The sequence below is a fragment of the Glutamicibacter sp. genome (assembly GCF_050701915.1).
Lineage (GTDB): Bacteria > Actinomycetota > Actinomycetes > Actinomycetales > Micrococcaceae > Glutamicibacter.
The window spans coordinates 1-42,302 of sequence record NZ_JBOGEG010000030.1 but is presented as its reverse complement, the minus strand read 5'-3'; the positions used below and the strand labels follow the sequence as shown (position 1 = coordinate 42,302).

Annotated in this window: 42 protein-coding genes and 1 riboswitch; of the genes, 16 read left to right on the top strand and 26 right to left on the bottom strand. The window is 61.1% G+C overall.

Features of this window, described 5'->3' with window-relative positions:
- Window positions 1-54: 54 nt before the first annotated feature.
- Window positions 55-873, bottom strand: a complete 819-nt coding sequence (locus ACRDT3_RS15125; protein ID WP_431493760.1) for a hypothetical protein — start codon at window positions 871-873, stop codon at window positions 55-57.
- A 494-nt stretch (window positions 874-1,367) separates the two neighbouring features.
- Between ACRDT3_RS15125 and ACRDT3_RS15120 the strand changes: the two genes are divergently transcribed.
- The gene (locus ACRDT3_RS15120) at window positions 1,368-2,159 is read left to right on the top strand and encodes a MerR family transcriptional regulator (protein ID WP_431493759.1); all 792 of its coding nucleotides are present in this window, start codon (window positions 1,368-1,370) and stop codon (window positions 2,157-2,159) included.
- 47 nt (window positions 2,160-2,206) lie between these two features.
- On the opposite strand, the gene ACRDT3_RS15115 is transcribed toward ACRDT3_RS15120, so the two are convergent.
- Window positions 2,207-2,413: a helix-turn-helix domain-containing protein gene (locus ACRDT3_RS15115; protein WP_431493758.1), complete on the bottom strand. Its 207-nt coding sequence runs from the start codon at window positions 2,411-2,413 to the stop codon at window positions 2,207-2,209.
- Window positions 2,414-2,640: 227 nt separating this feature from the next.
- Between ACRDT3_RS15115 and ACRDT3_RS15110 the strand changes: the two genes are divergently transcribed.
- A complete protein-coding gene (locus tag ACRDT3_RS15110; protein WP_431493757.1) occupies window positions 2,641-3,123 on the top strand; it encodes an Lrp/AsnC family transcriptional regulator in 483 nt (160 codons plus the stop codon).
- A gap of 74 nt (window positions 3,124-3,197) precedes the next feature.
- Here ACRDT3_RS15110 and ACRDT3_RS15105 read toward each other — a convergent pair whose 3' ends face one another.
- Together ACRDT3_RS15105 and ACRDT3_RS15100 are read right to left on the bottom strand one after the other, a co-directional pair.
- Window positions 3,198-4,343, bottom strand: a complete 1,146-nt coding sequence (locus ACRDT3_RS15105; RefSeq protein WP_431493756.1) for an MFS transporter — start codon at window positions 4,341-4,343, stop codon at window positions 3,198-3,200.
- Window positions 4,344-4,405: 62 nt separating this feature from the next.
- A complete protein-coding gene (locus ACRDT3_RS15100) occupies window positions 4,406-4,810 on the bottom strand; it encodes a low molecular weight phosphatase family protein (RefSeq protein ID WP_431493755.1) in 405 nt (134 codons plus the stop codon).
- 164 nt (window positions 4,811-4,974) lie between these two features.
- On the opposite strand from ACRDT3_RS15100, the gene ACRDT3_RS15095 reads away from it, so the two are divergent.
- Entirely contained in the window at window positions 4,975-5,220 is a 246-nt protein-coding gene (locus ACRDT3_RS15095) for a hypothetical protein (protein ID WP_431493754.1), read from the top strand.
- Window positions 5,221-5,357: 137 nt separating this feature from the next.
- Here ACRDT3_RS15095 and ACRDT3_RS15090 read toward each other — a convergent pair whose 3' ends face one another.
- From ACRDT3_RS15090 to ACRDT3_RS15080, 3 genes are all read right to left on the bottom strand, one after another.
- On the bottom strand, window positions 5,358-6,881 hold the full coding sequence (locus ACRDT3_RS15090; protein ID WP_431493753.1) for an APC family permease: 1,524 nt from the start codon (window positions 6,879-6,881) through the stop codon (window positions 5,358-5,360).
- Window positions 6,882-7,032: 151 nt separating this feature from the next.
- A complete protein-coding gene (locus ACRDT3_RS15085) occupies window positions 7,033-7,905 on the bottom strand; it encodes a universal stress protein (RefSeq protein ID WP_431493752.1) in 873 nt (290 codons plus the stop codon).
- Between the two features lie 3 nt (window positions 7,906-7,908).
- Window positions 7,909-9,336, bottom strand: a complete 1,428-nt coding sequence (locus tag ACRDT3_RS15080; protein WP_431493751.1) for a flavin monoamine oxidase family protein — start codon at window positions 9,334-9,336, stop codon at window positions 7,909-7,911.
- 106 nt (window positions 9,337-9,442) lie between these two features.
- On the opposite strand from ACRDT3_RS15080, the gene ACRDT3_RS15075 reads away from it, so the two are divergent.
- Together ACRDT3_RS15075 and ACRDT3_RS15070 are read left to right on the top strand one after the other, a co-directional pair.
- On the top strand, window positions 9,443-10,090 hold the full coding sequence (locus ACRDT3_RS15075; RefSeq protein WP_431493750.1) for a TetR/AcrR family transcriptional regulator: 648 nt from the start codon (window positions 9,443-9,445) through the stop codon (window positions 10,088-10,090).
- A gap of 2 nt (window positions 10,091-10,092) precedes the next feature.
- The gene (locus tag ACRDT3_RS15070; protein WP_431493749.1) at window positions 10,093-10,314 is read left to right on the top strand and encodes a hypothetical protein; all 222 of its coding nucleotides are present in this window, start codon (window positions 10,093-10,095) and stop codon (window positions 10,312-10,314) included.
- Here the strand turns inward: ACRDT3_RS15070 and ACRDT3_RS15065 are convergent.
- The 8 genes from ACRDT3_RS15065 to ACRDT3_RS15030 form a co-directional block, all read right to left on the bottom strand.
- A complete protein-coding gene (locus ACRDT3_RS15065) occupies window positions 10,311-10,499 on the bottom strand; it encodes a hypothetical protein (protein WP_431493748.1) in 189 nt (62 codons plus the stop codon). The two genes, ACRDT3_RS15070 and ACRDT3_RS15065, sit on opposite strands and share 4 nt — an antisense overlap.
- A gap of 162 nt (window positions 10,500-10,661) precedes the next feature.
- A complete protein-coding gene (locus ACRDT3_RS15060) occupies window positions 10,662-11,033 on the bottom strand; it encodes a hypothetical protein (protein WP_431493747.1) in 372 nt (123 codons plus the stop codon).
- Between the two features lie 359 nt (window positions 11,034-11,392).
- Window positions 11,393-11,638 carry a hypothetical protein gene (locus ACRDT3_RS15055; protein ID WP_431493746.1) on the bottom strand — a complete coding sequence of 82 codons (246 nt, stop codon included), beginning with the start codon at window positions 11,636-11,638 and terminating at the stop codon, window positions 11,393-11,395.
- A gap of 200 nt (window positions 11,639-11,838) precedes the next feature.
- Window positions 11,839-12,327, bottom strand: coding sequence for an Lrp/AsnC family transcriptional regulator (locus ACRDT3_RS15050; protein ID WP_431493745.1), 489 nt, complete (start codon window positions 12,325-12,327; stop codon window positions 11,839-11,841).
- A gap of 152 nt (window positions 12,328-12,479) precedes the next feature.
- The gene (locus tag ACRDT3_RS15045) at window positions 12,480-13,736 is read right to left on the bottom strand and encodes an MFS transporter (protein ID WP_431493744.1); all 1,257 of its coding nucleotides are present in this window, start codon (window positions 13,734-13,736) and stop codon (window positions 12,480-12,482) included.
- 7 nt (window positions 13,737-13,743) lie between these two features.
- Window positions 13,744-14,877: an NAD(P)/FAD-dependent oxidoreductase gene (locus tag ACRDT3_RS15040; RefSeq protein ID WP_431493743.1), complete on the bottom strand. Its 1,134-nt coding sequence runs from the start codon at window positions 14,875-14,877 to the stop codon at window positions 13,744-13,746.
- The gene (locus ACRDT3_RS15035) at window positions 14,878-15,195 is read right to left on the bottom strand and encodes a bifunctional 3-phenylpropionate/cinnamic acid dioxygenase ferredoxin subunit (RefSeq protein WP_431493742.1); all 318 of its coding nucleotides are present in this window, start codon (window positions 15,193-15,195) and stop codon (window positions 14,878-14,880) included.
- A gap of 96 nt (window positions 15,196-15,291) precedes the next feature.
- Complete coding sequence (locus ACRDT3_RS15030) at window positions 15,292-16,221, bottom strand: N-acetylglucosamine kinase (RefSeq protein WP_431493741.1); 930 nt, start codon at window positions 16,219-16,221, stop codon at window positions 15,292-15,294.
- 607 nt (window positions 16,222-16,828) lie between these two features.
- Between ACRDT3_RS15030 and ACRDT3_RS15025 the strand changes: the two genes are divergently transcribed.
- Complete coding sequence (locus ACRDT3_RS15025) at window positions 16,829-18,790, top strand: S8 family peptidase (protein WP_431493740.1); 1,962 nt, start codon at window positions 16,829-16,831, stop codon at window positions 18,788-18,790.
- Between the two features lie 95 nt (window positions 18,791-18,885).
- On the opposite strand, the gene ACRDT3_RS15020 is transcribed toward ACRDT3_RS15025, so the two are convergent.
- Together ACRDT3_RS15020 and ACRDT3_RS15015 are read right to left on the bottom strand one after the other, a co-directional pair.
- Window positions 18,886-20,673, bottom strand: coding sequence for an L-lactate permease (locus ACRDT3_RS15020; RefSeq protein WP_431493739.1), 1,788 nt, complete (start codon window positions 20,671-20,673; stop codon window positions 18,886-18,888).
- A gap of 370 nt (window positions 20,674-21,043) precedes the next feature.
- Window positions 21,044-21,841 (bottom strand): dioxygenase family protein, encoded by a 798-nt coding sequence (locus ACRDT3_RS15015; protein WP_431493738.1) that lies wholly within the window; start codon window positions 21,839-21,841, stop codon window positions 21,044-21,046.
- Window positions 21,842-22,308: 467 nt separating this feature from the next.
- Here ACRDT3_RS15015 and ACRDT3_RS15010 point away from each other — a divergent pair, with 467 nt between their 5' ends.
- On the top strand, window positions 22,309-22,752 hold the full coding sequence (locus ACRDT3_RS15010; protein WP_431493737.1) for a MarR family winged helix-turn-helix transcriptional regulator: 444 nt from the start codon (window positions 22,309-22,311) through the stop codon (window positions 22,750-22,752).
- Between the two features lie 63 nt (window positions 22,753-22,815).
- Here the strand turns inward: ACRDT3_RS15010 and ACRDT3_RS15005 are convergent, their stop codons facing one another.
- The gene (locus tag ACRDT3_RS15005; RefSeq protein ID WP_431493736.1) at window positions 22,816-26,031 is read right to left on the bottom strand and encodes a DEAD/DEAH box helicase; all 3,216 of its coding nucleotides are present in this window, start codon (window positions 26,029-26,031) and stop codon (window positions 22,816-22,818) included.
- 140 nt (window positions 26,032-26,171) lie between these two features.
- Window positions 26,172-26,293: riboswitch (SAM riboswitch) on the top strand.
- A gap of 31 nt (window positions 26,294-26,324) precedes the next feature.
- Between ACRDT3_RS15005 and ACRDT3_RS15000 the strand changes: the two genes are divergently transcribed.
- On the top strand, window positions 26,325-26,876 hold the full coding sequence (locus ACRDT3_RS15000) for an OsmC family protein (protein WP_431493735.1): 552 nt from the start codon (window positions 26,325-26,327) through the stop codon (window positions 26,874-26,876).
- 36 nt (window positions 26,877-26,912) lie between these two features.
- Here the strand turns inward: ACRDT3_RS15000 and ACRDT3_RS14995 are convergent, their stop codons facing one another.
- Genes ACRDT3_RS14995 through ACRDT3_RS14975 form a run of 5 tightly spaced genes read right to left on the bottom strand, consistent with a single transcriptional unit; the run spans window position 26,913 to window position 29,972 of the window.
- Window positions 26,913-27,473: a hypothetical protein gene (locus ACRDT3_RS14995; RefSeq protein ID WP_431493734.1), complete on the bottom strand. Its 561-nt coding sequence runs from the start codon at window positions 27,471-27,473 to the stop codon at window positions 26,913-26,915.
- Window positions 27,473-28,138 (bottom strand): hypothetical protein, encoded by a 666-nt coding sequence (locus ACRDT3_RS14990; RefSeq protein WP_431493733.1) that lies wholly within the window; start codon window positions 28,136-28,138, stop codon window positions 27,473-27,475. The genes ACRDT3_RS14995 and ACRDT3_RS14990 overlap by 1 nt, the downstream gene beginning before the upstream one ends.
- A complete protein-coding gene (locus tag ACRDT3_RS14985) occupies window positions 28,135-28,692 on the bottom strand; it encodes a signal peptidase I (RefSeq protein WP_431493732.1) in 558 nt (185 codons plus the stop codon). The genes ACRDT3_RS14990 and ACRDT3_RS14985 overlap by 4 nt, the downstream gene beginning before the upstream one ends.
- Before the next feature lie 18 nt (window positions 28,693-28,710).
- Window positions 28,711-29,364 (bottom strand): hypothetical protein, encoded by a 654-nt coding sequence (locus tag ACRDT3_RS14980; protein WP_431493731.1) that lies wholly within the window; start codon window positions 29,362-29,364, stop codon window positions 28,711-28,713.
- Window positions 29,364-29,972, bottom strand: a complete 609-nt coding sequence (locus ACRDT3_RS14975; RefSeq protein ID WP_431493730.1) for a SipW-dependent-type signal peptide-containing protein — start codon at window positions 29,970-29,972, stop codon at window positions 29,364-29,366. Before ACRDT3_RS14975 ends, ACRDT3_RS14980 begins: the two co-directional genes overlap by 1 nt.
- Window positions 29,973-30,138: 166 nt before the next feature.
- Between ACRDT3_RS14975 and ACRDT3_RS14970 the strand changes: the two genes are divergently transcribed.
- Complete coding sequence (locus ACRDT3_RS14970; protein ID WP_431493729.1) at window positions 30,139-30,828, top strand: response regulator transcription factor; 690 nt, start codon at window positions 30,139-30,141, stop codon at window positions 30,826-30,828.
- Window positions 30,825-31,991, top strand: a complete 1,167-nt coding sequence (locus ACRDT3_RS14965) for a sensor histidine kinase (RefSeq protein ID WP_431493728.1) — start codon at window positions 30,825-30,827, stop codon at window positions 31,989-31,991. The genes ACRDT3_RS14970 and ACRDT3_RS14965 overlap by 4 nt, the downstream gene beginning before the upstream one ends.
- Here the strand turns inward: ACRDT3_RS14965 and ACRDT3_RS14960 are convergent.
- Both ACRDT3_RS14960 and ACRDT3_RS14955 read right to left on the bottom strand, forming a co-directional pair.
- Complete coding sequence (locus ACRDT3_RS14960; protein WP_431493727.1) at window positions 31,988-32,695, bottom strand: FadR/GntR family transcriptional regulator; 708 nt, start codon at window positions 32,693-32,695, stop codon at window positions 31,988-31,990. The two genes, ACRDT3_RS14965 and ACRDT3_RS14960, sit on opposite strands and share 4 nt — an antisense overlap.
- 24 nt (window positions 32,696-32,719) lie before the next feature.
- Entirely contained in the window at window positions 32,720-34,396 is a 1,677-nt protein-coding gene (locus tag ACRDT3_RS14955) for an L-lactate permease (protein WP_431493726.1), read from the bottom strand.
- 146 nt (window positions 34,397-34,542) lie between these two features.
- Between ACRDT3_RS14955 and ACRDT3_RS14950 the strand changes: the two genes are divergently transcribed.
- Genes ACRDT3_RS14950 through ACRDT3_RS14940 form a run of 3 tightly spaced genes read left to right on the top strand, consistent with a single transcriptional unit; the run spans window position 34,543 to window position 37,405 of the window.
- Window positions 34,543-35,307: a (Fe-S)-binding protein gene (locus ACRDT3_RS14950; RefSeq protein ID WP_431493725.1), complete on the top strand. Its 765-nt coding sequence runs from the start codon at window positions 34,543-34,545 to the stop codon at window positions 35,305-35,307.
- Window positions 35,308-35,324: 17 nt separating this feature from the next.
- Window positions 35,325-36,776 (top strand): LutB/LldF family L-lactate oxidation iron-sulfur protein, encoded by a 1,452-nt coding sequence (locus ACRDT3_RS14945; protein ID WP_431493761.1) that lies wholly within the window; start codon window positions 35,325-35,327, stop codon window positions 36,774-36,776.
- Window positions 36,773-37,405: a LutC/YkgG family protein gene (locus tag ACRDT3_RS14940; protein ID WP_431493724.1), complete on the top strand. Its 633-nt coding sequence runs from the start codon at window positions 36,773-36,775 to the stop codon at window positions 37,403-37,405. Before ACRDT3_RS14945 ends, ACRDT3_RS14940 begins: the two co-directional genes overlap by 4 nt.
- 108 nt (window positions 37,406-37,513) lie before the next feature.
- On the opposite strand, the gene ACRDT3_RS14935 is transcribed toward ACRDT3_RS14940, so the two are convergent.
- Entirely contained in the window at window positions 37,514-38,308 is a 795-nt protein-coding gene (locus ACRDT3_RS14935) for an IclR family transcriptional regulator (protein ID WP_431493723.1), read from the bottom strand.
- 168 nt (window positions 38,309-38,476) lie between these two features.
- Here ACRDT3_RS14935 and ACRDT3_RS14930 point away from each other — a divergent pair, with 168 nt between their 5' ends.
- The 3 genes from ACRDT3_RS14930 to ACRDT3_RS14920 all read left to right on the top strand — a co-directional run bounded on the left by ACRDT3_RS14930 (window position 38,477) and on the right by ACRDT3_RS14920 (window position 42,243).
- Window positions 38,477-40,390, top strand: coding sequence for an FAD-dependent monooxygenase (locus ACRDT3_RS14930; protein ID WP_431493722.1), 1,914 nt, complete (start codon window positions 38,477-38,479; stop codon window positions 40,388-40,390).
- A gap of 108 nt (window positions 40,391-40,498) precedes the next feature.
- Window positions 40,499-41,671 carry an MFS transporter gene (locus ACRDT3_RS14925; RefSeq protein ID WP_431493721.1) on the top strand — a complete coding sequence of 391 codons (1,173 nt, stop codon included), beginning with the start codon at window positions 40,499-40,501 and terminating at the stop codon, window positions 41,669-41,671.
- 128 nt (window positions 41,672-41,799) lie between these two features.
- The gene (locus ACRDT3_RS14920; RefSeq protein WP_431493720.1) at window positions 41,800-42,243 is read left to right on the top strand and encodes a hypothetical protein; all 444 of its coding nucleotides are present in this window, start codon (window positions 41,800-41,802) and stop codon (window positions 42,241-42,243) included.
- The last annotated feature ends 59 nt before the right edge of the window (window positions 42,244-42,302 follow it).

Here is a 42,302-nt window from a genome sequence, read left to right as displayed (position 1 = left end):
GCCTTGGCGATCCTCAGATCGCCAAGGCCGCACGGTCTTTGGCAGGGCCCTTGCCTAGCGCCGCCGCACCTTGCGCGCAATCAGCAATACGACGCTGGTTAGCATCGCCGTCGCCAGGCTGACCAGCAGCGGAGTCTGCCACGGAACCTCCAGAACGCTTCCGGTGAATTCTTCCCAGAAGGAGCCTATGGACTTCCAGCCAGTGGTCTTCGACTCGATAACCCGGGCCGCGCTTTCCACAACTGCCGGCATCATCCATTGGATAGCCAATGCGAAGACCCACATCAGCAGGTTCATGATTCTCAAGAACCCGACGGATCCCAAGATGAGACCGAGGATCAACGGCCCGGAATACCAAAGGTAAACGTAGTAGGACTGGGCGCCGGCAACGAGCGATGCGATGATCTGCAACCAGTAGCTCACGCCAACCGTGAGCGTTGCATAGAAGAGTACCGCTATTGGCAACCGCAATTTAGTGGCCAGGAAATACCAGGCTTGGCTGACCAGCAGTAGGCCCCCGAAAACCCACAGATGGCGAATCGAGGCTGCGGAGAGTTCCCCGTTCAAGAGCCCAGGTTCGAATGCGTAGAGTCCTTGGAATCCTAGACTCAAGAGTCCCAGGACCATGCCCACGGCAGTCACGACAGTGAAGCCGTTGCGGCTATATCCAATGCGTCGGGCAAACCAGCTGCCCCAAAGGGTGATCACGGAGAAAACCACTAATAGCCCTTGGGCGTCGTCACTGGCATGCGGGAGAATTGAGCGGTCTTCCTGACCGATCCATAACCACGGCAACACCACGATCGCAGTGATCAGCAATCCGGCGACCAATTGCATCCACCAGTTTTGCCAGACGCGCCTCATTGAACCCACTCTTACTCCTCAGTGTCCCTACGCGCTCATTGTTCCAGAGCCAGAGCAAAGCATCGCGAATGCGGGCAGGCGTTTCCTCCAACTCGCTCGAAGCTTGTGATTCCAACGTCAGTGATTTTGGCAGAAATGCCAGATGGCTCGCGGGCATTCCACCCAACTGGAATGCCCACGAGCCATCTGGACTACGTCTTTTACCTTGCCTTGGCGTGGGTGGCCAATGCTCCTTGATCCCGTAAATGCAGATGGTTTACGTCATCAGGCGGTCCTCGTTGAATTCGGCGGTAACCTGTTCAACTTCATCTACCTACAGTGAACTACACATAGATCACACTGCGCAACAGGCATGCAAACAACTAGTCAATATGATCAATCAACTTAGAAACAACTCGTTATTACTCGCCATTTTGCCATGAGACCTGAATCACAGCACTATCTCCGAAGGTGCAATCAAGGCTATTGACTTTGACGTTGCGTCAACCGATAGCGTGGTAGCCATGAAGGATTCAACGGGCCACCGGCCGGCAGTTCGCCACTCGATCGCGCAAGTCTCAAAATCCGCTGGCGTCAGCAGCCGTACCTTGCGGCACTACGACCAGATCGGCTTGCTAACACCTGACCATGTGGCCGCCAACGGCTACCGCTTCTACACCGACAGGCAGTTGGTCCGGCTCCAGCAGATTCTCTTGCTCAAGCAGCTGGGGCTCAAGCTGGAAACCATCGCCGAAATCCTGGACGAGCAACGCAATGAATTGGCCGCGCTGAGCACCCACAAGGAGCAACTCCATCAACAGCGTGCGGCGCTGGACCGGCAGATCGCAGCCTTGGAACACAGCATTTCAGCACTAATGACAGGAGAAATCATGGAACCGGAAAAGAGCTTTGACGGCTTCAACGAGCAGTACAAGCAAGAGGTTGCCGAACGCTGGGGCGCCGACGCTTATGAAACATCGAATCGCTGGTGGCGTTCCAAGACCGGAGACCAGCAAAGCTCATTCATGGAAGAGGTGAAGATGCTCAATCAGGCTTGGATCGAGGCGGGCAAGGATTCTGTCCCAGCGGACAGCTTCGAAGCCCAGGAAATTGCCGCTCGCCATGTGCGCTGGCTTCAAAGCGTCAGGGGCACCCCGCTGGATTCCGGCGACCCGGCACAGCACAAGGCATATATCTGCAATCTCGGCGAGATGTATGTAGCTGATCCGCGGTTTGCAAAGAACTACGGCGGATACGCGGAACTGGTTCGCGACGCATTGCGGATCTATGCAGAACGGACTATCCAGCTCGACTAGCTCTTGGCTGTTCCCGATGGGCTCGGGAACAGCCAAGGCCACCGCATTCAGCTTTTGGATTCGCTCGCGATATCGTCGCGGGCCTGCGCATAGCGTTCTTCGATATAGTTCTCCAGTGCAACGCGTTCCACGCGCCACATGCCCCGCCCGCCAATTTGGATGGCCGGCAGCTCGCCGCTTTTCACCAAAGCGCGGACCTGGGGCAGCTTCACATTCAGTTCCTCTGCCACGTCTTCCAACCGCAAAAACCTCATATCAACAGATTACTGTGATTCGCGCCCATTTGATCTCAGCCTGGTTATTTTGTGGATAAAAGATGGCATTTCGCCCGAGCGTTCTCCCTGTTGACCTCAGTAGCCGAGCCGCACGCAATAATATCGGCCAATCCGCGCAACACATTTGGGATTCACTGGTCATATTGACTAAAATCTAGGTTGGTACTTATGCACGCGCAACACAACCTGTCTCAGGAGACCACCAAATGAATTCGGATACGTATCAGCTCGATGAAACCGACCGGCGTATCCTTCTGGCACTCGATGCGGATCCGCGTGTGCCGATCATGATGCTGGCGCAGCAGCTGGGCCTAGCCCGCGGCACCGTACAGACGCGTCTGGAACGCCTGGCCCATTCAGGTGCGCTGCGCCCGAACACCGCGCGGATCCTACCTGCGTCCATGGGCCGTGGCGTCAGCGCTTTCGTTAGCGCTGAATTGAACCAGGCCAGCTTGAACGACGCCATCGCCGCGCTGCGCCAGATTCCCGAGGTTCTGGAATGCGTCGCGCCCGCGGGAGACACGGACCTGTTGATTCGCGTGGCCGCGACTGACCCAGATGACCTGTACCGCGTCAGTGAAGAGATCCGTTTGTGCCCGGGCATAACCCGCACTTCTACCTCGATGATCCTGCGCGATGTCATCCCTTTCCGCACTACCGAGCTGCTCAAGAAGCTGAGCCAGGACTAGTTCCAAGTACGTTGAAGTCCAATGTGTGAACGCCGTTGCTGGCACCGGAAGGTGCCCGGCAGCGGCGTTTGGCATTATGGCCTGTTTGGAACTTCTTCGAGAATGACAGCGGGCAGATACTTGGCCGAGCGGTGCACCTGCATCATGGACAGCACGCAGAGCACGGCAAGTATCCCAATGAATAGAGCGGGATGAGCGACCGTGCGCCACAGCGCAAAGAACGTTGGGAAGGTGAACCCGACGAAACAGCACATGTAGAACCTGCCGGTTAATTTGCCGACGTCGGCGCTGCCGGCAAGATCCAATACTTGGCTTAGCCCGGCAACCAGCAAAATGCCATTGGCCGAACCGGCAATGGCGAATGCGATAGTTCCCAAGAATTCTGAACCGCTCAGTGACACGGCGATCATCAAGAGGAGTCCGGCCAGCGAGGTTGCCAGCCCAACCATGAGCAGCCTTATCTTGCCCAAGTCATTGAATCTCTTGACGAATGGCTGGATCAATGTCCCCATGCCCATGGTGACCGCTACTGCCAAGGTGGTGTAGAACAGGCTGGATTCACCGGCTCCATTGCTCAGCGCCGGGACCACGGCAAAGCCTGTCGCCGCCATGCCAAAGACCCATGGGGCTGCGGGCAGAACGATGCGGTAGAACCGCTGGAGGTTTGCCGGGGTCGTCACTTCGGCCCGCGAGCTATGCCCTGCCAGGTCAAGGGCTGGGTCTTCCCGGGCGGCGAACATCAACAGCAACCAGGAAAGTGCCGCGGCAGCATGAACGATATATGCCAGTTCCGGGCTGCCACTGGTCCCGACAATTGCCCCTGAAATGACCGGTCCGAGCGCGAATCCCAAGGAAGTGCACAGCGCAGCACGAGTTGCGCCGGCAGCTCCCGGGCTAAGCAGCTTCACCCAGCTGGTAATGGCAACCATGGCCAGGCCCATGCCAAAGCCGGTCAGGATGCGGCCCGCATAGAGACCGGACTCGTGAATCGATCCGAAGATGAGCCCAAACGATCCCAGAATAGAGCAGGCCAGGGCAAGCAGCGAAAATGGCTTGCGGCCGAACTTGTCCGCCAGGGGGCCACCGAAAGCCAACGCGGGGATCATGCCCGCCAGGTAGCTGCCCATGACCAGCATGGCCTCGAATTCACTGAGCTCGCGGAATTGCTGGTACCAATTGATCAGCGAAACGTACTGGTTGGCGCACCATCCGGTGAGCACAAGGCATACGCCTGGAAGCCACCACGGTGTTGTCTTTCGGGTGGTTATGCGAACAGTGATTTCTACCGCTCCAACTCGTGGAACAGTTCACGGACGCGATCAGCAATCTCATCGCGGATCATGTTCATTCGCTCGGCACCGGTGATGCCGTCTTCGCTTGGTTCGTAAGTTACCCAGCGTTCGGTCTTGATGGACGGATCGAATTGCGGATTCGCGTCCGAGCCGAGAATGACCACGCGGTCAACTTTCTCGACTACGCGCGGGTCAATGGCCTTGGGTGTGCCCTGCGACATGTCAGCGCCGGCCTGCGAGAGGGACTCAACCGCTTCGTGGTTGATGCCCGAACCTGGGTTGGTTCCAGCCGAGTAGCTGGTAACTTTCCCCTCAGAAATGTAGTCCATCAATGCGGCCGCCATTTGCGATTTGCCAGCATTGCGAGAGCAGATGAAAAGTACCGAGTTAGCCATGAACCTATTGAACCATTTACCCGCCGGTTGGGGGCCTTTCGGCGTAAAAGTTGCGCAACGGGATCGCCGTGCGCTCCGCGCACAATAAGTGCTCCATTCGCTCTAGCTAAAAAATGTTGATTTGACTACGGTTGGAAATACTCAGTCCAAGACAGTAGGAGAAAATGATGCTTGCCCAGCATAAGAAGATGATCATTTCCGGCATCGTGCTCGTGCTGGCAGGCGTTGTCTTCAGTAGCGTCTTGCCAACGCTGATGATGTGGAGTATCAATTCCGGCTTCGGAAATAGTCCCTTGGCCAGCCTGCCGCTGACTTTCCTCAATGCTCTGTTCCAAAATGCGCTCACCCCCTTCGGCGCCGTGTTGGCCGCCATCGGCGTGGCTAAGCACATGGCACGGGCAGACGGCTAGCGCCGGCTTTGGCCGGCCATGGACGGGGGTTCTGTGCCTCGACTACGGAATAAAAGGATCCTGCTGACGATGCAGTGAACCCAGCGAACCACCCGCGAGCTGTTCGCGGGTGGTTCGCAGGGACTGCGGTGGCCGGCCTACTTCAGCAGCTTGTAGGTCTTGATGGTCTCGCCCTTGAAGAACGCCGGGTGGCGCACCCGCATCCACAGCATGATCCCAACGCCCAGCAGCAGCACCCCGACCCCGAGGATGAACACCATCCCCACTCCTCCGATATTCGAGCCCGAGCCGTAATCCGGGTTCATGGATTCAATGGCGGTGGCAAAGAACATCACCAGCAATACGACGCCACCTACCAATGGCGCCAAGAACTTGCAGAAGAAGTTCCTGGCATTGGCGAACAGTTCCCCGCGGAAGTACCAGACGCAGGCCAAGGCGGTCAGCCCATAGTAGAAGCAGATCATCAGGCCCAGCGCGGTGATCGTATCCCACAAGGCGTTCTCCGAGAGCAGCCGGGTGACCACGTAGAAGCCGGCAGCGGCTGCGGCGGAGGCAAAGGTGGCGACCGACGGGGACATGAAGCGCGCGGAGATCTTCGCGAAGCTGGAGGGCAGCGCCTTGTAGTAGCCCATGGCCAGCAAGGTGCGCGCCGGCGAAACCATGGTGGATTGCAGCGAGGCCGCCGAGGAAGACAAGATGGCCAGGGACATCAGCATGGCCAGCGGACCCATGACCGGCCCGGAGAGCACCGCGAAAATTGATTCCTGGTTCTCCGGGTTGCCGGCGCCCAGGCCCGTGGTGCCCACGCCGGCCCAGTAGATCACCCCGAGGGACACGGCCAGGTACAGCGCGATGATCACCAGCACCGTCCAGGTGGCGCCGCGTCCGGGAACCTTCTTCGGGTCGGTGGTTTCCTCGTTCATGGTCAGGGTGACATCCCAGCCCCAGAAAACGAAGATCGACAGCGAGATGCCCGCGGCGAAGGCCGAGAAGGTATCGATGCCGGCCGGGTTGAACATCTGCCAGGTGATGGGCGTCGGATCATTAGGCTGGCTGGAGGTCAGGGCCATGACGGCGAAGAGCAGCAGCACAGCTACCTGGAACCCGACCAGCACGTACTGGAAGACCTTGGTGGCGTTCATGCCCCGGTAGGAGATCCATGCGGCCGCCGCAATGAACACCAGCGTGGTGGGGATGTTGATCCACAGGTTGCCAGTCAGCTCCGCGATCCATGGCTGGCCGGTGAGCTGGGCAACGAGGATGTAGAAGAAGTCCACAGCCACGGCCGCCAGGTTGGACAGCACAATCACCGTCGCGGCGATCAGGCCCCAGCCTCCCATCCAGCCGATCATCGGGCCGAAGGCACGCGTCGCCCAGGTGAAGGAGGTGCCCGAATCGGGCATGGCGCTGTTCAGCTCGCGGTAGCCCAAGGCCACCAGCAGCATCGGCAGGAATCCGGCCAGCAAGATCGCTGGCAGGCTGGTGCCAACTTCGGCCACGGTGGCGCCCAGCCCTGCGGTGAGGGTGTAGGCCGGGGCGATGCAGGAGATGCCGATAACGACAAGTCCCAGGACGCCAACGGTGCCCTTGGACAGTCCTTTTTCGTGCAGTCCGCTCTCGGAGCGTGCAGGCGGCGATGCCTGCCTCAGGTCTTGCGACATGGTGGTTACCTTAAAGAATTAGCGAGGTGTGCGTGCGTCGGCCAGAAGTACCGAGCCACCTTCCGTCAGGGGTCGGGTGGGCACCGTCCGCGTGCTTTCAGACGGAAGGTGCCTGGGGAACAGGGGTCGTGCAGGAATTTCGCGTTGCTTTCTAGCTGGCAGCTTCAAGGGTCGGGATGACGCCCATCGGGACATTGAGCTGGCCCAGAATCCGCTGGGCCTTGGGACCGATGAACAATCGGCGCGGGGCGGCCAGCCTGGCGGAGCCGAGCAGCGCCAGGTCCCCGTCCTGCCAGGACAGCTGGGCCGTGGCTTCGTCCAGGCCATGCCCGGAGACCACCTCGACTACCGCGTCCAGTCCCAGGGATCCGGTCAGCTCCTGCAGGTAGCTGCGGGTCTGGGCCAGATGGGCATCCAGCTCCAGCTGCGGGTCGGCCAGATCCATATGGGAGACCAGCGTGGCCACGCGCAGCGGCAGCCCGCAGGCGGCAGCGATCCGCGCCGAGAGGCCGATGACTTCCCGTGCGCCCGGGCGGTCCCCCACGAATGCGGTCAGCCTGCTGATCTTCCCGCCGGCCGCGCGCAGCGTGGCCAGGGAGGCCGGCGAGGACATGAACACGGCCATCGGCGAGGAATGCAGCAGCGCATTGGCGATCGCCCCGGGACTGAAGAATCCGGCGCGGTGGCGCTTGCGTCCGCCCAGCACTATCCCGTGGGCCCCGAACTCCTCGCCCAGGTCAATGAGCCCTTCGGCCACCGAGGGCACGGAGCGGGCTACCACCGAGGTGGCGATGGCCTCCGGCACCATGGCCAGGGCTTGCGCCGCCCAGCGGTCCACCTGGGCCGAAAGGATGGAGGAGAACCCAGGGTCCCCGCCGGGGTAGACCGCACTGAACGGGGTGGCGGCAGGCAGCACGATGGCGATCCGCAAGGAGGCGTCGCGGGTGCCGGCCACCAGGGCGCTGGCCAGTTCGATGGCTTCGGCACCGCGCTGGTCCGCGGTGTAACCTACGAGCAGCTTCATGGCTTAGGCACTGGCCTTTTCCTTGGACGGCGTCAGCGTGGCCACACCGTCGTAGTCCTGGTCGTAGCCGGTGCCATCCAGTGCGGCGATGATGCGCGCGGCCGAGCGGCGGCCCATGCGCACCGCGCCGTCCACGTGCTGGAAGCCTTCGCCGGCCAGATCCGAGGAGGAGAAGTAGATCGGTCCGACATTCTCGTTCTGCGCCGGGCCGAAGCGGTGCAGCCCGCCCAGGTCGTAGCTGGTGGCGTAGGCGCCGCGGGTCCATTCCTCGGCGGCGAAGTCCGAGAGGTAGAAGACCTTGGGATCCAAGGCCTTCTCGCCCAGGTAGCCGGCGATGGCCTTGAGGATCACCGCACGGCGCTGCTCTTCGTCCAGCTCCCACATGGCGTCGGCCTTCAAATCCGAGATGAAGCCGACCAGGGTGCCGGTTTCCTCCCCGGTGTAGGTGTTGTCGTAGAGCTCCTGGACCAGGCTGCTCGGGCCGAAGCAGGTGCCCGACAGGCCCTCTTCGCGCCAGAACGGGGTGTCGTAGACGGCGTGGACCTTGATGACCAGGCCCATGGACTGGTGCTGGTGGGTGATCTGCTGCTTGCGCGGCAGCGCCGGGACGTAGGAGATGCGCGAGTACAGGTTCGGCGGTACCGCCAGCACGGCCTTCTTGGCCGAGACGGTCACGGTGCTCCCGTGGGCCACCACTCCGCCGTCGAACCATTCGAGCTTGAGCACGGGGTTGCCCAGGAAGACGATGTCCTGGCCCAGCTTCTCGGCCAGGGTCTTGGACACGCCCTGCATGGTGCCCACGATGCGCCGGTCCAGGATGAAGTCCTCGTCCACCAGGTTGTCGAAGGAGCCGGCCGAGGACGCCATGAGCACCGCCTGCAGTGCGGAGAAGGTGTGCGCCGGCTTGGTCAGCATGCCCCCGGCGATGAACAGGCCCACGTTGTTGCAGGCCAGCTCGTCGGCGGAGTGCTGGCGCAGGAAGTGGTGGAAGGAGATCTTGTCCAGTTCCTGGGCCTGCGGGTGTTCCCAAGGCTTGTCCGGGTCCATTCCGGCGGCCAGCTGGTTCATGAGCTCTACCAGCTTGTCCATTTCGGCCACGGTGCTGGCGGCCACCGGGAAGTCCTCGCCCTCATAGGCGATCCGCTCGCCTTCCTCGGTGAGGTAGACGCTCTTGCCTGCCTTGTAGCGTTCAAAAGTCTCGATGCCCAGTTCATTGATCAGCGAGTAGAGGCCGGTCTGGTCGGGGCTGATCCACTGGCCGCCGATCTCGATGGTTGCGCCGTCCATGACATCGGTCCAGGTGCGCCCGCCCACGCGGTCGCGGGCTTCGAGCACCGCTACGGACTTGCCGGCCTTGCTCAGCTCATAGGCTGCTGTCAGTCCCGATGGCCCTGCACCGATGACGACGACGTCGCGTTCTAGATGTTCCATGATCGACTCCCTTGCACACTTAAATGAATAAGGTTCATTTACCTGTCATATAGCATAGGGTACGAATATCCAGTTGTGAAGCACCCCACGTCAGGAAGAGGTCCGCATGAGTGAAACGGAAGCGAGACGGGCCGGCCGCCCACGCAAGGCGGTGCTTAACCGGGAGCGCATTACCGAGCATGCGCTGGAACTTGTTTCCGGGGACGGCTACGAGTCCCTGACCATGCAGCGGCTGGCAAAATCCCTGGGTGTCTCGCCATCGGCCCTTTACAACCACGTCGATTCCAAGCATGACCTCCTGCAGTGGATCCAGGAATTGGTCATGGCCGATATCGACACCTCGGTATTCGACGAAGCGGATATCAAGCAAGCATTGCTTCAATGGGCTATGAGCTACCGAAACGTCTTCGCGCGGCACATTCCATTGATTCCGGTCATCGCCGTCCTGCCCGTCTCGGATTCCCCGCGTACCTTGGGAATGTACGAGCGCGTTGCCGAAGCGCTGGCAGACTTCGGCATGGCAGAGAACGAGATTGTTCCGACGATTGTCGCACTGGAGTCATTCATCTTTGGTTCGGCCATGGATACTGCCGCTCCGCATGACATTTTCGACACCAGCAACCATCAGGATCTCACTCCGCATTTCACCCAGGCCGTGGCGGCGCAACGCCGATCAGAGCTTGATACCAGCGATGATTCGTTCCAGCGCGGGTTGTCGGCTCTCGTTACCGGCTTGCTGGCGACCGGAAACTGATCATGGGCTACCCGCAACAGCGACCGCCGAAGAAGGGGCTTAGCGCCAAGCAATGGGCAGCTGTCGCATTGGTGATCCTCGCAGCGGTCTTCATGCTGCAGAACCTGGCCTTCGTGCGCGTTGAATTCTTCCTGGTCCATTCCACAGCTCCGCTGTGGCTCGTCCTGCTCATTACCCTGGCCGCAGGCTATGCCATCGGATGGTCCTCCAGAAGGCGAGACTAGTCTTCGAGGATTGCCCACTCCCCTACTTGTTCGTTATCCGAGTCGTAGACATCTTCCTGGGCGCCGGCAACGATCGGATACATCGTGATGTTCGTCGACCAGTCGCGCAGAATCTTCTGCAGCTCCTCCAATGGCTTGAGCTGCATGTTCTCGGTATCGAAGTTCACTTCCAAAACAAAACGCATGGCCTGCTCCCATCCTTCTCGTTGCCGCCATCCTATGCCCGCAAGGCAAGAAATACGAGACTTGCCGCAACTCGGGCGTAGAAGTAAGCACCTGGTTCGGATACAGAAAAACGGGATCCCGAGTTGCCTCGGAATCCCGTCTTCTGGAAATGCTTGGGAGAGCTACTGACTTGCACCCATGTAGCTCAGCGACTGGAGAGCTTCATTGCCGCCAACCTTGTACAAAGCCAAGACCAGGCCGCCGAATACGATGCCCATGAGGGCAGAGAAGCCAAGCGAGATCTTGACTAGTGAGCGAACCTCGCCGCGGCTGATCTCGGCTTCATCGTTGAGGTAGCGAGCTGCGCCCTGGGTGAAGCTAGCTGCCGGGGTCAATGCGGGAACTGGTGCGGTGAGCAGGTTCGAGGCCGTATCGGTTGCTCCGCCGCGCAGGTGGGCAACAGTCATGCGGTTCTTGCGATCCTGGCGAAGCTTGACGATGTTGGCGCCGTGGCGTGCCAAGAGAATGTCTTCACCGAGTGGGATCGAGGCCATTGCTGTTGCTCCTAAAGAATTATCATTGCTGCATTTCCAGTCATATCCATCATTTCCGACCATTTATCTATTGAGAAGTAGTTTGTTCAGAACCCCACATGCCCCTGTGATGCAATCCGCATGTTTCAGCGGGTAAATCGGCTTTTCCGGTGACCGGGGACATAGTTTTCCGGAATTGCCCAAGGTTATTTACCCGCCTGCATTCCGCGAGTACCAGCCGGTTTTTCCCCACGCCATTTCCTGGATCATTAGCATTGAATACAGGCGGAAGCCACCGCATGCCCAGCGCCCACGACGCGACTGAGCCCCAGTCCAAAAATGGACTGGGGCTCAGCAACGTCAGCGCATAGGAGCAAAGCCTACGCGGTCTTCAGGTCCTGCCCATCCTGCTTGCGCTGGCGCTTTGCCGCGCGAATCTGCAGTGCCAGGTCGTGGTTCGACAGGTCCTCCGGCGAGGCAACGCCGCGCTTGCGGGCCTTGGCAATCAGGGCCTGGCGGATTTCTGCCTGGTGAGTGCGCTTGTACCGGATTACCAGCACAGCGGTTGCTATGGCCAAAACAATCAACGTCACCAGTGCGGTGACAACAGTTGCGTCAAAATGCATTATCTTCTCGACCTCCCCATTCTTTCAGTCGCAGCTGCGGTGGGGTCCATTGCCGTGCTGGGGAACCGATCCCCAGCGGCCAACGGGCCGCAGCCATGCTAAGAGAAGAACATCAAGTTTAGCATGTTTCTTCGAGCAACGCCGTACTGCGGGTTGCTCCTGCGAACATCGAGAAGATGGAGAACCGGCAAGAATTGGGCCTAGTACTCTCCGCTGCCGTGGCCGTGTTCGAATACCAGGGAGGTTTGGGTGGTCGCAACGGCCGGATTGGCTGACAGGTTATCGAGCACGAACTGGCGCACATCCGAAGAATTGCGCACCGCTACATGCAGGACAAAGTCGTCAGCGCCGCCCAGGAAGAATAGCTGCCGCACCCCCGGTTTGCTTCGCATGTCAGTAGCGAAGTTCGACATCAGGTGACGGGCACCGGGACGGATTTTCACGAAGATCAACGCTTCCAGCTCCCGGCCAAGCACCTGCGGATCCACTTCGATGGTGAAACGCGCGATCACTCCCGAATCACGCAAGGCATTCAAACGCGCCAGGCAGGTAGACGGTGCTATGCCAAGCTCTTCTGCCAGGGAGTTGTTGGTCCGCCGGGAGTTCTTCGTCAGCAACGCCAGCAGCTTCCGGTCTATGCCATCAAGCTGCGTCGCACGGCTCTCCCGTCCGGATTCGTTCATCGACATACAGCCGCACCTGCTCCTCATTATTGCGGTTCGCTGGATTCATCATACGACCCGGTTGGCGTCCTCTTGGCGTTTTTCCCCCACCGGTTCCTGGCCCCGCACCGTTTCCGTTCCGCTGGTAGCCCGATGCCGGAGAATGATTCGTCCAGGACCTACGGAACGCTCTTGATCTGGCGTACCAGCACGGCACCGAAGAGGCTGATCACCACCGAGCACAGGAACAGGGTCGGGTAGCCGCCGAACCAGGTCACCGCCAGCCAGGCGATCAGCGGGGCGACCACCTGCGGCAGCGAGTTGGCAATGTTGATCATGCCCAAATCCTTGCCGCGCGAATCAGCGTTCGGCAATACCTGGGTCAGCAGCGCAAAGTCCACCGCCAGGTAGGCGCCGAAGCCGATGCCCAGGAGCACAGCGGCGACAACAGCGACAGCGAAGGACGACGCCATCGCCAGGACACCGGCCGCGGCCGCCACGATGACCGAGGAGATGATGACATACTTCTTGCGCTTGCCGTCCTTGTCCGACAACTTGCCCGAGATCACCGAAGAGAAAATCACGCAGAATGCGTAGATCGCGGTCAGCACCAGCACGCCCTGGGCCGGGGCTGGATGCCTGATGGCGTCCTGCAGGAAGAACAGCAGGTAGACCAGGCAGAGCTGGCAACCGAGATACAGCAAGAAGCGGGTCAGCCAAGCCCATCCGAAGTCGGCGTGCTTGACCGGGTTGATCCAGAAGCTGCGCACGAATTCCAGCGGCTTGACAGGCTCCAGCGCTCCCTTGGGCAGCGAAACATCCTGGCGCATCAGCACGAACGGAATGGAGCAAATGGCCACGGCAGTAGCGACGATGGCGTAGCCGAAGACCAGATTGCTTGCCGCGACCATGCCGATCACGGCACCGATCAGCGAACCGCAGGTTTGGCCCAAGGCCACCAGCCCGCCAACCATGCCACGCTGTTCTACCGGCACCTTATCCGGGATGGCCGCGAAGATCGCAGCCAGCGCGGCGTTGCCCGCGGCTTGCATCAGCGCCCAGCCAATGACCAGCATGCTCACGGTTTGCGACGTCGACATCAGCAACAGGGCCAGCGCAGCGCAGATGGTTCCGAAGAACACCCATGGGATGCGACGCCCGAATTTCGATGTGCTGCGGTCGCTGAGCGCGCCAAACAGCGGGTTGGCTACCAGCGAGACAGCCGCGCCGACGCCGGTGACCAGCGAGAGAATCGCGTTCTTCTGGCTGGCATCCAGCTGTTCGGCGTGCAATCCAAGCAGTACCTGGATCGGCGCGAAGAAGCCGACATTGATACCGATATGGACAATGACAACCGCGGCGATCCAGGCAGGGCCAACACGTTGGGTCGGCGTCTGCAGGGCCGCGGGAACCTTCAGTGGTTCGGCTGCACTCATAAATTTCTTACCGGCCTAACTCGCGCGGACCCGCCATCGGGTCCTTCAATTGTTCAATGCTTGGGGTGGCTGATTTTGCAATGAGCCGCCTCACGGCCTTGGCCATCAGGCCGCCATCGATCATGGAGGCGGACACCAATGAGCCGTTGGCGTCGAGCCCGAAGACCGTCTGGATCTTGCCTCGCCGGTTCAGGCGCGTCACGGTGCTGGCGGCTTGGCTGAAATCGCCCACCGTTTCCACGTGCATTTCGTGGCGGTCGCTCCAGAACCATGGCACCGAACGTTGCGGTGCGGCCGTGCCCAAGATCGTTGCCGCCGCTTGGGCGGCATCTTCCATGGCAGCTTCCCAATGCACCGCACGCTGCTGGTTTTCTTCCCGGGCGGCATCGCCGATAGCCAGCACCTGGGGGCAGCTGAGGGAACGCTGCTGCGCATCCACCACGATCCCGTCATCTACTTCCAGGCCCAGATGCCCGGCGAGCGCGGTTTCAGGTTCGACGCCAATGGCTGCCACGATCAGCTCCGCGTCATGGCGCTGGCCATTGGCCATTGCATGGTTTGGACCGAGCTCGGTGACCGCACCGGTCAACGTGGCAATGCCGTGGTTGGCATGATCCGCGTGCAGCTGTTCGGCAAGTTCTTGGCCCAGCACATGGGCCAGCGGTGCGTTGGAGCTGGAAACCAGGGTGACCTGTGCGCCGAGCATCTTGGCGGTGGACGCGAACTCGGCCCCGACCAGTCCCGCTCCGATGACCAGTACGCGCTGGCCAAACATCCCCGATTCCAGGACTTCTGATATGCCGGCGGCGTCGGCCGCGTTGTGCAGGCTGCGTGCATGGTGCCCACCGGGAATGCCCAATGCCTTGGGCGTGGTGCCAGTAGCCAGCACAACCCAGTCTTCAGCGGATTGCGGCAGCTGCAGGCTTTGAACGTCTTCCTGGATCAGGCCGACGTCATTTTGCTGGTACCAGGACACCGGTGCGAACGGCTCGACCTGCAGGGACTTGCTCAGTGGCGGACGATCATAGGGCAGGCCTTGGGCATCGCTGATCTTGATGGATCCGGCGTAGTTTTGTTGCACCAGGTACCGGGCCAGCGCATATCCCGCGACCCCGCCTCCGATGATGTGCACGGAAGGCATTTAGACTTCAAGCTCCAAGAAGCCGTCCACGACGTTCACCTTGTAGGTCCGGGCGTCCACGGTGGCTGGCATGCACTGCACCTTTCCGGTCTTCAGGTCGAAGGTCGAGGAGTGGATGGGGCATTCGATGGTGCAGTCTTCGAGCCAGCCGTCGGAAAGCGAAGCGACCTCGTGCGTGCATTCATCCTGCAGCGCGTAGAAATTGCCGTCTTCGGCGTGGAAGATCGCGATGTCTTCGCTTGCTCCGCTGTCTTTGGCTTCAACCAGCAGCGATTCGCCTTCGGGGACAAGATCTACGGGACCGACTCGGAAACTCACGATGACTCCTTAATAATCACGACGTTCTCCACTAATCTTGTCACCTATTGATTGCCAGCGCCTATTTGATGGCCAGTTACCACCGCTGCCCACGACTTATGGCTGGGCGCGAAAGCGTGATACCAGCTCTTGCAAGGCGTGGCCCTCTGGCAATTGCGCCAAGGCATGGGCCCCGTCCAGCCCATTTCCCGACGAGTCCTGGACTCGCGCAGCAGGGATCAGCAGGTGCAGCTGTTGCACGAAGCTGTTTCTGACGCATTCGCCGGCGAGCACTCCCCCGATGGCTGCGACCGGAATCGGCCCGGCAACCTGCTCCAACCCGGCACGGCGCAATCCCGTTGCCGCGGAGTTGGCCAATTCCGTTCCGGCGTGCACGCAGATCCGGGCAGCAATTTCATCGGTTGCGGCCAGCTGGGCAACCTCCTGCGCAAAGGAAGCTACCGTTGCTACCCTGTCCGGCATCGCTTGCAGGTCAATATATGCTTCGGCCAGGTCGGGCCAGCGCTTCGCGAGCTGCCCGGTCAGCGCGGTAGCTGGCCCGCGGCCGTCAAAGCCCCGCATGGCAGCATTCATTGCCTGCTGGCCAATCCAATAGCCGCTGCCGGCATCTCCCATGATGTGGCCCCATCCATCAACTCGGGCCACCGATCGGGGGCCTACCGCCAGGGTGACGACACCGGTACCGGCTGCAACTACGGCGCCGTGGCGTTCTCCCAGTGCCCCGAGATAGCTGGTCACCGAGTCGTGGGCCAGCGCAATATGGGAAATAGCGCTGGACCCGACGAGATCAAAGAGCTGCCGTGCATCATGTTCAGCCTTCACCAGGCCAGTGGTGCCCACACTTATGGTCGTGAAATCCCGGGAGCGCTCGGCAATCGCGTGGCCAATGGCGCGCGCTAGCTGCGGCAGTACCGGTTCGTGGGTTTGCACACCGGGAAAGCGGAGTTCTTTCTTCTCGCCGCGGTGCTCGAAGCGGACTTTAATGCCGGTTTGCCCACCGTCTACTGCCAGGACATCTTGAACCATTTATGCTTTCCCCTTTGCAATCAGCTTTAGCCTACGTCGTCTGCAACCACCGCTGTGCCGCGACAAACCAATATGCGCGCCTGAGGTGGCTTTCTCGCAAGGCGTCTGGATTCCGCGCCACACCGGCTGGACATTCCCCTAGCCCATGATTGCCGGCCGGCACCAGCTGGAGGGCACCCGTCCAATGCAGCGCCTACCCTGAAGGCGGGTTATTCAATGAATTAGGCTTGTATCCACGCCAGCTTAAGCATCATCGGAAGATCCTCAAAACCGAGGAAATCCATCCGGAACCGCCTTTGAGTTTCCTGGGTAAATTATTCCGCATCGGATATCGCATAATGCGTTTGCCGTAGTCAGATCAGATCTGAAAATTTTTCTCCACTCCGCTTGCCAAATAACATCCGTTCATTTCGCAGATCCGCGCTTTCCTCCGGATTGAGCCCTAGAAAGATGTGAAACACCTTTTTAGTACATGTGCGAATATAAAAGATTTATTTGAGAAGTACTTCCTTTGGGCGTTACCGAGCAGTTACGCTCCTACCGGCACACACCACATCGATTGATCACCGACTTGTGTGCGCCCAAAAACCCTACAAGGAGAACATCAATGGCACGTTTTTCTACCCCTCTTCGGAGAACCCTGGCCGTCTCTGCGGCCGTAGTGATCGGCATGAGCGGCTTCGGCGCTGGCGCCTTGCCAGCTAGCGCCGCCCCCGTCTCGGCTCCCGCTGAAAAGTCCCTCCCCAAAGCAAATGGCGAAGACAAGGTCAAGATCGGTTCTGTTCAATCAGGCGAGGCCTACGACCAGTTCATCGTCACCTACAAGGCTTCAGCCACGGAATCGGGCAAGCCCTCCCGCGCCAAGGCCTGGGGCAAAGCAGCCAAGGCAGCAGGCGTTTCCGTCAAGGAAATGCGCGCCATGGCTACCGGCAGCTTCGTGGTGAAGGCCGACAAGAAACTCAAGGGCAACGGCGCCAAGGAGTTCATGGCCGACATCGCACAGTCTGGTCTCGTGGAATCGGTGGAACCCGATGCCATGATGAAGATTTCCATGACGCCTAACGACACCCGGTACGGCGAGCAGTGGCACTACAGCGGCACCAACGGCATGCGCTTGCCTTCAGCTTGGGACATCGCCACCGGCGAGGGCAGCATCGTCGCTGTCCTGGATACCGGCATCACCTCGCACTCGGACCTGAACGCCAACATCGTTTCCGGCTATGACTTCGTCTCCAGCTCTGCCTCGGCCCGCGACGGCAACGGCCGCGACGCCAACCCCCAGGATGAGGGCGACTGGTACGCCGCCGGTGAATGCGGCGGCAGCTACTCGGGCAACTCCTCTTGGCACGGCACCCACGTGGCCGGCACCGTAGCCGCAGTCACCAACAACTCCAGCGGCGTGGCCGGAGTTGCCCCGGATGCCAAGATCCAGCCGGTCCGCGTCCTGGCCAAATGCGGCGGCAGCCTCTCCGACATCGCCGATGCCATCATTTGGGCTTCGGGCGGTTCGGTCCCGGGAATTGCCAATAACCCAACCCCGGCAGACACCATCAACATGTCCCTGGACGGTGGCGGCGCTTGCGGAACTACCTACCAGGCGGCCATCAACGCTGCGGTTTCACGCGGCACGTCGGTGGTTGTTGCCGCCGGCAACGAAAGCCAGAACGCGTCGAATTCCCGCCCGGCCAACTGCGAGAACGTCATCACCGTAGCGGCAAGCAACCCATCGGGTGCCCCGTCGTACTACACGAACTACGGCTCGGCCATTGACGTCACCGCACCGGGCGGCGACACCCGCTACGCCGGCCAAGGCGTGCTGTCCACCATCAACACCGGCACCACTACCCCGTCCAGCCAGGGATACACCTTCTACCAGGGCACTTCCATGGCTACCCCGCACGTAGCGGGCATGGTCGCGCTGATGAAGTCGGCAGACCCTTCGATGTCCCCCGCCTCCGTCGAAACCGCATTGAAGCAGGGCACCCGCGCGATGCCAGGCGGCTGCAGCATCGGTTGCGGCGCCGGACTGGTGGATGCCGCCAAGATCATGAATGCCCTGGATGGCAGCAACCCCACGCCAACCCCGGAGCCAACTCCGGATCCAGAGCCAAGCGGCAACCTGCTGAAGAATGCAGGTTTCGAGAACGGGTCGGATTACTGGACCGCTAACCGCGCCGACACCTTCGAGTCCGGCTCGGCAGCCCGCTCCGGCAGCGGACTGGCTGGCCTGAATGGTTGGGGCAACTCCAACACCTACACCTTGGACCAGAAGGTCGCCATCCCGGCAGATGCCACCAATGCGCAGCTGGAGTTCTACCTGCATGTGCTGACCAATGAAGGTACCGCCTACAGCCAGTACGACAAGCTGACCGTACAGGTTTTGGACGGCGATGGAACCTACAACGTGGGCACCTGGTCGAACCTGGATGCCGGCTCGTCCTACGAACTGCAGGCCGTTGACCTGAACAACTTCCGTGGTGAAACCGTCACCCTGCGCTTCAGGGGTGTCGAAGACAGCTCGCAGGCAACGCTGTTCCGCATCGATGATGCATCCGTAACCATCAACTAGCCCTGAAGCTCCATCTGGTTACCGGTTAAGAGCAGTGGGGCGTCGGAATCATCCGGCGCCCCACTGCTCTTCGCTTTTTAGCCCATCTGCGGTGCCTAGCGAAGATCGGCTGCTCGACCCGCAATCGAATCACGCTTGAGCATCCATGCCCCGATGCCGGCCAAAGCCAGCAGGAGCAGCACCAGCATGATCGTTCCCGGATTCAGGCCGATGCCGTAGACGAACAGGTACGCGATGACGCCACCGGCCAGGCAGTAGTAGCTGGTGACCAAAATGGTCTTGCGCAGCAGGTCGCCTTCGCGGCCCAGCAAGCCCACAGTTGCCGATGCGGCCACGATGTTGTGAATCGAGATGGGGTTGCCGCCGGCCCCGCCAACCGCCTGAGCTGCCACAATCGATTCTGGAGCAACACCGATTTGCGCACCGGTGGAGAACTGGAACTGCGAGAAGGTCAGGTTGGAGATGGTGTTGGATCCGGCGACGAAGGCACCCAAGGCGCCAATCCACGGCGCAATCAACGGCCACAGGCCACCGGAAACTGCCGCGGCGCCCTCGGCCAGCGTCACCGGGATACTGGCCAGGCCAGAGTTATTCAGTTCAGGGCCTGACTGGATCAGGATACGCACCAGGGGCACTGCGAAGAGCAGCGCTACCGCGGTGCCCCACAGCTGCGCTGCCGAAACCTTGAAGGCTCGGGCGATCTGCGCGCCGTTCATCTTGTGCATGGCGAAGGCCAAGCAGGAGGCCAAGATCAGCATGAAGCCAGGCAGGTAGAACGGCTGGATCGAGGTGCTGATTCCCGTGCCGAGGATGTCGGCGACGGGAATCTGGAGTCCTGTCAGGAAGGTCTTCACTTCCGGAATCACACGGGTCAGCACCAGCAGCACGCCCATCAGGATGTATGGCGCCCAGGCGCTCTTCATGCTGACGGTAATGGTGTTGTCTACGGCGTTTTCCGGATCGAGCTTGCCGTTCCAACGCTCATTCCAGCTGGCACGTGGTCCGAAGTCGAAGATCTCCTTCGGCATCAGGAAGCCGCGGCTGGAGGTGAACATCACCAGGGCCAGGCCAACCAGCGCGCCGAACAGCGACGGGAACTCCGGGCCGAGGAAGCGTGCGGTCAGAACCGAAGGCACGGTGAAGGCCAGTGAAGCGTAGATGGCGAATGGCCAGATTTTCAAGCCGTCGCTGAAGCGGCGTTGAGGGCCAAAGAATCCAGTGAGCATGCAGACCATGATCAACGGGATCAGCAGGCCTATGATGCCGTGCATGAATGCAACTTGGAAACCGATGCTGCTGATGAATTCAGGCATGGTCAATCCGAGGACATTGATGCGCTCGGCCACAGCAGGATCGCCGCCAAGCCCCTGGTTCACACCGATCAGAATCGGGGTGCCCACAGCACCGAAGCTGACCGGGGTGCTCTGGATGATCAAGCCAACCATGACCGCAGCCATGGCGGGGAAACCCAAAGCGAGCAGCAGCGGTGCAATCACCGCAGCTGGAGTGCCGAATCCAGACGCGCCTTCGATGAAGCTGCCAAAGAGCCAGCCGATGATAATGGCCTGCACCCGTCGGTCAGCTGAAATGTTATTGAAGCCCGCCCGGATGGTGTTCATCGCGCCACCGACCGTCAGGGTCGCGAGCAAGAGCAATGCGCCAAAGACGATATACAGCATGGTTGATGCGATAACCAGGCCTTCAATGGACGCTGCGAGCACCCCGTTGAAGTCCATTTTCCAAACCCATAGCGCCACTACTACCGCAACGACGTATCCAACGGGCATGGCGTATTTTGCGGGCCAACGGAGCCCGGCGAGAAGAATACCCACCACAAGAATCGGCGCCAGTGCCAACAGTGCGAGCACACCTAAGTTGTCCATATCCATGGTCCTTTCTGACCATACTCGCGCAGGAAATCCACCCACGCGTGGACTCGATCGTTGCAGCAAGATGACCTATATATGGTCAGACCACTATGGTCTGACCATAAGAGCATAACGTGAAACACGTCACCATGGTGAGCTTTGTCACGAAGATCGCGGATGCAGAACATATTCACGGGCTATTTATCCAGACAGCGACTTGGGTTGACCTTGTTCTTCTGATCCAGGTCCCCGGCTAGCCGGCGCCAGAAAATTTCTAAGATTTCCGCCAGCACCCATGCCTTTCACCTCCATGAAGCTGTTTAAATGCAGGAAGTGCGGCACCTTGCGGTACCGCACTTCCTGCCGGCCAAGCTTCATGCAGCGTTTAGCTCAGGGTCCAGGAACGCTTGGAAAGGCCATACCAAAAACCATCAATGGCAGTCTTGGCATCAATTCCACCCGAAGCATAGGCAGCACCCAGCGCAACGTACAGCGGAGCCCAGTGCTCGGACCGCGGGTGCGCTTCGCGCGCAGCGGGAGCCTTGTGCAGGAAGTCGAGGATAGAGTCCACGTCTCCGCGAACCATTGCTTCCTCGGCCCAGTGGTCGAACTCGCTGGAGGCCGATGGCGGTGCCGCATCCGCCCCGCCGGCCGGGTTGAACCAGCGCAGGTTATGGGTGGTGAATCCGGAACCAACGATCAAGGTTCCCCGCTCACGCAGCGGCGCCAGGCTCTTGCCCAGATCGAAGAGTCCAGAAGGATCCAGTGTTGGCATGGACATCTGCACCACCGGCACATCAGCATCCGGGAACATTTCCTTCAGCGGCACGTAGGCGCCATGGTCAAGTCCACGCGACTCATCGCGCTGCACATGATGCCCATAGGCCGAGGTTAGCTGTTCGACCTCATTGGCCAACTCGGGCGCCATTGGCGCGTCATAGCGAACGTCATAGTACTTCTGGTCAAAGCCCCAGAAATCGTATACCAATTCATTCTTCTGGCGGGTGGCACTCAGTGTCACTGGCGCATTTTCCCAGTGCGCGGAGATCATCAGAATATCTTTCGGCTTCTCGAAAGTGCCGGACCAGCCAGCCAGTTCCCGGGTCCAGCGCTGATCGTCGGCCAGCGGAGGCGCACCATGGCTAAGGAACAAGACGGGAGGGGTGCTGGATAGCTGATTCATGATTCAAAACTACCAATCATTAGTTGAAGCGTCAAGCTTTAATTGCATGGCGCTGTCCCACAATGGAAGCAGGACCTTTGCTGCTTTCCAAGAGGCCAGTGGAAGCCGCCCCATCAAGCTCAATGCAGCACCACCGGAAACAACGAGGGCTTCGCTCGCTCGCGCTGCTCGTAGCGGTTACCGGAAACATGCCGCATTGCCGACGTGCACATTTTCATATCCACCGGAAACTTGGTGGGATCCTGATGGTGCGTTCATGGCGAATGCATCTGAAAGGCGTTGCGAAGTTGCGTCGCCGAAGTCCAGGTGCGCTGTTTCACGGGGCACCCTGCACTGCCGGGCTAGCCATTTGCCAACCAAGAATTATCGCCCATTTGAAGGCCCGCGCTCCATGCCGCGATTGTCCATTGGACAGTTATGGACTCCAATTTCAAACTCATGCTCCATGAATCTCTAGAATGGTTTGTATGCAAGAAGAAGAACTGATGCAGACGGTCGAAGACGAATTCACCGCCATCTTATTGCGCGCCCGCCAGATGCTGATCCGTCGCGCCAAGATCATCCACCCGGACCTGCAGGATCCGGGGTACCGCTTGCTTGCAGTGGTCATCCGTGATGAAGCCCAGCAACAGGGAGCACTCGCAGAAAAGCTGCGCCTGGATAAGGCGACCATTTCCCGCCTCGTGCAGCACCTTGAGTCCTTGGAACTTGTCACCCGGACCCAGGATCCTTCCGATGGCCGGGCCCAGCTGGTCTCGGCAACGGATACCGCCAAGGATAAATGGCGCTCCAGCGGTAACACGCTGCGTGAGGAACTGCGCCGCCAGCTCAAGGAATGGGAAGCAGCCGAACTGAAAAATTTCGGAGATCTCCTGCACCGCCTCAACGACAGCTTTGAACAGATTCTCTAAGTCCCATTCAGCATTTGAAGCCTTGGAAACCTTTTGGTTTCCAAGGCTTCAGCTTTTTACGGCTCATTCCATCAGCGCCAAGAAATCATCGGCACTTAACGCAGCGCTCTGCGCACCTTCGGCAGTCTCGCCCAAGACATCATTGAACAGCTGCGTCTTCTTGGCCTGCAGCGCAAGCACCTTGGATTCGATGGTGTCTTTTGCCACCAACCGATACACATAGACCGGGCGGGTTTGCCCGATGCGATGGGCCCGGTCAATAGCCTGGGCTTCGGCCTGCGGGTTCCACCATGGGTCCAGCAAGATGCAATAGTCCGCGGAAGTGAGGTTAATGCCGAAGCCGCCGGACTTCAGCGAGATGAAGAAGACCGGGAAATTTCCCTCGCTGAAACCGTCAATCAGTTCCTTGCGCCTAGGGCCACTGGTTGACCCGTCAAGGTATCCGTGCTCAATGCCCAGTTCCTCAGCGACCTCGCGCGCCTTGGCCAAGAAGCCGGTGAACTGGCTGAAGACCAGAATCTTATGCCCCTCGGAAACCGCGTCCCCCATGAGTTCGCGCAGCATTTCCAGCTTCGCGCTCGGGGCATCGCCCTCCCCTACCAACGACGGATCCAAGGCTAGCTGGCGCAGCAATGTCAGCGACTGGAGAATCCGGAACCGGTTCGAATCAACGTCGTCAACCAGCCCCAGGACTTCTTGGCGCACACGCTGGAAGCGGCGGTCATAGGCCTTGCGGTGCCCCGGCTCCAGCTCGACTTCCAGCACCTGTTCGGTCTTCGCCGGAAGCTCTGGAACGACCTGTTCCTTGGTGCGGCGCAGCACGAACGGACGCAGTCGGCTCTTCAGGCGTTCCAGGCGTTCGTGGTCTCCATCGGCAATTGGCTTCTGGTAGTTGTCCTTGAAGGACTTAGCGCCGCCCAGCAGGCCCGGTGCGGCCAGCGAGACCAACGCCCACAGTTCCATCAGGTTGTTTTCCATGGGAGTACCGGTGACCACGAATTTGCACGGCACTGGCAGCTGCCGGGCCTGCTTATAGCCTTTGGAGGCATGGTTCTTCAGTTGCTGGGCCTCGTCCATGATCATCACGTTGAAGCCAGCGGCTTCAAAATCTTCATAGGCCAGGCGGAAGATCGTGTAGCTGGTAACCACCAACTGGGCATCACGGATCTGCGCAGCCATGCCCTGGCCGCCCTTCTTAGCTGTCGAAGTTATGCCGGTGACGCTCATCTGCGGGGCAAAACGCTGCGCCTCATTGATCCAGTTGCCCACCACCGAGGTTGGAGCCAGCACCAGGAACTTCTGGGCAGGATCCTCGACGCGCGCCTGTTCAAGGCTAGCCAGCAGCTGAACAGTCTTGCCCAGACCCATATCGTCGGCAAGGACGCCACCGAGGTTGTGGGTGCGCAAGAAGTTGAGCCAGGATAGGCCATGGCCCTGATATGGACGCAGCTCAGCATTGAAGGTTTCCGCTAGCTGAACCGGCTTCATTTCCTCGCCGCTTTGCAGCGCCTGCATGGTCTGCAGCCACTGGTTGTGCTGGGCCTCGATAATTCCCAGATCCACCAGTTCTTGCCACCAGTCGATGCTCAACTTATGGATACGAATCGTATCGCCCTGCACTGTGCCCAGCTCCCCGGCCTCGGATATCAGCTGGCGCAGCTGCGTGAAATCTGCACCATCAATCGGGATCACCGTGAGGTCATCGAGGACGAGATATTCATCTTGCTTGGTCAATGCCTCGAGCAGCAGTGCGAACGGTACCTTGGTCTCGTCAAGGAGCACTTCCACGGATAAATCAAACCAGTCCCCCGTGCTTTCACCGGCTTCGACGCTGATGGTGGCCGGCGCGTGGTTAATCCGGTACTTCGGCAGCCTGTTCTGCTCTTCAATTACGACATCGGGATGTTCTGCCAACAGCGGCAATGCGTAGACCAAGAAGTCGATGGATTCGGAGGTGCTGAATTCCTTCGGAGGGAAAACCCCTGAAGAGGTCAGCTGCCCCAAGGACGCCTGCGTTCCGAGCTTGTCCTGCACCGAAGCGGCAATTTCCTTTTCCACCGCATGCTGCCGGGGGCCCTTGCTCGAGTACTCCCAGGAATAGCGCACGGTCAGCGGAGTTTGGATGCTTTCCAAGGACAGCTTGAGGCTAGGTCGCGCTGGAACAGGGATGAGGTAGCTGTCATCTTCACTCTTCAAAGGTGCCATCACGCGCAACCGGTCCAGGTGCTGCCGCTCGAAAAGCTCAACGCCTTCATGCGGGATGGCTTGGGCACCGGATTCAATAAAGGCCGCCAGTTCCTTGGTGACCGGTTCAGCGAACTGGGCCAACCCGATTTCCTTGGTCTTCGGCAGGGGGCTGGAAGCATAGGCCAGCAAGGTCGGCGGGGTGCCTATCGGCAAGAGGTAGATGTGCTCTTCGCTCGGTCCGCGCAGCTTCCCTTCCATGCTCAGGCCATGTTCACCGCGCCGCACATCCACGTGGGCCATGGCCGGTTGCTCGCTGAACTCCACCGGAACCTTGGCCGAGGAACCGCCGTTGACGATCTGCACTCCTGCTTCACGCAGGGCTTCGAATGCATCCAGCAGGTCCTGGCCTGGCAGATCCATCAGGGAGATCCAGTCCTTGGGGTCCCACGAATGGCGGTAGCTATCTTGTTCAACATGTTCACGCAGCCGGTCCAGTTCAACGATCGCTCGACGCTGCTTCTTTGAGAAGCGCGTATCAAAGGCAACATTGCGCCAGCTGACCCCGGTCTGGATCCAGGGGCTCTTGGTGCCTCGGCGGGCCGGACGCGCCTGCAAGGTCAGCGCGTCCTCGCCGCCGTAGCGGGGTTCGCTGACCACCTTGAGGATCAGTCCCAGCGGTTCCTCGGCGGCCAGCGGCTCATCGGAAATAACTGGAAGGAGACGGTCAAGGGTACGTTCCCACTGCGGCTTGCTATTGCGTTTCCATGCGTAAGGATCCACCCCGGAGTCTGAGACGAAGAAGCCCTGGTCTTCTTCGGTGGTGACCTCAATGAGCAAGGCAGCGACATCTTCACAGGACTGGGCGCCCGGATGCTTGCTGCAGAAGCTGGTGAAGCTGATATTGCCGCGGTTGATTTCCAGCTCGACCATCACCGATTCGCGCAGCACCATTGCGGAAATGCGGGAATATCCCGGCTTCATGTCCCGGTGGACGATCTCCACTTTTCCGGAATCGCACAGGAACTGGCCCAGGTTGTATTCGGATTCGGTCACCAAAGTCTGGGCCGCAGAAAGTGTCAGCTGGAATTCCATACTCGCCGTTCATTGATCGTGCAGTGGGCGCCCGAGAGCTAGATTCCATCTTAGCGATCCCGCAGGCAAGATGCCCGGTGACGAAAAGTTACCTCTGCCCTTTACGCGCTGGCCCCGCAACCGATAGAAATGAACCACTGAATCACGAGTTCCACTCTTTGAGCCCTGGCTGAGTGGACGGCAACCCTCCTGCGTCATGGTGCGGGGTGCCCCAGGTGAAGATTCGACGCATCTTGAGCGCCAAGGTGCGTAAGCGATGGCGCCCCTTGCGCCAGAAAGGGGATCAATTCCTCATGTCTAATGCAGCATCAACCCTGACCGTATCCGAAAACCGCGCACAACGCCTGCAAGAAGCCGGCCAAGGGTGGGGCGAACGAATTTCGGCTGCCCCGCAAAACGCCAAATTGACCTTCACCGTCGAGGGCGAGGGCTTCGATTCGGTAGCGAGCAACATTGTCTCGGGCAAGCACACTTTCCAGGTCGACGAGCCAGCGGCCCTGGGCGGCAACGACGTGGCCGCAAGCCCCGTGGAATACGCCCTCGGCGCGCTCATCTCCTGCCAGGTTGTGGTCTACCGCTTGTACGCGCAGAACCTCGGCATCCAGGTGGACGAGGTGAAGATCCAGGCCAATGGCCACCTCGATGTCCGCGGCCTCTTCGGCATCGACAAGTCCATCCGCCCGGGCTTCTCGTCGGTGGATCTGGACGTTCAGATTGCCGGCCCGGAATCGGCCGAACGCTATGAAGAACTGCGTCAGGCAGTGGACGCCCATTGCCCGGTGCTGGATCTGTTCGCCAATCCGGTACCGGTGACCACCGCGGTGAGCATCGCCGAGGCCAGCTAGGCTCCGCAAACGATGCATCTGCACCGGGGCCTGCCCTCAGCCCCCGGTGCAGGTGCCATAGCCTCCACCGACAAAGTCGAAGGCGATTTCCCAATCGTAGGAAACTTCCGGTGAACTCCAACCGCCCGGACCCAGTGCCTGGACGCTGATGCTGCCCTGGTAGTTAGCGTTCCAGCCTCCGTTGACGCCCCAGACGGCAGCGGTGGCGGAAGCCGGCAGCTCAACGGTGGTGTTCGCTGGCAGGAATTCATAGCCTTCCGAGGTAGTCCCGGACTGCCATTCGGCCGGCACCACGCCATCCACGTGGACGGTGACCAGATAACCGGTTGCCTCCAGGCCCGAATCTGCCGGAGCCAGCCGCAACAGGTTCGGTGCCGAATTCCGTCCTTGGCAAGTGGTCTCCGGGCTTTGAACGCTCCCGGCAGTGGCCGAGAAGTCCCCCGTTTCCTGGGACACCCAGGCCGCATCGGTCAGCCGAGGCCCGGCCAATTCTCCGCTGCCGCCACCGAGCGTGGCCGCGCCGAAGCCAAGTGCCGCGCAGCCCAGCATCGCCAAGGCCAGACACTGCCCGCGCGTTGCCCTTCCTCCGCCCTTCATCACTGATGCTCCCTTGTTCCCGTTTCCCTGGACTTTGCAGTTTTCCCGGCCCTGCTCGCCAGCAGCAGCAATCCGGCGAGCACCACGCCCGCCCCGCCTAGTAGCAGTGGCCAATTGCCGAATCCGGTGCCGGCCAGTCCAGGGGCCGGAACCGTCGAAGGCTTATCCCGGTCCACGTTTCCGCCTGGGCTGATCTCCACGCGTTCTTCGCTCCCCTGGATTTCCAGTTCCAGAGTTCCGCGAGCGGCCTGCGCCGCTGCGGGCGATCCGGCGCGCAATTGGACCCGGAAGCGCAACCACTGCCGGGCAGTTCCTCGCTGGCCTCCCAAGGAGTAGTCCTGTCCTTCCGCCGGAGCCGAAAGCCGCAGCAACTGCCGGCAAGCACCCTGCTCAGGCCTATCGCATTGCACTGCATCGATATCCAGATAGCTGGACAGCTCCCCGGTAGCCCGCAGCGTCCGTTCCGCACTGGTACCGGCCGGGAGGCTGATGCCCACCAGCCACTGCGCCGAATCTGCCGGGGCCAGATGCATCGGGTCACCCTGGATCGTGGATACCACGGCAATCTGCCTTGCTTCGGAGGCATCGGCCGCCGCGGGCGCCAGGACCACAGCCAGCAGTGCGGCAACCCCGGCCAGCACGCACGCTGTCCGGCCGGGTCTCATCCGTCTTCCCTCGAAACGCTGCGCGGCCACAGGCCCCACACGACGAATCCTGCCGCTACCGCTCCGAGCGGGGCCAGGACCTTGGGCGTGCCCAGCGACGAGACCGCTCCGGCAATGCCGGGTACGGAGAACAGCAGCTTCCCGGCCTCGGCAACGGTGTAGGGTGCCGGGTCCTCCAGCTCGTTCGCATCGCCTTTGAGCACCAGCTCGCGCTGCTGCGCATCCGGCGCGGCGCCGATGCCCACGATGCGGTGGGTGACCGGCAGCTGCCCGGCTCCGCGTTCCACGGTTACCACATCCCCGATCGACAGGTCCTTGGCATCTGTCATCCGGACCAGTGCCGCCGAGCCCACGGGGATCCCCGGTTCCATGGATCCTGAGCTGAAGAGCATCACCCGGAAGCCGAAGAAGGCTCCGAGAATTGCCAGGATGACGCAAGCGGCCCCGGTGAGCGAGGCGATCCACAACAGCACCTCTCCTGCCAGGTGCGCTGCCTTGCCCACTGTGCCCCGGCCTGCGCGCGGTGCGATCGGTTCAATTGCTGCGATACCCATTTCGTCTCCTGCTTTCGGCTAGTTCTGGATGATGTCAAGCGACAGTTCCAGCTGTGCATTTCTGCCTTGGAATGCCTGGCCCTGATCCCCGTCCCCGGGCTGGGCCACGCGCAGTTCCAGGCAAATGCCTGTTCCGGATGCGTTGACGGGGAACCCCTCCGGATCAGCCAAGTGCGCGCCCACCGGCAGGTAGGACTGCTCGCTCCCGGCCAGGTAGCTGGCCGAGGTGCCGAAATCTGCGGCGCTGCACTGGGTGCTGGATGCAGTGCGCAGCGCCGCCCGGTATTCCAGGGCCGCAGCCAGCGCGCCACTGCCGGCCACCGAGCGCAGATATCCGGTCCCGGATCTGGATTCCGTGCTGGCGGTGCGCAAGTTGATCCAGGTGTATTTCGAGTCGCCTGCGGCCGGGGCCTGGCGGGTGCCGCCCGGAGCCCAGCCGCTGGTTTCGATCGGCAGCGGCGCTGGCGTGCCGGCCGGGTGGTGCGCCCAGCGGCCAGAACCGGCCTGGGATTGGGTTTCGAAGCTGCCGGCGCTGAAGGAGGAGGTGGCTGTTTCGGGTTCCTGCCATGCGGCCACCGTCCATGCACTAGCCATCCCCAGGGCCAGTGCTCCGGCCAGCGCCGCGAGCACCTGCCCGGAACGGAACAACTTGGCTGTGCACGCAGTGGACATCAGGACAGCGATTCTCCCGAGGTACCGGTCAGGTTCCAGGTCGCGGTGGCGGTCTCGTTCTGCGCGAGACCGTCATCCGCGGCAACGGTCACCTTCAGGTAGACCACCGTATCCAGCGCGTCGAGGGTGAACATGTTCTCGTGAGTGGTCCCGCCGTCCAGCGCTTCGCCGCTGACCAGCGGGGCACCGACCGTTTCCGTTCCGGCGATGTCCGAAACGCGCTGGATCGTGTAGCTCAGGTTGTCAGCGGCCGAGCCCGAGGATTCGACGTATCCGGAGACCGCGGCCTGGTAGTCGGAGCCCGGCGCCAGTCGTAGCGCGTAGATGGCCGAGGTTTCATCCTGCGGCGAGAGGTTGCTGGCTAGCTCGCTGAAGGAGAGCTTCAGGGCCTGTCCGGCCGGGGTCGTGTCGGTGAAGGCAGTGCCATCCTGGCTGCTCTCCATTGCGAATTGCCCGGCGGCGAAGTCGCCGGTGGCCGTTTCATTGTCGGTCCAGGAAGCCAGGGTGACCGCGGTGCCGATGCCGAGCACGACTCCGCCGGCGGCGATGGCCATCAGCTTGCGACGGCGCTGGTTGCTGGATGCTGGGGTGGTGGGCGTGGTGTTCATGGAGGGTGCTCCTGACTGCGCGGATCGAGTTTGCCAACCCTTGTCGGGTTGGTAATTCAATAGTGGATTCCCGCAGGGACCACCAGCGAAAACCTACGTGGAAACTCGTATACTGATTCGTGGTAGCACCCGGAATCGCCATCACCCACGGCAGGAGATCACTGACATGCCCTATGGTTCCCCTCCTGCCAAGCGCCGCAGGCCGCTGCGCATCGGCATCGCCGAGGATGAGCCGCTGATGCGTTCCATGCTGGCCAAGACCATCAATGAGGCCGAGGGCATGGAAGTCGTGCACGAGGCAGACAGCTTCGCATCGGCCAAGCTGATGTTCACACCGCGCAGCACCGATTTGGCCTTGCTGGATGTCAATCTGGGCGACGGCAACGGGGTGGCTCTGGGCTTGGCCCTGCAGCGTGCCGACCCGCGGGTGGCCGTGATGCTCCTGTCCAGCCTTGATGTCATGGGCCTGTTCCTCTCGGTGCAGGACGAAGCCAGCGAACCGTGGAGCTATTTGTCCAAGCGGACCACGTTCACCCGGGATGTGCTGATTGGCGCGATCAATTCCGCCGCGGATGGCGAAGTGGTCATCGACCCGTCGCTGGTGCGGCGGTCGCAACCCCGCGTCGGCACCCCGGTGGCCGGGTTGACCAAGGCGCAATTCGAGGTCTTGCGCTTGGTGGCCGAGGGCTTGAGCAACCAGGCCGTCGCCGAACAGCTGCACCTTGCCGAGCGCTCGGTGGAAACCCATCTGCTGGCGGTGTACAAGCGGCTGAACCTCGACGGGCACGGATCGAATCGACGCGTGGGCGCGGTGCTCGCTTTCCTGGAGCAAACCGGACGGGCATGGCCCGCATGAGCCGGCCGAAGCGGTGGCCGCGTGCCTCGATGGCATTGCTGGTGGCGCTGTGCAATGTAGCCGCGTTTTCCGTGCTGGTCGCCGAACAGGCTACCGAGTGGGCCACGAGCTGGCCCGTGGCTTCGCTCTTGTGGTGGGTTGGCGGCACAACCCTGGTCATCGGCCTGCTGCTCGTGGCGGTGTCCTTCTACCTGTGCACCCTGACCTCCTCGTGGCTGGTGCGTGTGCTGTCCATGCTAGGACTGTGCGCGCTGCAGGCCTGGGTCCGCGCCCAGTTGCTGCTGCCGGCCACCTTCACCGATCAGGGCAGCATCGGGCAGGCTGCCATCTTCTTCACCGGCTTCTTCGGCTACTCCTTCGCATTGGGCACGGGGCTGGCCGTGTCCGCTTTGCTGGAGCGCGAAGATGCCGAGCGCGTCCGCCGCATCGACGGCGAACAGCAGCTTCGCCAGAGCGTCCAGGACCTGGAGCAAGAGGAGATGAGGGTGCGCCAGGTGGTTGCCGACCGGCTGCATGGCACCGTGCAGCAACGGCTTGTGGCCATTGCCAGTGGCTTGGAGGTGGCCGCGGCCGAATTCGCGGGCCAGGAGAAGCCGCGCTGGTCCGATCAGCTGCGGACGTGGTCCGCGGAGCTTGATGAGCTGCGCGAAAACCAGGTCCGTTCGCTGAGCCACACGCTGTTCCCCTCCGGAGCGGATCTGGGGACCTACGACGCGTTGCGGATGCTGCTGGACCGCCTGCCGATTACCATCCACGGATCAATCAAGCTCGGCCCCCGACTGCAGGATGCGGTGCACCGGCATCGGGCATTGCTGCCGCTGGTCGACCGGCTGGTGGTCATCTACGCCGTGGAGGAAGCGGTGACCAACGCGATCAAGCACGGAGCTGCGCAGGGCATCGCCATCCAGGCGGAGATCCACCCGGCAGACCACCCGGGTCCGGACGGGCGCAACTGGATCATGGAGGTGGACATCGATGACGATGGCTCCGGTCCGGGCGCTGGCCAGCCGGTGTTCTCCGGATTGATCCGCCATGAGCAGCGGCTGCAGGTCCGCGGTGGCGTGATGCGCCTGGAGCGCAGTCCCGGCGGCGGTGGCAGGTTGCACCTGTCCATGCCGTTCCAGCCGACAGTGCCGCTGGCAGCCACCGCCGCTGCCGGCTAGCGGGTCTGCGAGTAGAACCAGTTGATGTGCTCTTCAAGCAGCTGGGCCGCCCGTTCGCGCTGGTTCGTCGCAAACGCGTGGTGGATGGCCTTGTGCTGGCGGCGTAGCACGCGCACCACCGGCTGCCAGGCCTCGTCGCTGGGCACCGATTCGGAGACATAGTCGCTGATCGAGTTGCGCAGCGATTCCATCATCGATTCCACTACCGCATTGCCGGCCATGGAGGCCAGGAGCACATGGAACTCCGCATCAATGCGGTGGAAGGCCTCGCGCGAGAGCTGCGCGTCGTCCATGCGCATGATCAGCACCGCGGTGCGGTCTATGACCTGCTGGGCATGGATCGGATCGCGCGGCGTCATTTGCGCGGCCCAGGTTTCCAGCAGGATGCGCGACTCGACAATCTCGCGGACGTTGATCCCCTTGGCCGCCAGGTGCAGGCGCAATGCCTGCGAAATGCCGGCCGAAGGGTTGGAGATGATCACCGCTCCGGAGTTGGGCCCGGAGCCGGTGGAAGTCTTGATAATGCCCATCACATCAAGGATGCGGATGGCATCGCGGACCGAAGCCCGCGAAATCCCATGCCGCTCCGCGAGCGCACGCTCGCCGGGAAGCTGGTCTCCTACGGAGAGCTTCTCTTTGCGCAGATCCTCTTCAATCGCTTGGAGAACGATCTGGTACGCACGCGGAGCTGGGTTTACTGGCATCGGATCTATATTAGCTGTTCATGGCTATGGCAGCATCCAGGACAGAACCGGAGTGGACTGCAGGTAAACCAAGCAGCACAGCACCAGCAGCATGCCGACGGACCAGCCGGCAACCTTCTTGAGGATCACCGATTCCTGGCCTTCCATCTTCACCGAGGTGGCGGCGATGGCCAGGTTCTGCGGGGAGATCAGCTTTCCGACCACGCCGCCGGAGGTGTTGGCGGCAACCAGCAGGTTCGGATCAATGCCCGCATTGATGCCAGCGGTCTGCTGCAGCTTGGCGAACAGCGCATTGGCCGAGGTGTCCGAGCCGGTGACCGCGGTGCCGATCCAGCCCAGGATTGGCGACAGGAAGGCGAAGAACGCTCCGGTGCCTGCCAGCCAGGTGCCAACGGTGATGGTCTGGCCCGAAAGGTTCATCACATATGCCAGGCCTAGGACCGAGAGGATGGTCAGCGCCGCGTAGCGCATGCTGTAGACGGTCTTGCCGATTTCGGCAGCACCCTCGGCGAAGGTCATCTTGTATTCGCCGTTGCCGTCGTACTTCGCGTAGACCAGCGCCACGATCAGGCCGGTGATCAGCAGCAAGGTGCCCGGGGAGGATAGCCACTGGAAGTTGTAGATGGTAGAAGTTACCGCTTCGCCGTCGGCGTTCAGGATCTTGCCGTCCAGCCCTGGCCAGCCGAACTTGATGTCCGTGCTTGCCAGCCATGCAGGAATGTCCACGCCCAGCTTCCATAGCTTGGCCACGCCGAAGATGACGATGACCAGCAGGTACGGGAACAATGCCATCCAGGTGTTGCCCGGGTGCAGCTTGGCGTTAGCCTCGTGGGGAATTGCGGCAGCCTCGGCGGTCAGCACGCGCTGGCGTGCTTCGTCGGCACCCTTTGGAGTCCAGAAGCGCAGCAGGATCACTGCCGCGGCCAGGCCAACCAGCGAAGCGACGATATCGGTCAGCTCATAGGAGAAGTAGGTCGAGCACAGCCACTGGGCCACGCCGAAGGAGATGCCGATGGTCAGCGTTGCCGGCAGGGTCTGGCGCATGCCGCGCCAGCCATCGAGGATCAGCACCAGGATCGATGGGACGAACAGTGCCAGCAGCGGGGACTGGTGGCCGACGATGGCACCGATATCAGCAGCCGGGATGCCGGTCAGGGCACCAGCGGTGGTGATGGGGATCGCCACGGCGCCGAAGGCCACCGGGGCGGTGTTGGCGATCAGCACCGCGCAGGCTGCGCGCAGCGGGGACAGGCCCAATGCCAGCAGCATGGTGGCGGTAATCGCCACCGGTGCGCCGAAGCCGGCCAGCGCTTCAAGCAGTCCACCGAAGCAGAAAGCAATCAGCACGGCCTGGATGCGCACGTCGCCGCCGCCGATGACGTCAAAGACGCGGCGCAGGTCTTCGAAGCGGCCCGACTTGACGGTGACCTGGTAGAGGAAGATCGCCATGACAACGATCCAGACGATAGGGAAGGCACCGAAGACCATGCCCATCAATCCGGAATTCAATGCCAATCCAATCGGCATGTTCCAGCCGAAGATCGCAACGAGAATGGCTACTGCAAGCGAGCCGAGGCCAGCCCAGTGGGCCTTGACCTTGACTACCGCCAGGAGCACGAAGAATGCTACAAGCGGGATCAGTGCGACAAGCGCTGAGACAGCTATGCTCCCCGCGATTGGATCCGTGGAGGGTGTAAACACGGTGTGGGCGTCCTTACTCGAGATGGTCTGACCATATGTGGTCCGACCACCTAGAGTACAAGGTGAGAGCTATCACAACAAGTCTTGACTATTCTGGAGAACCTCGCATAGTATGGTCTGACCACACCTTGAAAGAGTCATTTATTATGCGAATTGCTCTCTTTGCCACGTGCATTGTGGATGCTATGTATCCGGAAACCGCCAAGTCGACCGTGAAAATCCTGGAACGCTTGGGCCATGAAGTAATTTTCCCCAAGGCGCAAGCCTGCTGTGGGCAAATGCACATGAATTCCGGCTATATGCCTGAAGCCCTGCCCGTGGTCGAAAACCACATCAATGCCTTCGACACCGAAGACTATGACCTCGCAGTTGCTCCCTCGGGCTCCTGCGTTGCTTCGGTCAAGCACCAGCACCCTTACCTGGCCGAGCGCCTGGGCAAGCCAGAGCTCAAGGAACGCGCAGTTGCCGTGGGCAAGCGCACCTATGAACTGAGCCAGTTGCTGGTGGATGTCCTGGGGATCACCAACGCGGCAGAGCAGCTGGGCAGCTACTTCCCGCAGACCATCACCTACCATCCTTCCTGCCACGGCATGCGTTCGCTGAAACTCGGCGATCGCCAGCTGGATCTGCTCAAGACCGTCGGCGGCATCACCGTCAACGAGCTTCCCGAAGCCGACCAGTGCTGCGGCTTCGGCGGCACCTTCTCGATCAAGAACTCCGATGTCTCCACGGCAATGCTCGAAGACAAGATGAAGAACATCTGCTCCACCGGCGCATCGGCCTGCGCAGGCGGCGACGCCTCCTGCCTGATGCACATCGGTGGCGGGCTTTCGCGCACCGGCGCCAAGCCAAAGACCCTGCACCTGGCAGATATCCTGGCCAGCACCATGGAAGAGACGGTGTCACTGTGACTCAGGTATTCCTCGGCATGCCTGCCGGCGGGCAGGGCAACCTGTTCGAAACCGAGCCGTTCCCCAAGGCGGCGCACCGCGAACTGGGCAACACCCAGATGCGCAAGAACCTGCGCCACGCCACCCACACCATTCGCGATAAGCGGCTGAACGTGGTCGGCGAGCTTCCGGACTGGGAAGAGCTGCGCGATGCCGGCAGCGCCATCAAGAACATGACGATGGCCAACCTCGAAGAGCGCTTGGAGGAGTTCGAGAAGAACTTCACCGCTCGCGGCGGCATCGTCCATTGGGCCCGCGACGCGGCCGAAGCCAACAAGATCGTAACCGAGCTGGTCAAGGCCACCGGCTCGAAAGAGGTCGTCAAGGTCAAGTCCATGGCCACCCAGGAAATCGGCTTGAACGAGCATCTGGAGACCGAGGGCATCGAAGCCTTCGAGACCGATCTCGCCGAGCTGATCGTCCAGCTGGGCAACGACAAGCCAAGCCACATCCTGGTTCCGGCCATCCACAAGAACCGCACCGAGGTGCGCGACATCTTCCTCAAGGAGATGCCGGTGGTGGATCCGAACCTGACCGATGAGCCGGCCAAGCTGGCCGAGGCCGCCCGCAAGCACCTGCGCAAGAAGTTCCTCTCCGCCAAGGTCGCGATCTCCGGCGCGAACTTCGCGCTGGCCGATACCGGCACTCTGGGCGTCGTGGAATCCGAAGGCAACGGCCGCATGTGCCTGACCCTGCCGGAAACCCTGATCACCGTCATGGGCATCGAGAAGGTCCTCCCCCACTGGGAAGACATCGAAGTTTTCATGCAGCTGCTGCCGCGCTCTTCCACCGGCGAGCGCATGAACCCCTACACCTCGCTGTGGACCGGCGTGAGCGAAGACGATGGCCCGCAGAACGTGCACATCGTGCTGCTGGATAACGGCCGCACCCGCGCCCTGGCCGACCGCTTCGGCCGCACCGCGCTGAACTGCATCCGCTGCTCGGCCTGCATGAACGTGTGCCCGGTGTACGAGCGCACCGGCGGCCACGCCTACGGTTCGACCTACCCGGGCCCGATCGGCGCGATCCTCTCCCCGCTGCTGACCGGCATCGAGGTCGAGGAAAACGGCTCCCTGCCATACGCTTCCTCGCTATGCGGCGCCTGCTACGACGCTTGCCCGGTGAAGATCAACATCCCGGAAATCCTCGTGCACCTGCGCGGCGAAGATGTGGATGCCAACCGCGGCAAGCACAAGCTCCCTACCCAGATGGATCTGCTGATGAAGGGCGGCTCCTGGGCTATGGGCAAGGGCAAGAACCTTGGCCTGCTCGAAAAGGCCTTGCCGCTGGGCCGGCTGATGTCCGGCAAGGAGAAGAAGATCAAGAAGCTTCCGGGCATCGCCGCAGGGTGGACCGCCAGCCGTGACATTCCCGCCCCGCCAAACAAGTCCTTCCGCGACTGGTGGAGCGACGAGAAGGAGTCCAAGTGAGCGCAAAAGACGAAATCCTAGGCCGGATCCGCTCGGCGTTGGCCGATGCCCCGGTCGCCGAAGAGGTTCCCCGCGAATACCGCAAGACCTCGGATATGGGCGAAGCCGAGCTCATCGAGCTGCTGGTTGACCGACTGGTGGATTACAAGGCCGGAGTGGAGGTCATTGACGCCGCGCAGATCCCGGAATTCGTAGCTGCCAAGCTGGCGGAAGCCTCCAGCGTTGTCTACCCGCACGGCCTGGACACCGGCTGGCTGTCGGGACTCGGCGCGAATATCGAGCAGCGCGTGGATGCTCCGGGCGCGCGCCTGAGCATCGCCGAACTGGATGAAACCAGTGCCGTGGTCACCTCGTCGGCCGTGTCGGTGGCCGAGTCGGGCACCATCATCCTTGATGGCGAGCCGGACCAGGGCCGCCGCGCGATCTCGCTGGTACCCGACCACCATGTGTGCATCGTGCCGATCTCCTCGATCGTGCGCCTGCTGCCAGAAGCCATGCCACGGCTTTCCATTACCCGTCCGCAGACCTGGATCTCCGGCCCGTCGGCCACCAGTGATATCGAGCTGGAGCGCGTCGAAGGCGTGCACGGCCCGCGTACCTTGGACGTCCTGATGGTTCGCGGCCTGTAAGGTTGGCGCATTAAGCTTTCGCGGCCGGTTCCCCCTCCTAAACCTCCAGGGGGAACCGGCCGCGAGTGCATTTAAGCGTGCATTTAAGCGTGCTATCGATTTCTGTGCCTAGCCACCGGCTATGAAATCCTTCAGGTCCGCCTCGATTCGATCGCGCGTTGCAAAGACCGAGGCCGGCAGTCCTGCTTCGAACATTTCGCGGAAACGCACCGGTGGAATGGAAACGCTCAACCCGGCGATGACTTCCCCGGCACCATCCTTGATGGAAACGCCCAGGGCATTTGCTCCTACTTCCGTCTGCTCCAAATTCACGCAGAAACCTCGACGGCTGGCGGCAAGAAGTTCTTGCTCCAAGCCGGCAAACCACGACTCGGAGAATTCATTGCCGTTGATTCTCGCTTCGCGCATATAGAGTTCCCGCACCGCTGGCGTCCCGAGCCCGGCGAGCATCGCTTTGCCAGCAGATGCGAAATGCGCTGGCATCACTTCGCCTTGGCGGTCTCCCACGCGCAGGAGTCGAGCCCCCTGAATTGTTGCCAGGAAACGTACCTGGGTACCGGCACGGACCATCAGGTTCACCGTTTCATCCAGCTCACCGCTAAGCACCTGCAAATGCGGCAGCACGCGGCGGCGCAGTTGCGCAGTCCAGCTCATCCCTGCCGGAGCAACGCCCAAGGCGGGACCGGGAATGTAGCGTTTGGCTGCATCCTGCTCGGCGAATCCCCGGTAAACCAGCATGGCCAGCAGGCGGTGAGCGGTTGAGCGCGAAATCCCCAATTCCATCGCGGCATCACTCAGTCGCAGGGCACCGAAGTCGCGCAATAGCTCCAGCAGCGCCAACACGTTGTCCACCGATTCGATCGGGTACGCCGGTTGCTTGCGCCGATACCTTTTGAACTTCATAGCCTGCATCTTACGTGTTCCGCCAGCTAGCACCGCGCTTCGTGCCACGATTCAAAATTCTGCACAACAGAACTGCATGGTCCCGGATCCCGGACGGACACTAGCCTCAAGGTAATCCACCACTCCTCCCACAGCGACTCCCGGGCGCTGGCAATGCAAAGGCTAGACATGCAGTATTACCTCAACGGCTTCCGCACCGGCAGCCCCGATATCCACCCAGCCCAGCGCGAACACAACCCTGCCGAATTGCCCGCGCAAGTCGATGTGCTGATCGCCGGCACCGGTCCAGCCGGCGCGATCTTGACCGCGCAGCTGGCTGAATTCGGCGACCTGCACACCCTGGTCATCGAGAAGAACGAGGAACCGCTGCTGATGGGCCATGCCGACGGAGTTGCCTGCCGCACGGTGGAAATGTTCAACGCCTTCGGCTTGGCCCATCGGCTGCTGCGCGAAGGCTACTCGGTCAACGAAACCGTCTTCTGGGGCCCGGATTCTGGAAACCGCTCGCAAATCACCCGCAACGGCAGGGTCAGGGATGTCGCCGAGGGACTGAGTGAATACCCGCACCTGATTGTGAACCAGGCGCGCCTGCAGGACTTCCTGTTCGACAAGGCGGCCAAGAGCCCGAGCCGCACCGTGCCGTACTATGGCGTGGAATTGCTGTCGGTGGAGAACACCAACGAGGGGGATTACCCAGCGATCGCCACGGTGCGCCGCGGTGGCGAGCAGATCCAGATCCGGGCGAAGTACGTGGTGGGCACCGATGGAGCGCGCTCAAATGTACGCCGCAGCCTGGGCATCAAGCTGGATGGCGATGCCCGCAACCACGCTTGGGGAGTCATGGACATCCTGGCCACCACTGATTTCCCGGATATCCGCTTCAAGTCCGCCATCCAGTCAGCTGATGGCGGCAACATCCTGTTGATCCCCCGCGAAGGCGGCTACATGGTGCGCATGTACGTGGATATGGGTAGCCTGGATCCTTCCGACCGCGAGGCACGCGGCCGCTTTACCTCCGACCAGCTGATCTCCACCGCCCAGCGGATCATCCACCCCTACACCCTGGACGTGAAGGAAATTGCCTGGTGGTCTGTCTACGAGGTGGGCCAGCGAGTAGCAGCCCGATTCGATGACCTCGCCGAGGATTCCGCCCTAGACGTATCGCCGCGCATCTTCATTGCCGGGGATGCCTGCCACACCCACTCGGCCAAGGCCGGCCAGGGCATGAACGTGTCCATGCAGGACAGCTTCAATCTCGGTTGGAAGCTGGCCGCGGTGCTCCAGGGCCGTTCCCATGATTCCTTGCTGCGCACCTACTCCCAAGAGCGCCAGGGAATTGCCCAGGAACTGATCGATTTCGATACGCGCTGGTCCAAGACCATGTCCACAGCGCCGAAGGATCCACTCAATCCTGAAGCTGGCGGATTGGACCCGGACCAAGTGCAGGAGCAGTTCCAGCGCGGTGGCCAGTTCACCGCAGGCTTCGGCACCCGCTACACCCAGTCCCTGCTGACCAGCGGCGGCGAATACCAGCATTTGGCTACCGGCTTCCCCGTGGGCGAGCGCTTCCATTCATCGGATGTCACCCGCATTGCCGATGCGCAGCGTGTAGGACTTGGCCATACGGCGCAGGCTGATGGCCGCTGGCGCTTCTACGCATTCGCGGATCGGGATGGCCACGGCGCTTCGTCGAAATTCGATACCTTGCTCAAATATCTGGCCTCCAGCCCGGCATCGCCGATTCTGCGGTTCACCCCCGCTGGCGCAGATGCAGATGCGGTCTTCGACCTGCGTGCAGTGCATCAGGGTTCGCATACCGACAACACTGTGGATGCTCTTCCCGCTTTGCTGGTACCAGCGAAGGGGAAATACGGCCTGAGGGATTACGAGAAGGCCTTCGCCGCGAAGCTAATCGACGGTGGGGATGAAATCTATGAAGCCCGCGGCATCGACCGCGCTAATGGCGCATTGGTTGTCGTTCGCCCGGATCAGTACGTGTCCATGGTGTTGCCGCTGGACGCGACCGGAGAATTGAGCGAATTCTTCGCTCAATTCATGGCTGAAGCACCAGCTACTGCCTAGCTGCCATTGCGTCATGTGCCCGTTGCAGCTGTCATCCAAAACAGCATCACCGGGCACATTCTGCTTACATTGGTAGGCAGGTAGAAGAATCTCAAGTGAAGGGCCGGCATGGAGAAACAACAGGGCCTTCAGATTTCGGTACGCGCCGTTCCCGATTCGGCTTTGCGCTTCGTCGGTTTCCTTTCCTTCTTTGATCGCTACGGTACCCCTCCCATGCTGGTCGCTCTTTCACTAGGCACCTCGCTCAGTTTCGCCCAAGCTGTCCAGCTGGTAGCTTCCTATGCCTTGTTCTATGCCATAGGCCAGCCGATCTGGGGCGTGCTTAGCGATCGTTTCGGTCGCTTGGCGGTTTTGCGCGCGGCGCTCATCGGCGCTGGCCTCGGCGCGGTCGCCAGCATCCTGTTCACCGGCTACTTCCCGCTGCTCATTGCCCGCTCCGTCACCGGGCTCATGTTCGGCGCACTGTATCCAACCCTGATGACGCTCCTAGGTGATACCCGTACCGGGGTGGAACGCGCGCGGGGCCTATCTGATTTGCAGATCTATTCCTCGCTGGGCACCACTCTGGCGACATTAGCTTCAGGAGCATTGGCGACGTATGCGAACTGGCGGTTGGTGTTCCTGTTGCCTGCACTGGGTTGCGCAGCGGCCCTGTATTCCTTGCGGAAGGCGGCAGAGCCCGAGCATTCGCGTTCCGGATTCAAGTTCCGCGCAGCTTTGCGTCCCATGAACTTGGCCCTTTATGCCATCGTCTTCCTCGAAGGCGGGCTGCTAATGGGATTGCTGACCTATATCGTTCCCGCCTTGCAAGATTCCGGTGTCGCTATTGGCTTGGCGGGAGCGCTAGGTTGCGCTTTTGCCTTGGGAGTCATTCTGGGTGCACGCTTGATGCGCCGATTGGTGGCACGCTTCTGCCGGACGTGGCTTATTGGCGGTGGAGGCCTGGTGCTTTGCGTAGCTTTCCTCCCCTCGGCGTTCGCCCCATCCCCTGTCTCATACACCCTCACCGCGTTCTTCCTGGGTGCCACGAACGCGATCATGCACTCATCGATGCAAGGCTGGGCGACCGATATCTCGCCTGACGCGCGGGCCACCACCGTTTCACTGTTCGTTTTTGCCCTGTTTGCCGGTGCATCTGCGGCGGCCTACCTAACTGCAGGTCTCGCGCAGAATGGTCACTACGGCCAGATCTTCGGGATCGGGTTGGCACTTGGCCTTCTGCTCGTGGTGTTGGCGACTGGCACTCATGCGCTGTGGCGCAGAATGCATCCTGCCAGCTGATTTCCCTTGCAGGTAAGGGGCATCCTGTTCATTGCGGAGAGTTCTTCTAGAGATTAGACGTTATTGCCGGTCGCGTGTGAGAATCTTGAATTAAGCGCACGAGCATCAAAAGCGGAAAGCAGGTTGCCATGACCAGTCCAGGCGAAGAACCACGAAACCCTTATTCTTCGGGGCACCAGGGGCAGAACCGTCAATACCAGCAGCCGGGTTCCTACGATCTCAACGGCGTCCCGCAGCAGCCTTACTACAATCAACAGGCTCATGGCCAGCCGGGCCAATATCCCCAGGGAAACTTCGGCTATCCGCCAGCATCCCATTTTGAAGGTGCCCAGCTGGCGCAGACCTCGATGATTCTTGGCATTTTGTCCTTATTCGTTGCAGGCGTGATCCTTGGCCCGATTGCTATTTCCAAGGCCAATAAAGCCGAAAGGGAATTCAGCACGGTGTCCACGGTCGGCAAAGTTACCGGTTGGATCGGCACCATTTTGGGCGTGCTGTGGGTCCTCTATATCGCCTTCATTGTCATCGGCACTATCGCATTTTCCATGGACCCGTCATTCAGCGAGTCCTAAGCACTTCTTCCCGCGAATTTAACGGCAAAGCCTCCGGCTCACTTTCGTGAGCCGGAGGC

Coding starts and splice junctions, on each gene's coding strand:
- ACRDT3_RS15120 (WP_431493759.1), top strand. CDS start 1,368: ATGAAGGATTCAACGGGCCACCGGCCGGCAGTTCGCCACTCGATCGCG.
- ACRDT3_RS15115 (WP_431493758.1), bottom strand. CDS start 2,413: ATGAGGTTTTTGCGGTTGGAAGACGTGGCAGAGGAACTGAATGTGAAG.
- ACRDT3_RS15110 (WP_431493757.1), top strand. CDS start 2,641: ATGAATTCGGATACGTATCAGCTCGATGAAACCGACCGGCGTATCCTT.
- ACRDT3_RS15100 (WP_431493755.1), bottom strand. CDS start 4,810: ATGGCTAACTCGGTACTTTTCATCTGCTCTCGCAATGCTGGCAAATCG.
- ACRDT3_RS15095 (WP_431493754.1), top strand. CDS start 4,975: ATGATGCTTGCCCAGCATAAGAAGATGATCATTTCCGGCATCGTGCTC.
- ACRDT3_RS15090 (WP_431493753.1), bottom strand. CDS start 6,881: ATGTCGCAAGACCTGAGGCAGGCATCGCCGCCTGCACGCTCCGAGAGC.
- ACRDT3_RS15085 (WP_431493752.1), bottom strand. CDS start 7,905: ATGAAGCTGCTCGTAGGTTACACCGCGGACCAGCGCGGTGCCGAAGCC.
- ACRDT3_RS15080 (WP_431493751.1), bottom strand. CDS start 9,336: ATGGAACATCTAGAACGCGACGTCGTCGTCATCGGTGCAGGGCCATCG.
- ACRDT3_RS15075 (WP_431493750.1), top strand. CDS start 9,443: ATGAGTGAAACGGAAGCGAGACGGGCCGGCCGCCCACGCAAGGCGGTG.
- ACRDT3_RS15070 (WP_431493749.1), top strand. CDS start 10,093: ATGGGCTACCCGCAACAGCGACCGCCGAAGAAGGGGCTTAGCGCCAAG.
- ACRDT3_RS15065 (WP_431493748.1), bottom strand. CDS start 10,499: ATGCGTTTTGTTTTGGAAGTGAACTTCGATACCGAGAACATGCAGCTC.
- ACRDT3_RS15060 (WP_431493747.1), bottom strand. CDS start 11,033: ATGGCCTCGATCCCACTCGGTGAAGACATTCTCTTGGCACGCCACGGC.
- ACRDT3_RS15055 (WP_431493746.1), bottom strand. CDS start 11,638: ATGCATTTTGACGCAACTGTTGTCACCGCACTGGTGACGTTGATTGTT.
- ACRDT3_RS15050 (WP_431493745.1), bottom strand. CDS start 12,327: ATGTCGATGAACGAATCCGGACGGGAGAGCCGTGCGACGCAGCTTGAT.
- ACRDT3_RS15045 (WP_431493744.1), bottom strand. CDS start 13,736: ATGAGTGCAGCCGAACCACTGAAGGTTCCCGCGGCCCTGCAGACGCCG.
- ACRDT3_RS15040 (WP_431493743.1), bottom strand. CDS start 14,877: ATGCCTTCCGTGCACATCATCGGAGGCGGGGTCGCGGGATATGCGCTG.
- ACRDT3_RS15030 (WP_431493741.1), bottom strand. CDS start 16,221: ATGGTTCAAGATGTCCTGGCAGTAGACGGTGGGCAAACCGGCATTAAA.
- ACRDT3_RS15025 (WP_431493740.1), top strand. CDS start 16,829: ATGGCACGTTTTTCTACCCCTCTTCGGAGAACCCTGGCCGTCTCTGCG.
- ACRDT3_RS15020 (WP_431493739.1), bottom strand. CDS start 20,673: ATGGACAACTTAGGTGTGCTCGCACTGTTGGCACTGGCGCCGATTCTT.
- ACRDT3_RS15015 (WP_431493738.1), bottom strand. CDS start 21,841: ATGAATCAGCTATCCAGCACCCCTCCCGTCTTGTTCCTTAGCCATGGT.
- ACRDT3_RS15010 (WP_431493737.1), top strand. CDS start 22,309: ATGCAAGAAGAAGAACTGATGCAGACGGTCGAAGACGAATTCACCGCC.
- ACRDT3_RS15005 (WP_431493736.1), bottom strand. CDS start 26,031: ATGGAATTCCAGCTGACACTTTCTGCGGCCCAGACTTTGGTGACCGAA.
- ACRDT3_RS15000 (WP_431493735.1), top strand. CDS start 26,325: ATGTCTAATGCAGCATCAACCCTGACCGTATCCGAAAACCGCGCACAA.
- ACRDT3_RS14995 (WP_431493734.1), bottom strand. CDS start 27,473: ATGAAGGGCGGAGGAAGGGCAACGCGCGGGCAGTGTCTGGCCTTGGCG.
- ACRDT3_RS14990 (WP_431493733.1), bottom strand. CDS start 28,138: ATGAGACCCGGCCGGACAGCGTGCGTGCTGGCCGGGGTTGCCGCACTG.
- ACRDT3_RS14985 (WP_431493732.1), bottom strand. CDS start 28,692: ATGGGTATCGCAGCAATTGAACCGATCGCACCGCGCGCAGGCCGGGGC.
- ACRDT3_RS14980 (WP_431493731.1), bottom strand. CDS start 29,364: ATGTCCACTGCGTGCACAGCCAAGTTGTTCCGTTCCGGGCAGGTGCTC.
- ACRDT3_RS14975 (WP_431493730.1), bottom strand. CDS start 29,972: ATGAACACCACGCCCACCACCCCAGCATCCAGCAACCAGCGCCGTCGC.
- ACRDT3_RS14970 (WP_431493729.1), top strand. CDS start 30,139: ATGCCCTATGGTTCCCCTCCTGCCAAGCGCCGCAGGCCGCTGCGCATC.
- ACRDT3_RS14965 (WP_431493728.1), top strand. CDS start 30,825: ATGAGCCGGCCGAAGCGGTGGCCGCGTGCCTCGATGGCATTGCTGGTG.
- ACRDT3_RS14960 (WP_431493727.1), bottom strand. CDS start 32,695: ATGCCAGTAAACCCAGCTCCGCGTGCGTACCAGATCGTTCTCCAAGCG.
- ACRDT3_RS14950 (WP_431493725.1), top strand. CDS start 34,543: ATGCGAATTGCTCTCTTTGCCACGTGCATTGTGGATGCTATGTATCCG.
- ACRDT3_RS14945 (WP_431493761.1), top strand. CDS start 35,325: ATGCCTGCCGGCGGGCAGGGCAACCTGTTCGAAACCGAGCCGTTCCCC.
- ACRDT3_RS14935 (WP_431493723.1), bottom strand. CDS start 38,308: ATGAAGTTCAAAAGGTATCGGCGCAAGCAACCGGCGTACCCGATCGAA.
- ACRDT3_RS14930 (WP_431493722.1), top strand. CDS start 38,477: ATGCAGTATTACCTCAACGGCTTCCGCACCGGCAGCCCCGATATCCAC.
- ACRDT3_RS14925 (WP_431493721.1), top strand. CDS start 40,499: ATGGAGAAACAACAGGGCCTTCAGATTTCGGTACGCGCCGTTCCCGAT.
- ACRDT3_RS14920 (WP_431493720.1), top strand. CDS start 41,800: ATGACCAGTCCAGGCGAAGAACCACGAAACCCTTATTCTTCGGGGCAC.